We start from the raw sequence: 57,671 nt of genomic DNA on the forward strand, positions 1-57,671 counted from the left end.
TATCATTGATAATGACACCGCCGACATGCAGATGATCCCAGGCATACAGCATCTTGTTCAGATTCTGAGTATACACTCCAGCTTGCAAGCCAAAACGGCTGCGGTTGATACAGGCAATACCGGATTCGAAATCAGCATACGCTTCCAGAATTGCCACCGGGCCAAAGGCTTCATCACGGTAGATTTCCAGACTGTGGTCTACATTTTCCAGCAAGGTCGGTGCGAACATCACACCATTCAATTCGCCTCCAATCAGGATTTTCGCGTCTTTTTTCACGGCTTTATCCAGCCATTTTTTCAGGCGTTTGGCTTCATCTTCCTTGATCATCGGACCAACCAAGGTTGTGCTCAGATTCGGATCAGCGGCTTTAATCGTTTTCAGTTTCGCCAGCAGTTTGTCCTTCACTTCAGTATAAATCTGCTGATGCACCAAAATGCGTTGCACACTGATACACACCTGTCCGGCATGGTTATACGCCCCGCCAATTAGACGGTTAATCAAGGCATCGTTAATTTCGGTATCTGGCTCAATCATGACAGCAGCATTGCCACCCAGCTCCAAGACCACTTTTTTACGACCGGCACGCGCTTTCATATCCCAGCCTACAGCATCGGAACCGGTAAAACTGAGTAATTTAAAACGCTCATCGGTGACCAGTAGATCAGCCAGCTCTCGCGGACAGGGCAATACCGAAAACGCACCTCGCGGTAAATCGGTTTCCGCCAGAATTTCAGCAATTTTTAAGGCAGAAATCGGGGTCAGGCTAGGCGGTTTCAGCACAAAGGGACAACCGGCTGCAATCGCAGGAGCAATTTTATGCGCGGTCAGATTTAAAGGAAAATTAAACGGACTGATCAAAGACACCGCACCAATCGGCACCTGTTTCACAATGCCCTGATAGCCGGATGCTGCTGCAGTCACGGCCAAAGGCAGCATACGTCCCTGATCAATCTGGGTCACGGCATCTGCGGCAATCTGGAAAGTATTAATCAGACGTTCAACTTCGGCTTCGGCTGCTTTACGCGGCTTGCCCCCTTCTGCAATCAGAATTTCGGTCAATTCTTCATGAATCTCACGAAAACGGCGTACGCAATGCAGCAGAATTTTCTGTTTCTGAAACGGCTCCAAGGCAGCCATTTCGGCTTCAGCATCTACGGCAGACTGAATCGCCTGTTCCAGTGTGTTGGCATCTGCCAAAGCGACACGGGCATACAGTTCGTGGTTATATTTATGTTTGACCTCTAACCATTCACCCGTCTGAACGGCCTGACCGGCGACATATAATGCATACTCTTTCGTTTGTTGTGTGCTTCTCGCTACCATCTTATTGTCCTGCAAAATCCAAGGATATACATTTTTGAAATTCTCTATATCATGCACTTGCTACTCCATATTAAGAAGATGTTTTTAAGTAACCAGACACCTCCAATTTTAATAAAGCTTTAGGGAATAGAGCCATGCGCGCAAAAATACTCACCACCTTATTATGTGGTTTTGGACTCAGTACGCTCAGTCATGCAGATGTGATCGGCGTGAAAGCGGATCTCAGTTACTGGGATTTTGACGGCTATAGTCAGGATAACAATTTCAAGCATGAGCTGGATCGACAAGGTACAGCACAACTATCTCTCGCTGTAGAACATCCAGTGCCATTGTTGCCAAATGCCAAGATTAAATACGTCAATCTGGACAGCAATAGCGAACAGAGTTCTCTTATCAATGCCTCAGAAATTGAGCTGAACAATATTGACTATATTCTGTATTATGAATTGCTAGATACCATTGTGCATGCGGATATAGGCGCAGGTTTAACCAATCTGGATGGTACGGTAAAAAACCTGACTGCCGGCGTTTTCACTCAATACGATCTGGATGAATATAGTCCACTGCTCTATGCAACAGCCGGGGTTAAATTGCCCTTTACCGGACTGAGTGCCCAAGCAGAAGCGGTTTACAGTCACGGCAGTGATACCCGAAAGACCGATGTACAAGCCGAACTGCAATATGATTTCATTGATAATCTGCTGGTCGATGTCGGTGCCAAAATCGGTTATCGCCTCATGCAGGTAGATTTTGAACAAGATCAACGTCCAGACTTACAGCTGGAATTTAAAGGCCCTTATATCGGTCTAGATGTGCATTTTTAATGCAATACAACTGGTTAAGCTTGCACAGCTCAATTTCTCTGCGCTGATGTAAGCCAAAGCGTACAGCAATAACCGCAATCTGCTGCTAGTGCGCCACCGGGATGTGTATTACTTTATAAACATAGAGAGCAGGATGCTCCGAAGACCTAAAAACAATAAGAACATCGCAACACCAGGACGTGAGGTACGACAGGAGTTATACCTAAATCACGAGATACGAAAAAGCCCCGACAGGATGTCGGGGCTTTTTTTTCTGCCTATTATTTTATTTATCATTGCTTAACAGTTCCGAGCTAAAACTCCAACATTGTAAGAATCGCCTTGTTGTTAAGCTAAAAATCCTCACATTTTTTTGGGAACAGCAATCATGGTAAAAAAGGTCCTCTTTATTACATCTAATCAAGGCATTGAACATGATGAACTCACTGAGCCTTTAAATTTTCTAAAGTCCAAAGGGTTTGAAGTGATTCATGCTGCCGAAAAAAATGAAGATGTCGCGACGGTCAAAGGTGATACCAAAGCTGCCACCCAATATACGCCGGATACCAGTCTTGAACACGTCGATCTGAATGATTATGATCTTTTGGTGATTCCCGGCGGTACAGTCAACGCGGATACCTTGAGAATCAATCAGGATGCGCAAAAAATCATTCAGCATTTTGCCGACAATCACAAACCGATTGCCGCGATCTGTCATGGGCCATGGACTTTGATTGATGCACAGCGTATCAAAGACAAGAATCTGACTTCCTATAAGAGCATCAAGCTGGATCTGGAAAATGCCGGCGGGAAATGGGTCGATGAAGAAGTCCATCGCTGCAATACCGGTGACTGGGTACTGATTACTTCACGCAATCCGGACGATTTACCGGCTTTCAATGAAGCGATTTTAAAAGAACTTGAAGGCGATGCTGCCTAAGCTCATACCATAAAAAAAGAACCTCAGCATTGAGGTTCTTTTTTATATTCAGACACCACCGGCCAGACTTTTCAGATAAGCCACAACGTCTTTATTGCCGGCCATTTCTGCCAGTTCTAAAGCAGTATTTGGACTACGATGCGCAATATCTGCGCCTTTGCTGACCAAGAGTTTGACCACTTCCAGATGATCATTTTCAGCAGCAGCCTGTAAGGCGCTATAGCCTTCTTCATCGGCAGAATTGACGTCCAGACCTTCCTGTAAACCCTGTTCGACCTGTTCAACATCGCCTAAAGATGCCCAGTACACCAGTTCAGGAAGATGAAATTCTTCATCATCTTCAGGGATTGGGGAGATTGAATTGAGTTTCATAATGAGATCAAATTTATTATTTATTAATAAATATTTTACAATAGACCTCTTGCGTTAGTCAAAATTTAATCAGTGATAAGCGTTGATTTTTAAATAAATATCAAAGTCTAAAATAATACTTTCGCAAGAGGTCTAATGTCAAAAAGTTAATTTCTATTGTATTTCATTATGAATATTATCTAATCTGACGGTCTGTTCTTTAATTTGGGACAGTCTTGTATAGTTACCTACAACTGCTAAACCTAAAATACTGATAATCAACCAAGCAGTCCAATCTGCTAACTCCACTACATCGTTAGCTTCTATGTCAGACCAATATGCTCTATGTAAAGCTTTAGATCTTTTCTTATACATTTTTTTAATTTTAGATTTTACCTCTCTATAATTTTCAATATCATGGATTCGATAACCACCATATACCAATATACAGGCAAGACCTTTTGCATTTGATTCAGATATTTCATCTTGTGTAATAGAGAAGAAGCACTCAATACATGACCATAATTTAATAAATTTCATAGTATCATTATTATCTTTTGTAGCTTCACAAAACCAATATACAGATTTAATAATCGCATCTTCTACTTCGGTTTTTAATTCTTTTTCTAAAATAGTAAAAAACTCATCAAAGAATAAATTGGTTTTAAAGTGTTTTAATATTTCTAAATCAATTTCAGCATTGGAAAATTTAGGAAATGAATAAGAAAAACTTCCATATTGACTTTCGTTTGCCCACTGTAAACGAAGGTTACGAGATTTATGGCTAGAAGAAGAATTTAAAGCTTGAATCCTATAATTTAATAGATCTCTTGCGAAAGTCATTATTGCAAGTTTATCCGGTTTACGAGTGCAGCAATTAAGTTAATGCGTAAGCCGAATCTTTTCCGTCTATTTCGATAGCGTTCACTTAATATTCTAAATGTTTTCAATTGACTATTAATGTGTTCGATCACAACTCGTATTTTTTCAATCATTTTATTGTACTTTTTCTCAACATCAAATAAGGGTAAATTCTTCTTTTTCTTTATTGGCATCAATAATTTAAAGCCATCTTGCTCTAATCCGTAGTACCCTAGATCAGTCATAACATATTCACAATGTTTGAATTTCTTAACCGTTTTTCTTGCCAATTTAATGTCATGCTGACTGCCATTCGATATATCTAGCCCTATGATTTGTTTGCTGTTCGGATGATAGATCACTTGTACTTTTAGCGTATATTTCTTCTTTTTACCACTGTAGAATTTACTCTGATTTTTTTTTCGGACGTTCTATTGAACATTCTGTCGCATCAATAATTACCCAGTTAAAGTGTTCGTCTGCCGTGGTAATGCTTCGTTTTGGCAGAGTAAAACGTCTTGATTTCATCAATGCATCTTCAACCTTTTTAATGGTTCGATTCACATTACTTTCAGCGATATGGTAATTTGCCGCTAATTCCAGTTGAGTGCTGTAGTTCCGTAAGTAATTGAGAGTTAATAACAACTGATCCTCTATATCTAAAGTATGAGGACGACCTGATTTCTTTTTGAGTGATTCTGCTTTTTCTAAAACCTCTACCATTTCAGTAAAAACATGTCGAGGTACGCCAACCAAGCGTTTGAATTCAGAATCTGAAAAACGATTTAATTTCTGATATCTCATGAAATTTATATTGAGGTGGTTTTTACTTTCGCAAGAGGTCTAATATTGATTTTTTATTTATAGTTTGCAAACAGATACTCAAAAAACTAGTAATTAGATTAGCTTTGTAATCAAATTTATGTTCTACCTGCTTCTTACTTCCTTTTTCACTTCCACAAATCCATAGATAATCTTTCATCATCTCATAAAAATCAGCTTCTTCTTTTCCATAGGCTTTAAGAAATGTTGAAAAATCAGAAGAAATTATTTTATATTCTCCACAGTTTAATTGTTCTATGCCGTTAAGCTTTATACCTTCACAGCAGTTAATATTATTAAATACTCTTATTTCTTTCTTTGATAACTCATAGACATCATCTATCATATTTTCTGGAGATTTTTTATTTAGGATATAGTCAGCATATATTTTTTTAACATTCGAGAAAATCTCAGAAAAAGTGATGTAATCTTCTAAATCATAATAAACAATCAATTCACTGGTGATGGACCTTAAAGTGTTTCTTGTATCAGTAGTAATGAAAATTGTTTTTTCTTTTGATAAAGTCAGCTCTTGTCCAAAATAATCATCAAGATTTTTTTATATCATCAAAGCTATTTATCTTTACGAAAGCTTGCAACTTAAACAATGAGTTAACCATTCTTTGCAATATTCTTTTAGCTTTACTTCTATTCATAAAATTTATTAAATTTAAAGTGTATATATCATTCTAAATAGTATACCTCTTATAAAAAAGCCCCCTTTCGGAGGCTTCTTTTTAAAACTCAAATTCTTAAGCTTTAGACACTGCTGGCTCGACTGAACCAATCTTTTCAGATTCATCGTCATGCATGATCAAGGCAACCGCAATTGCAGTGATCAGCACCGGCAAACCGACTGCCATAAAGTTGAAGTAAGCAGGCAGGTTCATACCCAGTAAGCCACCAATCAGGATCGGCCCTACAATCGCACCCATACGACCAATCGCAGAAGACCAGCCAATACCTGTTGAACGTACTGCAAGCGGGTAGAACTGCGCCACATAGCTATACAGCAACATTTGTGAACCAATTGACGCTGCACCCGCCAGGAACACCAGGATGTAAAGCAAGAACTGGTTAGATGCAAAGCCCATTGAGCTCATTACAATCGCACCCATCATACCCAGAACCATCAGTACCGGTTTCAGGTGGAAACGATCCGCCAGAATACCACCACCTACAATACCTACAACCGCACCCACGTTCATCACCATCATGAACATCAGGCTGTTGTCCATCGAGTAGCCCGCTGCCATCATCAACTTCGGTAACCAGCTGCTAAGTGCATACATAGTTAACAGGCAAGTAAAGAATGCGACCCAGAACAGTAAAGTATTGACCGCACGACCACGACGGAACAAGCTGACCACGTTCGCTGCTTCAGGCACATTTTCCTGTGGCAAAGTAAGTACCGTGTTATCCGTTACTGTCAGATTTGGCGCCAGACGACGTACGATTTGGCGTGCTTCAGCCTGCTTGTTCTGCTTCACAATAAATGCCAGCGATTCAGGCAGGAATTTCCAGATTACCGGTAATAAAAATAATGGAATACCCGCGATAAAGAACATGATTTCCCAACCAAAACTTGGGGTAAACCATGAACCCAATAACGCAGCCATTACACCACCAACGGCATAACCACTAAACATAGTGGTTACCAGGGTACTACGCATTTTTTGTGGAGCATATTCCGAAGTCAATGCCACCAGGTTTGGCATTACACCACCAATACCAAGACCGGCAAGGAAACGTAAAATACCGAATTCGGTTGGATTTGAGGCAAAGCCACCCGCAAAAGTTAAACCACTGAATAATACAATACAGATCATGATTACTTTCTTACGACCGATCTTGTCCGCCAGGGAACCAAAGATCATCGCACCAAACATCATGCCGGCCAGTGCGGTACTTGCAAGCATGCCCGCCTGCACTGCACTCAAGCCCCAGTCTTGCATCAATAATGGTAAAACTACACCATTGATTGCCAGATCGTAGCCATCAAATAAGATAATGAGTAAACACCAAGCAACTACATTGAAGTGGAAAGGCGTGAATTTCGCATTATCGACTACAGAATTTACATCTATTTTTTCCGTTGTCATCGTTCTCATCTCCCATGAGTACTTGTCCATAACATCTTGTTGAAGATTGAAGACAATCTTCAATTGTCAGGCAATATACGCAAGCGGGATTTAAGGCACAATAAGACTAATTGATATTCGGCTATGGACTCAGAAATGTCATTTATTTACGTGATATGTCACATTATTGATAATATAAGATTTTGAATAATTTATATTTATTTTAAAATTGGCTTAATTTTCTAGCAATTTTAATTGCTTATTTTTTTGATCAATTGAATATTGCTTTAATTTGATATACCAGATAAGCAAAAACCCCTTTAAATAAAGAGGTTTTTGCAAATTCAGCAGGTGGCTTTATCGCAGCCATCATGCTGCATCAGGTTTTAATCGACTTGAGTTTCTGTTCGGCACGCAAGGTTTCGGCATTTCTTTCTGCATTGAGGTCTTTACGCACAATCATGGAAACAGCAATTGCACCAATCAATGCCGGAATAGCCACCGCAATAAAGTTAAACTTGTGCGGTAATTCCATGCCCAGCAGGAAACCAATAAAGATTGGGCCTACAATCGCACCGACACGTCCCACAGCCGATGCACAGCCAATCCCGGTCGAACGAATCGACATTGGATAATACTGCGCCACAAAGCTGTAGAGCAAAATACTACTGCCAATTGCAGAAGCACCCGCGAGCGCCACCAGCAAGTAAATAACCGCTTGTGGTGAATTGAAGCCAAGGCCAACCAGTGATACCGCACCGAGCAGGAACATGCCGATAATAACCGGTTTCAAATGGAACCGGTCTGCCAGAATACCGCCACCAATGGTACCAATGACTGCACCAATATTCATGGCCATCAGGAACATCAAACTGTTGCCTAGCGAATATCCGGCTGCCATCATCAGTTTCGGCAACCAGCTGCCCAAGGCATAAACCATCAACAGGCACATAAAGAAGCACGACCAGAACAGCAAGGTACTCATGCTACGGCCCTGCTTGAAGAGTGCTGCAATTGAGGCTTCTGAGGTTTGTACTTCATTCAGCACAAACTGGGTATCTGCATTCAGATTCTGTTCTGGACTGAGCTGTTGCACAATATGGCGGGCTTTTTCATTTTGCTGTTTTTTCACCAGAAAAGTTAAAGATTCTGGCAAATAAAACCATAAAATCGGCAAGATTAACAATGGAATACCGGCGATATAGAACATGATTTCCCAACCAAAACTTGGAGTAAACCAGGCCCCAAGCAAGGCTGCCATAATCCCGCCCACCGCATAACCACTAAACATGGTGGTCACCAAGGTACTGCGCATTTTTTGGGGCGCATATTCAGAGGTTAAAGCAACCAGATTAGGCAATACTCCACCAATTCCTAGACCTGCAATAAATCGCAAAATTCCGAATTCGGTTGGGTTCGAGGCGAAACCGCCCCAAAAAGTAAAACCACTGAATAAGGTGACACAAATCAGAATCACATTTTTTCGGCCAATTTTATCAGCCAGCATGCCAAACAGCATGGCACCAAACATCATGCCGGCCAAAGCAGTACTGGCCAGCATGCCAGCCTGCACTGCAGACATATTCCATTCTTGCATTAGTAGTGGCAGGGCTACACCGTTAATTGCCAAATCATAACCGTCAAAAATCACGATAAATACGCACCAAAGTACGACTTTTAAATGAAAGGGTTTAAACTTTGCAGTATCCACTACAGCATTTACATTTACTGTATTTATAGTCACGCCTCACCTCCTGTGAGTTGTTATTCGTTGTTTTTAGCACGACACATGACACTAACTCTTATTTATTATTTTTAATGATTCTTATCGCCATGTTTTCGCAACAACTTAGTTCAACACAGCTATTTTTGAGACAGTATGCGACTAAAGTCTTAAGCATGATGCAAAAAACTAAACCCATGGGTCTAGTTTTTAATCAATGATTAACAATTTCAGCCGGTTTTTGGTTTAAAAAACTCTTCCAGAGCCTTCAGACTCTGGAAGAGTTTTTAAATTTCGAAAATAAAATGCAATTAATACAATGGTTGAGGTAATTGGATCTGAATCATTTCATTATCATCTGCCAGATTTTGATTACGCCCACTGGAGCCAGGAAAATTATTGTCATTCAGGACGGTAATTAAATCAGGCCCTTCAATAATAATGTCCTCAATGGTCTGGAATGGAAAACCAAAGCGCTGACCGGTGGCAATATCTCCCGGACGTACCGGACCATAAAGTAAATCCGGATTGGCCACATCCATCAAATTGACCAGTTCTTCGCGCGTCACAGACTCACCGGACTGATTCAGTTTAACCTTGATTAGTTTTTTATAACCGCCCAGATTATTTTCACTGTCATCGCGTTCAATGATCACCCCTTCTTGGGCATTAAAAAGCTGAAAATCACCAATAGCAGTAGCTTTAGAATCCAGCTCAAAATAATAGAAATTTCCGGTATAAATCTTATTTTCTATATCAAACTCTGAAATGATTAATTGTGGAGTCGTGGCATTTAATAAAGGTTTTTCGAGTAAAGGGTACAAATAGCGGCCATCAGGTGAAATTGCCATGCCTTCGAAGCCCCCACTTCGCTGTACGAGAGGTTCGATATACGCTGTAGTTCCCTTATTTAGCTGATTTTGTGGAGATCTCAGTTCAGTTCCGGTCTCTAATGGATGTGTTAAAGCGATCGGCGGACTTTGCAAGATTCCCTCTGCATTAAAATGCAGTAAATAAGGCCCAAATTCATCTCCTATCCAGATATCCCCATTAGGTGCACGTTGCATAGATTCCGGATCAAAGTCAGCACCGGTCAATAAACGCTCTTGAGTATTCTCGTTAATAATCTCAAAAGGAATCAGTTTATTCGGATCACGAAGCTGAATATAAGCAAGATGTTCGACAGCTGCCGTGCCACCGGTTTTGGTTCTAAAATCACTAGAAAGATGATGCAAACGCAATAAATAATCAGAAGAATTATCCTGCGCGCCAAAGCCATTGTCCGACATCACCAGATAGGTTCCGTCCGGATTTTTTAATGCAGCAGAAAAACCTTGTACAGGCTGACCTGAAAATGGCGGAAAAATCCCATTTGCTCCACGTACATCTTTGCCGGAATCAGGCCCTTCTGCATAAGTCTCTACATCCAGTTTGGCAAAAGAGACTAAAGTCGGTTCACTGATATTTTCTATAGGCTGAACAACCTTATCATCCGAATCATTACATGCCGTCAGAGCCAATACGGAAATAGCCAGCATACTTAAGCAGATTTTTCTCATACGTCCATTCATCTTTTTTATCAAGTCAAAGCCTTATTGAATGTGCTTTGCATGACAGGAACGTTGCGAGGAAATGAAGTTTTAACGACAGTTTTATAGAAACAATTCTTATTTTATCCACATAAAAAAACACCCCCTGCGTTAGCAGAGGGTGTTTCGAATAATGAGCTGGCGATGACTTACTCTCACATGGGTAACCCCACACTACCATCAGCGCTAAGAGGTTTCACTTCTGAGTTCGGGAAGGGATCAGGTGGTTCACTCTTGCTATGGTCGCCAGCACAACTGGTATGACTTTGCGCTTGGTCTTATTCGCTTTGCATTGCTGCTTTGCTTGCCGTTGCTTGGTCAAATGAGTTTAACAGATAATATCTGAGTCGAATTGTATGTTCTAGCGTTAGCTGAATCAAGTATTTCAAGACCGTTTGGTCTTTAATGAATCAATCTCTGCTCACTGCTTGCGCAGTTCGTACAACAACTGTTTGGGTGTTGTATAGTCAAGCCTCACGAGCAATTAGTATTGGTCAGCTTCACATATCACTATGCTTCCACATCCAACCTATCAACGTCGTAGTCTTCAACGGCTCTTTAGGAGACATAAAGTCTCGGGGAAATCTTATCTTGAGGTAGGCTTCCCGCTTAGATGCTTTCAGCGGTTATCCCTTCCGAACATAGCTACCCGGCGATGCCACTGGCGTGACAACCGGTACACCAGAGGTTCGTCCACTCTGGTCCTCTCGTACTAGGAGCAGATCCTCTCAAATTTCCAACGCCCACGGTAGATAGGGACCGAACTGTCTCACGACGTTCTAAACCCAGCTCGCGTACCTCTTTAAATGGCGAACAGCCATACCCTTGGGACCTGCTTCAGCCCCAGGATGAGATGAGCCGACATCGAGGTGCCAAACACCGCCGTCGATATGAACTCTTGGGCGGTATCAGCCTGTTATCCCCAGAGTACCTTTTATCCGTTGAGCGATGGCCCTTCCATACAGAACCACCGGATCACTAAGACCTACTTTCGTACCTGCTCGACTTGTGGGTCTCGCAGTTAAGCGCGCTTTTGCCTTTATACTCTACGCGTGATTTCCGACCACGCTGAGCGCACCTTCGTACTCCTCCGTTACTCTTTAGGAGGAGACCGCCCCAGTCAAACTACCCACCAGACATGGTCCTCGTCCCGGATAACGGGACAGAGTTAGAACCTCAATATTACCAGGGTGGTATTTCAAGGACGGCTCCATCGCAACTAGCGTCGCGACTTCAAAGCCTCCCACCTATCCTACACAAGTAAGATCAAAGTTCAATGTCAAGCTGCAGTAAAGGTTCACGGGGTCTTTCCGTCTAGCCGCGGGTACACCGCATCTTCACGGCGAATTCGATTTCACTGAGTCTCTGCTGGAGACAGCGCCCCCATCATTATGCCATTCGTGCAGGTCGGAACTTACCCGACAAGGAATTTCGCTACCTTAGGACCGTTATAGTTACGGCCGCCGTTTACTGGGGCTTCGATCAAGAGCTTCGCTTACGCTAACCCCATCAATTAACCTTCCAGCACCGGGCAGGCATCACACCCTATACGTCCACTTTCGTGTTTGCAGAGTGCTATGTTTTTAATAAACAGTTGCAGGGGCCTGGTTTCTGAGGCTGTCGGCCGCTCAAGGAGCAAGTCCTATCACAGACAACAGCGTACCTTCTCCCGAAGTTACGGTACCATTTTGCCTAGTTCCTTCAGCAGAGTTCTCTCAAGCGCTTTGGTCTACTCGACCTGACCACCTGTGTCGGTTTCGGGTACGATTCCTGTGTAACTGAAGCTTAGAGACTTTTCCTGGAAGCATGGTATCAGCCACTTCACTGTACAAGTACAGCTTGCTATCAGTTCTCAGCATAGAGTACCCCGGATTTGCCTAAGATACATGCCTACAACCTTCCACCTGGACAACCAACGCCAGGCTGACTTAACCTTCTCCGTCCTCTCATCGCATTACACAGAAGTATTGGAATATTAACCAATTTCCCATCGACTACGCCTCTCGGCCTCGCCTTAGGGGTCGACTCACCCAGCCCCGATTAACGTTGGACTGGAACCCTTGGTCTTTCAGCGTGCGAGTTTTTCACTCGCATTGTCGTTACTCACGTCAGCATTCGCACTTCTGATACCTCCAGCAGACTTCTCAATCCACCTTCATCGGCTTACAGAACGCTCCCCTACCACGCATAATAAATTATGCATCCGCAGCTTCGGCATATAGTTTTAGCCCCGTTACATCTTCCGCGCAGGCCGACTCGACTAGTGAGCTATTACGCTTTCTTTAAAGGGTGGCTGCTTCTAAGCCAACCTCCTAGCTGTCTATGCCTTCCCACATCGTTTCCCACTTAACTATAATTTTGGGGCCTTAGCTGGCGGTCTGGATTGTTTTCCTCTTGACTACGGACGTTAGCACCCGCAGTCTGTCTCCCGGATAGTACTCATTGGTATTCGGAGTTTGCATCGGTTTGGTAAGTCGGGATGACCCCCTAGCCGAAACAGTGCTCTACCCCCAATGGTATTCGTCCGAGGCGCTACCTAAATAGCTTTCGGGGAGAACCAGCTATCACCAAGTTTGATTAGCCTTTCACCCCTATCCACAAGTCATCCCCTGGCTTTTCAACGACAGTGGGTTCGGTCCTCCAGTTAGTGTTACCCAACCTTCAACCTGCTCATGGATAGATCACCTGGTTTCGGGTCTATACCCAGCAACTAAACGCCCTATTAAGACTCGGTTTCCCTACGGCTCCCCTATTCGGTTAACCTTGCTACTGAATATAAGTCGCTGACCCATTATACAAAAGGTACGCAGTCACCGGACTAAGCCGGCTCCCACTGCTTGTATGCATGCGGTTTCAGGATCTATTTCACTCCCCTCACAGGGGTTCTTTTCGCCTTTCCCTCACGGTACTGGTTCACTATCGGTCAGTCAGGAGTATTTAGCCTTGGAGGATGGTCCCCCCATATTCAGACAAGGTTTCACGTGCCTCGCCCTACTCGACATCATCATATAAGCCCTTTCGTGTACAGGACTATCACCGTCTACGGTCGCACTTCCCAGAGCGTTCCACTAGAACTTATATGACTTAATGGGCTCTTCCCCTTTCGCTCGCCGCTACTGAGGGAATCTCAATTGATTTCTTTTCCTAAGGGTACTGAGATGTTTCACTTCCCCTCGTTCGCCTTGCAACACTATGTATTCATGTTGCAATACCTACCTTATGGTAAGTGGGTTTCCCCATTCAGACATCTCCGGATCACAGGATATTTGCCGCCTCCCCGGAGCTTTTCGCAGGCTATCACGTCTTTCTTCGCCTCTGACTGCCAAGGCATCCACCACATGCACTTAATTACTTGACTATACAACCCCAAACAGTCGTTTATCCTTACAAGTAGGATAAGCAACAGAGCTTGTCTTGCGACTTACTCATACAGTTGGCGTTTCGTAGATTTAACTACTGTACAGCTTCAATTAGATTCATATACCAAAACGCTTGATTCAGTTAATTTCGCTAGAACTCATTTCTTGTAGTTGCCTACTTGAAACGAGTTTGAACAAATTATTTCAACTCAAATATATTCTGTTAATGATTTTTCCAGCCTTCGTCAGGTCAGGAAACTGTGATAAATCACAGAGATTATCAAGTGCGCGTATCATAACGCTTGTACTTGCTAATCTCTAGGACCTAAACACTTGATCGCTTAAGGACTAAACTAACAATCAACTGATTGTCTATTTATTAGCTTTTGTCTTTATACATTCCGTAGGAATGTATGGTGGAGACTAGGAGAGTCGAACTCCTGACCTCCTGCGTGCAAAGCAGGCGCTCTACCAACTAAGCTAAGTCCCCAGCTTATCAATAAGTCAATGTCTCTGATTTTCCGTACTTCGTCAGTAGTGGTGGGTCTGACAAGACTTGAACTTGTGACCCCACGCTTATCAAGCGTGTGCTCTAACCAACTGAGCTACAGACCCTCAGATACATCGTATGAAGAACAACTTGTTGTGGATTCTTACCAATCGTCAATCTTTCGTTAAGGAGGTGATCCAGCCGCAGGTTCCCCTACGGCTACCTTGTTACGACTTCACCCCAGTCATCTGCCACACCGTGGTAAGCGTCCCCCCTAAGGTTAGACTACCTACTTCTGGTGCAACAAACTCCCATGGTGTGACGGGCGGTGTGTACAAGGCCCGGGAACGTATTCACCGCGGCATTCTGATCCGCGATTACTAGCGATTCCGACTTCATGGAGTCGAGTTGCAGACTCCAATCCGGACTACGATCGGCTTTTTGAGATTAGCATCCTCTCGCGAGGTAGCAACCCTTTGTACCGACCATTGTAGCACGTGTGTAGCCCTGGTCGTAAGGGCCATGATGACTTGACGTCGTCCCCGCCTTCCTCCAGTTTGTCACTGGCAGTATCCTTAAAGTTCCCGGCTTAACCCGCTGGCAAATAAGGAAAAGGGTTGCGCTCGTTGCGGGACTTAACCCAACATCTCACGACACGAGCTGACGACAGCCATGCAGCACCTGTATGTAAGTTCCCGAAGGCACCAATCCATCTCTGGAAAGTTCTTACTATGTCAAGACCAGGTAAGGTTCTTCGCGTTGCATCGAATTAAACCACATGCTCCACCGCTTGTGCGGGCCCCCGTCAATTCATTTGAGTTTTAGTCTTGCGACCGTACTCCCCAGGCGGTCTACTTATCGCGTTAGCTGCGCCACTAAAGCCTCAAAGGCCCCAACGGCTAGTAGACATCGTTTACGGCATGGACTACCAGGGTATCTAATCCTGTTTGCTCCCCATGCTTTCGCACCTCAGTGTCAGTATTAGGCCAGATGGCTGCCTTCGCCATCGGTATTCCTCCAGATCTCTACGCATTTCACCGCTACACCTGGAATTCTACCATCCTCTCCCATACTCTAGCCAACCAGTATCGAATGCAATTCCCAAGTTAAGCTCGGGGATTTCACATTTGACTTAATTGGCCACCTACGCGCGCTTTACGCCCAGTAAATCCGATTAACGCTTGCACCCTCTGTATTACCGCGGCTGCTGGCACAGAGTTAGCCGGTGCTTATTCTGCGAGTAACGTCCACTATCCAAGAGTATTAATCTCGGTAGCCTCCTCCTCGCTTAAAGTGCTTTACAACCAAAAGGCCTTCTTCACACACGCGGCATGGCTGGATCAGGGTTCCCCCCATTGTCCAATATTCCCCACTGCTGCCTCCCGTAGGAGTCTGGGCCGTGTCTCAGTCCCAGTGTGGCGGATCATCCTCTCAGACCCGCTACAGATCGTCGCCTTGGTAGGCCTTTACCCCACCAACTAGCTAATCCGACTTAGGCTCATCTATTAGCGCAAGGCCCGAAGGTCCCCTGCTTTCTCCCGTAGGACGTATGCGGTATTAGCATCCCTTTCGAGATGTTGTCCCCCACTAATAGGCAGATTCCTAAGCATTACTCACCCGTCCGCCGCTAGGTAAAGTAGCAAGCTACTCTTCCCCGCTCGACTTGCATGTGTTAAGCCTGCCGCCAGCGTTCAATCTGAGCCATGATCAAACTCTTCAGTTTAATACTATGTAGCACCTTAAAGGGTGCCAATCTTGGCTCATCAATTTTCTGACAAATATTTCTCAAATAAACTTCGAGTAATTTCTACCATCAATCAATGAAAATAATTTCGATCAATCAACCAGTAAAAATCCACACAAGTTGTTCTTCATAATCTCTTAATGATCTTTCCAACACCTCGTCAGTGCCAGAAGCTGGACTTCGATAAACTTAACAACTCCGCCATTCTGCTTCGTTCGTTTCCGTCTATCTCGTCGGTATGTGCTCATTATAGGGCAATTTCTTACACGTGCAAGCGCTTTTAACGCACAGGAATCACGAGTGTTTTATTTTTATGCACCAAATTGGTTCAATTCCATACAATTCATTACATAAGTACATATTTTTAAAACAGAAATATAAATTAAATATTTCTGCTTTATTCTATGCCTAGTTTTTCACGACTGGTGCTTTAATCGTCACACTGGTGATTTTTACAGGGTTCACCGGCACATTTTGATGCATTCCATAGTTTCGGGTCGGTACTTTAGCAATCTGATCGACGATATCCATACCTTTAGTGACCTTACCAAATACCGCATAGCCGGCATTTCTAGCAGAACGATCCAGGAAATCATTATCGACCAGGTTCACAAAGAATTGTGCTCGGGCAGAATCCGGCTGATTGGTACGCGCCATGGCTAAAGTACCGCGTTTATTTTGCAGACCATTCGATGATTCATTTTTAATGGGTGCTTGAGTATTGGCTTTTTCTTGCATGTTCACATCAAAGCCACCACCCTGCACCATAAAGCCTGGAATGACGCGGTGAAAAATCGTGTCCTTATAGAAGTTGCTCTTTACATAGCTTTCGAAGTTCTTTGCCGAGATTGGAGCTTTGTCATTGAAGAGTTCAATTTCAATATTTCCAGATGAAGTCTTCATCTCAATAATCGTATTTGCAGCGAAGCTTGGTAGACTGACCGCAGCAAGTGCGATGACACATAATGATTTCTTTAACATTTATTAACTCATCTACTTAGAAGTAATGGTTGTGAATGACTATATATTAATCTTTTATAACTCATAATGCAGTGACCTGCCGACTAAAGACAAGAGAATAAGAATGAAGCATGCATTATTACAGGAGCAAAATATCCACCAGTTTCCACCTTGGCATTTGCAGGGTGAGGGTTTTATTCTGAATTATTGGCTGACCCCAAGCTTTATTGAGCAAGCGAAACAGTTCCGTATTGCGCCTTCTCCGCTGGGTCGTATGGTCCAAGTCTTATTGGTGCGTTATCACACTTCGCCGATTGGCCCTTATGAAGAGTTACTGATTCTGGATCATCCTTTAATTAGTAAACGGCGCCTCAGCTCGATTCCTAAAATTTATGTGTCTACCCATGAGTCTGTGGTACACGGTCAGCATTTATGGGGCATTCCCAAAGAACATGCGCAATTTGAATGGCAGGAAAAGGATCAGGAAGTACTGTGTCAGATTCAACACCAGAACCAGCATATGACGATTCGGCTGAAGAAAACCAAATCTGCACGCCAGTTCTATATTAATAGTCATCATATTCCAGCGTCTATGTTGAAAATCCAGCAAGCCTGGAAAGGCCAGCGTTTTCAGTTTAGTCCACAGTTTCGCGGTCACCTCTCCAAACTCTCGCAAGTAGAATGGCAAGATGCCGAGAATATATTTCCAGACTTTTCCAAAGCCAAATTGCTGCAAAGCTTTTATGTCCCCAAATTCAATCTGATCTTTCCTGAAGCGCAGATCAGCAGCAAAGTATAAGAACTGATAAAAACCTATCTATAAAAAAAGGTGTTTCATGAGAAACACCTTTTTGCATTTATGCTTTCGATTTAACTATTTTTGTCCCAGAATTTGCGGAAGTTCTTGCTGATCTCAATCACATATTTTTTGGCACGGCGGGAGATCGGGGTCAGGTTGATAAAACCATGGGCCTGATCGGTATATTCATCATAATGAACAGCTACACCATTCTGACGCAACTTGTGTGCATAGATTGAACCCTCATCATGCAGGACATCATGACGTGCTGTAATCACATAACTTGGCGGCAAGTTTTGCAATTCACCATAGGTCGGTGAAATCAGCGGATCATCCAGTTCAATCTGATGGGTTTGGGCATACATTAAGGTCACCAGATCAATATCCTGCTCTGAAAGTACCAGTCCATCTTTATAGGCATAGAAAGAAGGATGGCGGCTTTTAAAGTCGACCGCCGGATAAAGCAAAAGCTGCGCTCGTGCAGCATAAGATTTGCCTGCACTGCGCTGTGCCACGACAGTAGCCAGATTTCCACCCGCACTGTCCCCTGCCACGGCAATCCGGTTTTTATAGACTTTTAGCTGCTTGCTATGCTGATGTGCCCACGCCAAGGCATCTTCACAGACTTGTACCATCTGCAAGGGGCTAAATTCTGGCGTCAGCGGATAAGCTACGCTTAGCACCTGTACTTTGGCATGTACTGCCAGCAAGCGACAGAATTCATCATGGCTGTCCAGACCGCCCACCATAAATGCACCGCCATGATAAAAAATCACCATCGGCAACTTCTTTTGTGGAGCTGGATGATAATGCCGGGCAAAGATGCTGCCACTCTGTAGAGGAAGGCGGAGCTCTTCAACAAATTTGACCGCGGTCGGTCTAGCCCGGATGGCTTTCATACGTGCATCAAACAATGTGCGCGAATGAGCCAGATCCTCACTAATAAAACTGCTATGCCCCTGTTTTATCTGGATGGCCATCAGGCATTTAACCAATGGATCTAAATCAGGATAAACATGAGGATAATCCAGAGCCTTGACCAATGCTTCCTGTGCAATGCCAGGTAAGCGGTCCAGCATACGCGCTGCCGTCCCTTGTCCCTTTTCCATCACACTTTTCAGAACCGGAGGATTCACAGTCATTATTTTTAGTCCTTATTCTCTTAATTCTTCATAGTTTCTACACGATTAGTGTTTCAGTGACCATATTCTTATATAAGTCTTAATATCAATGTACATATAGCTTCTACTCGATACGTTACCCTCATTTATAAAAGATATCATTGACCGTTTAAAGGTTATTTTTGACGTACTTTTGCGAGCTTAAGTATATTTTTTATTACAAATCGGGAGGATGCCTATGGCTAGAAAAATTATAGCTCTGTCTTTGGCGACTGCATTTTTAGCTGTAGGCTGCGTCGCATTTCCTGAAGATGGTGGCTATTATGACGGCCGCTATGATCAGCGTTATGACCGTCGCTATGAACTGGACCGGCATTATGAACAAGATCGTCGCTATGAGCGGCAACGCTGGGAATATGAACAGCAACACAAACGTATTGAACTCGATCGACGTAAACAGGAATTACAACGTCGCAATTGGGAGCAGGATCGTAAAAGAAAGTTAGAGCTTGATCGACGTAAAAGCCAACTGGAACGGCAGCGCCATGAACAGCAACGTAAAAATATCATGACGCAACGGCAAAAACAGGCAGAAGCAGAACGCAAGCGTCGTCAGGATCTGGAGCGTAAACGTGCAACAGATCAGCGCAGTAAAAAAGTCCAGCAAAATCGTTCTAATCAACGCTGGAATGACAACCGACGCCATCAGGAACAACGTTCACGGGATCGTCGTGACTAAGACTTGAATCACCCTCTCTATTAAAAGCCCAGACTGGGCTTTTTTAATGAAAAAGGTAGCTGCCAGATAGACAAAGACCCTAAAGAAAATTTCTTTAGGGCCTTTGCAGAGGGTTATGTTAAACGAACTTCCACTTCGCTTATGCTTCTCAGCAATTCAACCAGAACATCCTGTTCTCTACACAAATTATCCTATCGAATCAACTTGCTCTCATGAAGCGGACATTCACTATCCAAGCTGTAAGTTTTATCTTACAAACCGCTAAAATAGAGACGACTGATTCCAACAAATTCAAAAAAGGTAAATTCTGGACAAAAAAAGGCTTATCTAGAGAACAGGATAAGCCACGAAAACACATTTCAAAATAAGAAGAAACTACAGCGATAGAATCTGGAATAAATATTAATCAAAAGTTCATCTATTGTGAAAGACTTTATTGCTTAGATATTAATCGTTTTTATGTCTAATAAATAAACAGGCAAAAAAAAGCTGAGTTTTGGGGATACTCAGCTTGAAAAAAGCAATTCTAAAATAGGGCAACAGCAACCCGGTTCGGCTCTCTCCTCTGAACAAGGTCGCTGTTAATAGAAGTATGATGCAATTTTTTTACCAATACTTAAAACGGATTAAAATTATTAATTTGATTCAAAAATACGATTATTCATTTTTTATGTTTATATTCAAATACTTAATTCTTAGATTTAGTCGCGAATTGAATCTATTCAGTTCAAAATTCGGATTCATCGCTGCTGATGTCCGTGTATTTTATTCTCATCCTATCCTGCTGTTGTGTTCTGAATAGCTTGTTCTGCTATCCGCTGGATTCAGTATTTTGTATAAATCTTAAATTTAATCTGGGTCGACGCTTGAATTTTTACACCCTGCCCCGATTTCTTTAGGTAATCAAGAACTTCACAACCATGGCAGTTCAGCATAAACGCAGTGAACACTGAGGCCTAAGGACTGTACATGTTTAAGAACCCATTTAAACGGAGTAAATCAATGGCGACTGAGCAAAACGAGCAAGCTCAACAACTTGAGCAAGAGCAAGCGGAACAAGATACAGCGCAAACTCAAGCTGAAACCGAGCAGGCTGAAGTTTCCGTTGAGTTTTTACAAGAGCAGATTGCGCAGCTTGAAGGTGATTTAAAGTTAGAAAAAGCCCGTACCGCCAATGCAGTCTATGAAGCACAAAAAAGTGTTGAACGTATTCAGCGTGAATCTGAAAAGCATAAAGATACGGTTCTGGAAAAGTTCTCTAAAGAGCTTCTAGAAACAGTCGACAATCTGGAGCGTGCCATTGTGGCTGCAGGTGAAGAGCAAACACCATTGCGTGAAGGCGTTGAACTGACCCTTAAATCGTTATTGCATACCTTGGAGAAATTCGGGGTTGTGGCAGTAGACACCAACAACGGTTTCAATGCTGACCTGCACCAGGCAGTCGGGATTGATCCAAATGCCAAAGCCAATGAAATTGGGACTGTTTTGCAAAAGGGCTACACGCTCAACAGTCGCTTATTGCGTCCTGCTATGGTGATGGTCGGCGCTTAAGCCAAATAATTTCGGGAGTTTGTGAAATTTTTCAAAAAATTTACTTGAAAAAAATCGAACGGCTCTCATATCGGATAACAAGTGTAAATCACAAAAAAATTTTAGAGGAAACATCCAAATGGCTAAAATCATTGGTATTGACTTAGGTACTACAAACTCATGTGTTGCAGTACTTGAAGGCGACAAAGTTAAAGTAATCGAAAACGCTGAAGGCGCACGTACCACTCCATCTATTATTGCCTATAAAGATGGCGAAATTCTGGTAGGTCAATCTGCAAAGCGTCAAGCAGTAACAAATCCGAAAAACACATTGTTCGCGATCAAACGTTTGATCGGTCGTCGTTATGAAGACCAAGCGGTACAAAAAGATATCGGTTTAGTTCCTTACAAAATCATCAAAGCAGACAACGGTGATGCTTGGGTTGATGTCAACGACAAAAAATTGGCGCCACAACAGGTTTCTGCTGAAATCTTGAAAAAGATGAAGAAAACTGCTGAAGATTACCTGGGCGAAACCGTAACTGAAGCTGTTATTACTGTTCCTGCTTACTTCAACGATGCACAACGTCAAGCAACTAAAGATGCAGGTAAAATTGCAGGTTTAGAAGTTAAACGTATCATCAACGAGCCAACTGCTGCGGCACTTGCGTTCGGTATGGACAAGAAAGAAGGCGACCGTAAAATCGCGGTTTACGACTTGGGTGGTGGTACTTTCGACGTTTCAATCATTGAAATTGCTGACCTTGATGGTGACCAGCAAATCGAAGTATTGTCGACTAACGGTGATACGTTCCTAGGTGGTGAAGACTTCGATAACGCGTTAATCGAGTTCCTGGTTGAAGAGTTCAAGAAAGAACAAAACTTTAACCTGAAACAAGATCCACTGGCGTTACAGCGTTTAAAAGAAGCTGCGGAGAAAGCGAAAATCGAGCTTTCTTCTTCAAATGCAACTGAAATCAACCTTCCATACATCACTGCTGATGCGACTGGTCCTAAACACTTAGTGATCAACGTAACACGTGCAAAACTTGAAGGTCTGGTTGCTGACCTGGTTGCGCGTACCATTGAACCTTGCCGTATTGCGCTTAAAGATGCAGGTCTTTCGACTTCTGACATCTCTGACGTGATCCTGGTAGGTGGTCAGTCTCGTATGCCAATGGTTCAACAAAAGGTTCAAGAGTTCTTCGGTAAAGAGCCACGTAAAGACGTAAACCCTGATGAAGCAGTCGCAATGGGTGCTGCGATTCAAGGTGCGGTACTTTCAGGTGACAAAACTGACGTACTTCTACTTGACGTAACTCCGTTGACACTTGGTATTGAAACCATGGGCGGCGTGTTGACTGCAATCATCGAGAAAAACACCACGATTCCTGCGAAGAAATCTCAAGTGTTCTCAACCGCTGCGGACAACCAGCCTGCTGTAGACATTTCAGTTTACCAAGGTGAACGTAAAATGGCGCAGCAAAACAAATTGTTGGGTAACTTCCAGTTAGGCGACATCCCACCTGCGCCACGTGGTGTGCCACAAATTGAAGTATCTTTCGACATCAATGCTGATGGTATCTTGAAAGTATCTGCGAAAGACAAGAGCACTGGTAAAGAGCAATCGATCCAGATTAAAGCAAACTCAGGTTTGTCTGATGCTGAAATCGAAGCAATGATCAAAGATGCTGAAGCGAATGCTGAAGAAGACCGTAAATTTGAAGAGCTTGCAAAAGCACGCAACGAAGCGGATGCTTTAGTTGCTTCTTCACAAAAAGCAGTGAAAGATCTTGGTGAACAAGTAACAGCTGAAGAAAAAACTGCTGTTGAAACGGCGGTTTCTGAGCTTGAAGCTGCAACTAAAGAAAATGACGTTGAAGAAATCAAAGCGAAAACTGAAGCGCTGCAAAATATCATCATGCCAATTACACAACGTGCATATGAAGCTGCTCAAGGCCAAGGTGGTGCGCAAGGTTTTGACCCGAATGCATTCCAAGGCGGCGAAGGTCAATCTCAAAAAGCGGACGACGGCGTTGTAGATGCTGAGTTCACTGAAGTGAAAGATGACAAAAAATAATTTGTCGCTTTAACTGAAAAAACCGCGCGAAAGCGCGGTTTTTTTATGTCTCGACTTAAAAGAATAAAATAAAAATTACTAAAATTTGATCGTATTTTCAGGAAAAGCTGTTTAAGTTAAATCAAACATTAAAATACCCTGAACCCATGAAAACTCTGATTTTTCTGCCTTTACTTAATTGCTTGAGCCTGACGGCGTGTACCTTACCTGTTTCATCTTCCCCATCTCATATCACTTCGACTCAATCGACTCAAGCCATTGCCCAATTATTTGATCAGGCGCAAAGCTCTGGCGTTTTAGTGATTCAGCGTGGTCAACAGGTACAGGTCTATGGCAATGATTCAAGTCGTGCAGGTACCGAATATGTTCCTGCCTTTACCTTTAAAATGCTCAATGCCCTGATTGGCCTGCAACATGGCAAAGCCACAACCAATGAAATTTTTAAATGGGATGGCAAGAAACGCAGTTTTTCAGCTTGGGAAAAAGACATGACTCTCGGCCAAGCCATGCAAGCGTCTGCTGTACCCGTTTATCAGGAACTGGCACGTCGTATTGGCCTTGAACTGATGCAACAGGAAGTACAACGCATCCAATTTAGTAATCAGTAGATTGGTCAACAGGTCGATAACTTCTGGTTGGTAGGCCCTTTGAAAGTTACTCCAAAACAGGAAGTCCAATTTGTTTCTGCGTTGGCCCGAGAGCAACTGGCCTTTGATCCTCAAGTCCAGCAACAAGTCAAAGCCATGTTATTTTTACAGGAGCGGAAAGCTTATCGACTATATGTCAAATCCGGTTGGGGCATGGATGTGGAACCGCAAGTCGGCTGGCTCACCGGCTGGGTTGAAACACCGCAGGCTGAAATCGTGGCATTTTCGCTGAATATGCAGATGCAAAATGGTATAGATCCGGCGATCCGCCTTGAAATTTTGCAGCAGGCTTTGGCCGAATTAGGGCTTTATCCAAAAGCTGAAGGATGATGCAAATAAGCATGGGAAAGGCATTAAAATTAAGCTATATTTTTAAAAAATAGACATTTAAATAAAAAATATGCGTCTTCTGCTCTGTCTGCTCGTAGTGGGATTGATCATGTCTGCCTATCTACATATGCAGGCCCAAACCCATCCTCAACTGCGCTATAACTCGCTGGCTGATCGCTTGACGCATCCTTTCGATACACGCTTACGTTTCCGGATTGATCAGGTCGATTCAGGCTTTGGACTAAGTAAAGATCAGGTCATTCAACTGAGCAAGGAAGCGATCGAAATCTGGCATCAGGGAAGCAATCGTGATGATTTGATGGTCTATGATGAAAATGCCAGGCTGAGTATTCACCTGATCTATGATCAACGCCAGCAAGACTATGATGCCTTGAAGAAAGTCGAAAAACAGTTGCTGGCAGATGACGCCAAGTATCAACGTCAGGTCAAAAATCTGGAAGCATCCCATCAGCATCTGGAAAGTCAGCAGCAACGCCTGATCCAGCAAAGAGATCAGATGAATAGTGAATTTCAGGCCTTACAGCAACGACGCCGTCAGCCAAATTTATCTGCTTATGAACATGAGCAGATTGAATATGAGGTTTTGGCTTTACAGCGCAAATCGGAAAGTTTTCAACGGGAACTTCAGTACCTGCAGGAACAGCAAAGTTCCTTTAATATGAATGTTTCCATACATCAACATGGTCTGCAAAACCATCAACAGAATATCATTCAAGCCCAACAGCGTTTCCCTGCCCGCGAATTTCATAAAGGCGTGTTTATGGGCAATCAAATTCAGATTTATCAGTTTGATGCAGAAGATGACCTCCGCCTGACTCTGGCACATGAACTCGGACATGCCTTGGGTCTGTATCACCATAATGACCCGGAAGCACTGATGTATCCGGTGCTGGGTAAACAGAATCTGCAACATTTTCAGCTACGACCTGCAGACAAGACCTTGCTTTATAACCGTTAAGTGATCAGCTCAAATCCCTTAATTAAATTAAGTGTATAAGTATTATAAAAAACACTCTATTCTGATTTCATGTTATTGTGATTGGCTACATTGTTCAGGCCATCTTTGGAGATTCGTGTGAGTTACTACCATATTTTAATTGAAGTAAATGACCACATTAGTACGATTGATGAAACCCGTGATATCGAGATCTTTGATATCGAGGACATCCAACCCTATCTTCATTCGATTTTGCTGCCTTATTTCAATGAACAACTGATTGAACTCGACGATGAAAATCTGGAATATAAAGATATTCTGCATCTGGAAATCAAACAGACTTTATTGCCGATCAATGACCTGATCGAAGAAGAACAGCGTCTGTTGCCAAGCGATACCGACATTACCATTAGCGCCTATGAAATTTTTAATAACCGCGAGTTGAGTCAGGATGTCACTACCGTGATCTTTGACCTGCTTGAAGCGGTAAAACTGGATAGCTAAACGTTCTTCCAGATATAAAAAAGTCCTCATTGAGAGGACTTTTTTTTGGTGCATGGATTTAGATCGAGAATGAAGATCCACAACCACAGGTCGTGGTCGCATTCGGGTTTTGTACCACAAAACGTGAACCTTCCAGACCTTCTAAATAATCTACCACCGAACCGACCAGATATTGATAACTTAATGAATCGACCAGGACTTTAACATCGCCATTAGCAAATTCTGCATCATCTTCATTCTGGCTTTCTGCAAAGTTAAAGCCATAAGAGAAACCTGAACAGCCGCCACCGGTCACATAGACACGGAGCATTAAGTCTTGGTTACCTTCACTGTCACGCAACTGGCGTACTTTATTTGCGGCATTGTCGGTGAGCACAAGCGCTTGGGCATTCATGGCGGATTCCTCTGTTGAATGGAATGTCTTTAAAAAGAAAAGACCATATTTAAGTATAGCACACTCAATATATGGTCAGTCTCTACAGATTAAAAGTCAAATCAGAGTAATTTTATCAGGATTATTTGTAGTTCTCATCCTGTAAGGCACATTCAAAGTTTTTCGGATTCTGTTTGCAGCGGAATTGCCACAGCAATTTCATCATACGTTTGTCATAAACGCCGCGTTTGGTCAGGTCAATTCGGGAATCCCGCATCATTTTCTGGTAACCCGGTTTGTCTGCTGCAGGAATATCCATCCAGTATTTTGCTGGAATGTCCGCTTTCATTTTCCCCAAAATACCAAAGGCACGTGGTAACTGACTTCTCACCCATTCACGTGATTTCTGTCCGTAACCTGCCGGAAATTTATCTGGACGGATAATGATATTACCAGTGATCTGCAACACCGGATAATTCACAATCGCGCCTTTGCTACCCAAGCCTTTATGTAATTCCAGCGGTTTAAATACTGCTGCTGGTGCACCAATAATATCCACTTGGCCATTGTTAAACTTGGCACCAAAATTGGTGACATCGGCACTCACCGCCTGTGCGCCGACCTGCTGTACCATGATTTTTTGTGCTTCATCATAATCAAGTACGGCAATTTTTTTACCAGCGGCTTTAGCAACGGTATTAATACTGCGGTCGTTCACCAGCAGGAAAGCATCACCCACAGGAATGACACCGACTACCTCATATTTACCTTGCAGCATATGTTTGGCAAAGGTCGGACTGGCCAGTCCCTGCATTACTTTAACTGCCAGATTCAGATCTGGAATCGCGCCAATAGCATCGAGTGAACCGGTAAAATTATTGAACTGACGGCCACGCATCCCGGTCACACTAATGCCGTCACATTTTCCAGCTTTAAAATCTTCTGCAACCACCGCTTCATTGGTATTCACCCGCAGTTCGACATCTGCACCCCAATTTTTGGCCGCCAACTGATAGTCTTTCATCACACTATAGACATCACCGTTTTTACCAACCAGATCAAATACGCAAATCACCTGTTTAGCTTGCGCCAGACCTGAAACAGCCAGTGTCGCCGTAGCCAATGCCAGTGCTTTCCATCCTCTATGCATCATCCTCATTTCCTTATCGCTTGTTTTTGTTATTGCACTTTTAGTCACATGTGATTGTTTTTTATATAAAACATGCGAATTTAATAGTTAATCAAGCTTAAGCTATTTTATTCGCTGCACAATGGCAGATCTGACCTGGTTCAGCCATAAAAAAAGCCTAGATCAATCTAAGCTTTTTTCTTTAAAAATCAGATTATTCGCCAGCAATTGAACATTCAAAGTTGGCCTTATCGACAGAACAGCGTGCACGTTTTAAGACCGACATCATGCTGGCATCATAGATTCCGCGTTTGGTCATATCCATCCGGCCATCACGTAACATTTTCTGATACTTGGTTTTATCTTCAGCACTCAGATTCATTTTATATTTCGACGGAATACCCGCTTCCAGACGGCTGATCATCCCCATGCTCTTTGGCAGGTTTTTGATAAACCAGTCACGCGATTTTTGTCCAAAACCTGCGGGGAATTTTTCCGGACGAATCACAAAATCAGAGGTGACATGCAGTACCGGGAAATTAAACATTGCGCCGTTATTACCCAGACCTTTATAGATTTCTAATGGCTTGTAGGCATAAGCAGGTGCACCGACCATATCCACCTGACCATTGTTAAATTTGGCGACAAAGTTAGAAACATCGGAGATCACTGCCTGCGCACCGACGCGCTGTACCATGATTTTCTGGGCATCGTCATAGCCGAGTACGGCGAATTTCTTCCCTGCGGCTTTTTCAATCGAATTGATATTCTTGTCACGAACAAAAATAAATGCTGAACCCAACGGTGAAATACCGGCAATTTCGTATTTTTTGCCGCCCATATTACTGACCATTTTCGCTGCATTACGTTTGTCCAGAGCAAAACTGATCGCACGCTGGGCAATGGCATTACTTGGTGCACCGCCCAGTGCATCAATAGAACCAGCAAATTTATTGTATTGACGGGCACGCATGGCTGTCATAAACACACCATCACATTTACCGGCCTTGAAGTCATTGTCGGCAACCGCTTCATCCTGACGGGCAATCAGATTGATTTCTGCGCCCCAGCCTTTTGCAGCCAGTGCCCATTCTTGCGCCATCTGGAAAGACTCACCGGATTTACCCAGTAAGTCAAACACACAGATATCGACTTTTTCTGCATGCGCCGCACTTGCAAAACCAAATGCAGAGAATGCAGCCAATGATAAGAGTGTTTTTTTCATTGTAGTTATCCTTTGAAATCTTGTTATTCGCTGAGTGTCCGTACACGGGACAAATATTAAGCAAGTTTAATTAAAAAAAATAGAGCATTTACTCCATTTAAAACCGGCATTTTGGCCTATAAAGATAAATCAGCAATAGTTGCCTAAGTTATTTTTAAATATATATTTAAATATCAATATCTTAATATTTAAAACTGCTTTCTTATAATTACATTTACCCAGATATAGTTACAAAGATATACATGATTTCAGATTTATTCGCCACCAATCGAACATTCAAAATTGGTTCTTTCTACCGTACAACGCGCGCGTTTCAATACGTTCATCATGCCCTGATCATAAATCCCCTGTTTGGTTAAATCGATCCGCCCATCACGCAGAATCTTTTGGTAGGCCACACGATCTTCACGGCTTAGATTCAGAATATATTTGCTTGGAATCTCAGCTTCCATGCGCTTGACCATGGCAAAGCTGCGCGGTAACTGTTTCACAAACCAGTTTCGGGATTGTGCGGCAAAGCTTGCCGGAAACTTTTCCTGACGAATAATCAGATCAGCAGTGACATTAATCACCGGAAAATTAATCATTGCGCCTTGACGGCCTAGTCCTTTCTGTAATTCCAGCGGTTTAAATGCATAAGCCGGTGCAGCGACAATATCCACTTCGCCCTGATTAAACTTGCGAATAAAATTGGAAATTTCCGACATGACCGGTACTGCTTCAATCCGGTCGACCATGATTTTTTGCGCATAGTCATAATGCAGCACGGCAAATTTCTTGCCTTTGACCTGTTCCAGTTTATTTAGAATACGATCACGAACAAAAATATAGGCTGGGCCAATCTGACCAATACCCGCCACTTCGAATTTTTCTTTGCCAATCTGGGTGATCAGGCGTTTGCTATTGCGTTTATCCAGTACATAGCTGATGGCTTTCATGGCAATGTCATTATTCGGCACGCCGCCAATTGCATCAATCGATCCAGCAAATTTGTTATAAGCCCGGGCACGCATTGAGGTCATATAGAAGGCATCACATTTTCCGGCTTTGACGTCCTGATCGACCTTGGCTTCATCCTGATAAGCGCTTAGCTGAATTTCGGCACCCCAGCCTTTTGCTGCCAGCGCCCATTCCTCCAGCAGTTTGTAAGACTCACCAGATTTCCCCAGTAAATCAAAAACACAGACATTCACTCTGGCTTGAGTTGAAGTCGACACCAAAATGCCCAGTGCCGATAAAATTAAACATCCCTTTTTCATTTTTATTTGACTCTATGATATTTTTTGCTCCATCAGCCTGAACTATAAACCACTGTTCATGCATAAAATAGAGCTTTTACTCAACTTATGCGTCCACCCTAGATCAATTGACAGAGGTGAAAAGCACACTCATTTCAGCAAAAACGGTAAGATTTTTCATTTTCACAGGGCTTTCCTTTAGAATAGGCGCATCTTATTTCTTAGCTTTGATTTCTCAATGATTCAGTTAGACCAGTTATCTATACGTCGCGGTGGACGTGTTTTATTTCAAAAAGCGTCGATGCAGTTACACCCAGGATGGAAAATTGGCCTAACCGGTGTCAATGGTGCTGGAAAATCAACCCTGTTTTCAGCCTTGCTGGGCGGCATGGAATCGGACACCGGTTCGCTGACCCGACCTGCGGTATGGACCGTGGCACATATGGCTCAGGAAATCAAAGCACTGAATATGAAAGCCATTGATTTCGTATTGTCGGGCGATGAAGAATACTGGGATATTCAGCAAAAACTCGATCAGCCGGATCAACTGGATGATGCAGAACTGGCACATTTATATGGCCGTTTTGATGAAATTTCAGGTTATTCGGCTCCTGCCAAAGCCTCGCAGCTGATGGCGGGTCTGGGCTTCTTTGAACATCAATCACAGCTGGATGTTTCAAGTTTTTCCGGTGGCTGGCGTATGCGTCTGAATCTGGCGCGTACCTTGATGAGCCGTTCAGATTTACTACTCCTCGATGAACCGACCAACCATCTGGACCTGGATGCGATTCTCTGGCTAGAAGACTGGCTCAAGGCTTATGAAGGTACGCTGGTGCTGATTTCGCATGACCGGGATTTCCTCGATGCGATTACCGATCACATTTTACATATCGAAAATCAGGAACTGATTTTATATACCGGCAACTACTCGACTTTCGAGCGTACCCGTAGTGAACGTCTGGCACAGCAGCAACAGGCTTATGAAAAGCAGCTGGAAACCCGCGCACATCTGCAAAAATATATTGACCGTTTTAAAGCGCAAGCCACCAAAGCCAAACAGGCCCAAAGCCGGATCAAGCAACTGGAACGTATGCAGGAACTGTCTGCTGCGCATGTCGATACGCCATTTACTTTCAGTTTCCGTGAACCGACCAAAATGAGTTCGCCATTATTGCAACTAGAACATGCCGATATCGGTTATGGCGACAAGCTGATTGTGACCAATGTAAATTTGCAGATCACGCCAAACAGCCGGATCGGTTTGCTCGGTATGAATGGTGCCGGTAAATCAACGCTGATTAAATCCTTGGTCGGTGACTTAAAACTGATTCAGGGTCTGCGTAAAGATTCAGAGCTGCTTAATATCGGTTATTTTGCCCAGCATCAGATGGATGCACTGGATGGTAATGCCAGCCCAATGTTACAGCTGGCACGCATCGCAGATAAAAAAATCAGTGAAGCCAGTCTACGCTCCTTCTTGGGTAGTTTCGGTTTTAGTGGCGAACGTATGGATACGCCAAGCGAAAGCTTCTCAGGCGGTGAACGTGCACGTTTGGCCCTAGCACTGATTGTTTGGCAGCGTCCGAATGTACTGATTCTGGATGAGCCGACCAACCATTTAGACCTGGATATGCGTCATGCACTGACTATGGCTTTACAAGATTTTCAGGGCGCGGTAGTTCTAGTTTCGCATGAACGTCAGCTCATCGCCAGCGTCTGTGATGAACTGCTACTGGTACATAATGGTCAATGCCGTGAGTTTGATGGTGATCTTACTGCCTATGCTGACTGGTTACGCCAAGCCCGTATTGAGATGATTAAAAATGGGCAAAAGCCAGCAGAACCGGTGAAATCCCAAGTCGAAGTCAAACCGACTATTTCCAAACTGGACAAGGAAGCACAACGTAAGGAAGCTGCTCGCCAGCGGGAACTAAGTCGTCCGATTCGCAAGAATATTGAAAAATGCGAAGCACAGATGGCCAAACTACAGCCGCGACTGATTGAAATTGAAAACCTGCTGGGTGACAGTGCTTTATACGAAGCATCACGTAAAAATGATTTGCTGAAACTGATGAATGAGCAAACCGAGCTAAAAGCCAAACTGGAAACAGCCGAAGAGCAAATGCTAGAACTGATGATGGAACTGGAAAGTCTGGAACAGACGTTCTAAAGCTCTTTTAGTAAGATTTAAGATAAGAGATGAATGACCAACGTTGTTCATCTCTTTTTTATTCACTATTTTTAATGTTTTCTCTTCCATTTTCCCCCCTGTATTTTTTCATCTACGTCTAGATGTTTCTTTAATTCTGTTCTTTTCTATTCATTCGACACATAAGGTCATGAATTACACAAACCCTATATAAGTTTATTTTTTAAACAGTTGGATGCCTTATTTCATACATTAATTTACAGCGCGCTGTTTCATCCTAAGGCTCTAATACAAGTGTTTTTTAATTTTTGGCAGCCTTGATACGAGTCTGTTTAATGTTGAACTAGAAAGAGGAAATCCGCATGCGTGCTCTTACCTATCATGGTGCTCGGGATGTACGAGTTGAATCCGTTCCAGATCCAGTGATTCAGGAACCAGATGACGTTATTTTAAGGGTGACAGCCACCGCCATCTGTGGCTCAGATCTGCATTTATACCGGGGGAAAATCCCGGCCACTGAAGACGGTGATATTTTCGGCCATGAATTTATGGGAATTGTAGAAGAAGTCGGCCCTGAAGTAACCGAAGTCAAAAAAGGTGACCGGGTGATTATTCCCTTTGTGATTGCATGCGGTCACTGTTTTTTCTGTGAACATGAACTCATGGCTGCCTGTGAAAATACCAATACCGGCCGTGGTGCAATTCTCAACAAAAAACAGATCCCACCAGGGGCAGCTTTATTTGGCTTTAGCCATCTGTATGGTGGTATACCGGGTGGTCAGGCTGAATATGTACGGATCCCCAAAGGCAATGTCGGACCATTTAAGGTGCCGGGTTCCCTGCCTGATGAAAAAGTATTATTCCTGACTGATATTCTGCCAACCGCCTGGCAAGCAGTGAACAATGCCCAAGTTGGTCGAGGTTCCAGTGTGGCGATTTATGGTGCTGGCCCAGTCGGTCTGCTGGCTGCTGCCTGTGCGCGGATGCTCGGTGCCGAGCAGATTTTTATGGTCGATCACCATCCTTATCGTCTGAGTTTCGCACATCAAACCTATGGGGTGATTCCGGTCAATTTTGATGAAGTCGATGCCGCTGAATTTATCATTCAAAATACCACGGGTTATCGTGGAGTCGATGCCGTCATTGATGCGGTCGGTTTTGAAGCCAAAGGTAGCATGCTGGAAACCGTAATGACCAACCTGAAATTAGAAGGTTCGAGTGGTTCAGCGCTAAGACAATGTATTGCAGCGGTCCGTCGCGGCGGTGTGGTGAGTGTACCTGGAGTTTATGCCGGTCCAATTCATGGCTTCCTGTTTGGTGATGCCTTTGACAAAGGTTTGACCTTTAAAATGGGACAAACCCATGTGCATAATTACTTGCCGCAGTTGCTAGAACATATTGAAAATGGAGATCTGTCTCCAGATCTGATTATTACCCATCGCATGAAACTGGAAGATGCTGCGGAAGGTTACCGTATTTTTGATAAAAAGGAAGAAGACTGTCGTAAAGTCATTCTAACACCATAAATATGATTAAAAAAAAGCGCCGTCAGGCGCTTTTTTATTTTTCATCGTCATTTTATCAATCCTCTTTTTCTTGTTCCTAATCAATATCATTTCAGCGATTCCCTCCCTCTTTTCTATCGAGTAATAAAAGAAATGCCCGATTTTCAATAATGAAATCAAGAAATAACTCAAAAATGAGAAATAAAAAAGTTAAGCAAAAATCGATAAAAGTATGATTTTAAATAAAAATGAAAGTTCACTTGATTATTAAATCAATTATGTAGTTTAGCTACATCTTGAGTTTTTAGTTAACAATATGTTCCACGGTAATGATTAGAGAAACTACACTATATTTACAAGTATTTAATTTATAATAATTTTTTATTTTAAAGCCAATCCAAGGAATAGTCTGGTCATACTAGCAATATATCGCCAAATCTAGCTTTAAATTTAAAATGCTATTTTAAATTTAAAAACACTTATCCACAAGATAATCGATTTCAAATTTGAATTTAAAATAAAGAATTAATACGTGGATTAAAGCTTGCGGAAAAATACTATCTTATTCACATAAAAATTATGGGTAACTTTAGAGTTATCCACATCTCTGATCAGGCTTTCTAGATGCTTGAAGCAATATTATTCACGTATTATTTAGCGTATTAGACCAAGTTTCTTATAAGCTATTTAAAATTTAAAATTTAGTTTTAGCAGCTTTTTATTTATTTTTGAGATATTGGATCTTCTGAATAGGCGATTTATTATTTTTTAGTCGAATCCACCTAAAGTATTCGATCTGTTTTTATTACACGCATCTTTAAATACCACTTTGACTGATCCAGTTTTCACCTAGTGTCGTTAACTGCATGCAAACTTCTCATCGTATAAAGAACGTCTTTCTACCTCACTTTCCTATTCAAAAATTATTTTAGAAGTTCTGATGCAGATCATTTTTATAACGATAGATTCACTCCAGATTTCAGGTATTCTCCCGAGTTGGTAATCTCTATACATAAACCCTTTCTTAGAGTCGATTTGGCTTACTCAACTTGGCTTTTTAAAACCTAAATGAACCCGTTCCATATCTAAAAATCGGTCCAAAATTACTTTATTTTGCCTAGCTCACAGGATATGAGTAAAAAAATTGGTCTAAAAAAAGCGCCTCGAAAGGCGCTTTTTTATATCTGATTTTATCCTGAAGGGTTATGCATCAATATCTGCATTCAAGGCATTTTCTTCAATGAAAGCACGACGTGGTTCTACGTCATCGCCCATCAAGCAAGAGAACATACGATCCGCTTCAATCGCATCGGTAACTGTCACTTGCAGCATGTTACGGTTGTCTGGATCCATGGTGGTTTCCCACAACTGTTCCGCATTCATCTCACCCAGACCTTTATAGCGCTGGATCATCATGCCACGACGTGAGTCCTGCAAGATATGCTGCCAAACCTGATGGAAATTGCTAACCTGAATCTTGCGGTCGCCTTTTTGTAAATATGCACCCTCTTCAAGCAGGCTAAACCAACTCTTCGAGTTCTTTAATAAACGTGCATATTCACTTGAACCTAACAGTACTGAGTCTAACAGGTAGCTATGTGGCAAGTTATGTACATAGATCGTGATACGTGGCAACCAGCTTGCAGTTTTTTGACCATCTGCCAGTTCTTTTTCAAAACGTTCTAGGGTTAATTCTGGACGTAATGTAGGCTGAATGGCTTCAATCGCTACACGTAGATTCCCACCCCATGTTTCCACATAGTTTTTGTCTTCCAGCTGATCCAGCTTAAAGCCTTCCAGTGACAGTAGGGCATCAAGCAGACTCGCAGGATAACGTTGGGTCAAACGTGCCAAGCTCTTCTGGGAAGTCTGATAATCAGCAATCACATTCGCCAGTGCTTCACCACGAATCGCAGGCGCTTCTGCACTGATATGCAGTTCCAGCTCATCAATCGCATTCGAAATTAGGTAAGTCTCCAGTGCATCATTGTCCTTGATGTACTGTTCCTGCTTACCTTTTTTCAGCTTATATAATGGTGGCTGTGCGATATAAATATGACCACGTTCCACAAGTTCTGGCATTTGACGGAAGAAGAAGGTCAACAGCAGCGTACGGATGTGTGAACCATCGACGTCAGCATCGGTCATGATGATGATTTTATGATAACGCAGTTTGTCCGGATTATATTCCTCACGACCAATACCACAGCCGAGTGCGGTAATCAGCGTACCAACTTCAGCAGAGGAAATCATGCGGTCAAAACGGGCACGTTCCACGTTCAGGATCTTACCTTTCAACGGTAAAATCGCCTGCATTTTACGGTTACGACCTTGCTTGGCTGAACCACCTGCAGAATCACCCTCGACCAGGTACAGTTCAGACAAAGCTGGATCTTTTTCCTGACAATCGGCCAGTTTACCTGGAAGACCGGCAATATCCAGCGCACTCTTACGACGTGTCATTTCGCGTGCTTTACGCGCTGCATCACGCGCACGTGCTGCATCAATGATCTTGCCAGCAATCGCTTTGGCTGCTTGTGGATTTTCCAATAAATATTCAGAAAATGCCTTGTTCATGGCCTGTTCAACAGCCGTTTTCACTTCACTCGACACCAGTTTTTCTTTGGTCTGTGAAGAGAATTTTGGATCAGGTACTTTGACTGACACGATGGCAGTCAGGCCTTCACGCGCATCATCACCCGATACCGCAACTTTTTCCTTTTTCAGGATATTTTCGCTGTCCATGTAGTTGTTTAAACCACGGGTCAACGCAGCACGGAAACCGGCCAAATGCGTACCACCATCCTTTTGCGGGATGTTGTTGGTAAAGCAACGTACATTTTCTTGATAAGAATCATTCCACTGCAATGCGACTTCTACCGTAATACCGTTATCGGCCTGTGCAGCAGTGAAATGGAAAATATCATTCAGGTGAGTTTTGCCTTCGTTAATATATTTAACGAACTCAGACAGACCACCTTCATAATCAAAGACATGCTCGGCATTAATGCGTTCGTCACGCAGCACAATACGCACACCTGCGTTCAGGAACGACAGTTCACGCAAACGACGCGCCAAAATATCAACATTAAAAATGGTCTGACTAAAAGTCTCGGCACTTGGCCAGAAACGGACACGAGTACCGGTTCTATTGGTATCGCCCACTACTTTTAATGGATATTGAGAATCGCCATGACGGTATTCTTGTTCATGAATTTTACCGGCACGGTGAATGGTCAATTCGAGTTTTTCAGACAGTGCGTTGACTACGGAAACACCGACACCATGCAGACCGCCAGACACTTTATAACTGTTGTCGTCGAACTTACCACCGGCATGCAGAATGGTTAAAATCACCTCTGCTGCAGACACACCTTCTTCAGGGTGAATGTCGGTCGGAATACCACGACCATTATCAGAAACTGAAACCGATTCATCTTCATGGATCGTCACTATAATTTCATCACAGTGGCCTGCCAAGGCTTCATCAATCGAGTTGTCGACTACTTCAAACACCATGTGGTGCAGGCCTGTACCATCGTCTGTATCACCAATGTACATGCCCGGACGCTTACGGACTGCGTCTAAACCACGTAATACCTTGATGCTAGAGGAATCATAAGCCTTTTCAATGGTTTGTTCTGTTTGAGAAGCAGCTTGATCTTCTGAACTCATGGTTTCTCCCTAGTGAAAAATAGGTCTATCCAAAGATGGGTAAAACTCAAAAAATATTATTGCACAACTTGAACTGTACCGTTTTCAACACTGAATAACTGATATGAGATAGACAAATCATGTAAGTGCTTTTGTACTGATTCATGGTCTAAGGTGGTAATAAAAACTTGACTACCAAGTTGGCTCAATCGCTCAATTAAACGTTGTTGTGCGGTTAAATCTAATTCTGCTGTCACATCATCTAATAATACCACAGTTTCCTTATTACAAGAATGTAGCATTGCGATTTGCGACAGTTTTAGTGCGATCATCAGCAGCTTTTTCTGCCCGCGCGACAGGATCACATCAGCATCCCCCATCGGGGTCTTTAAACGCAAATCTGCGCGATGTGGGCCATATTCGGTATAGCGTCGCTCACAGTCTTTTTCATGCTGGTTGGTCAGATCATTTAGCAGGCCGGTTTCACTATGAAAGCCCGGACTGTATTCCAGACTGACTTGCAATTCAGGTAATAACTGTTTCAGATCATCTTCAAAAAATGGCTTCCATTGTTCCACGATGCCGACACGTTGCGAGTGCAGGATTTCACCATATTCACTTAGCATCTGGTTCCACGGTTCTACATCAGACAGACTCAGAAAACGTTTGCTTTTGAGCAGACTGTTTCGCTGTTTCAGCGCACGAGAATAATATTGCCAGGCATGATAAAACTCTGGTTCCACGTGGAACATCAACCAGTCCAGCAATTGACGCCGTGGCTTGGCACCATGATCGATGATATCGGTACTTTGTGGATCAATCAGCTGTAAGGGTAACAGTTTGGCCAGTTGTCCCTGAGTTGCGACCAGATCACCATTCACCTTGATCAACTGCTCCCCGCTAGCCATTTTTTGCATGCCAATTTTTTCAGTCGCAGATTGTGCAAACACAATCGCATCCTGTGCGCCATGCTGGATATAATTTTTGGGAATATGGGTACGGAAAGAACGACCAGCAGCCAGCAAATGAATCGCCTCTAAAATCGAGGTTTTACCTGAACCATTTTGGCCATAAAAAACATTAAACGGCTGCAATCCGTGGAGAGCAACCGTCTTTAAATTCCGCACACGCTCAATATGTAAACGCGTAATATGCATGTCTTATATGAGTATCAACAGCCGCGGCTTAAACACGCATCGGCATAACGACATAAGTCTGATCGGTATGCGCCGGGTCTTGTACCAAGACAGACTGGTTGGCTTCAGTCATGGTCATTGACACATCATCGCCATCCAGCACACCAAGTACTTCAATCAGATACTGCGCATTAAATGACATTTCTAGCGGTGAATCGGCATATTGAATCACCAGATCTTCAATCGCTTCATCCTGCTCCGGGTTATTCGCACGAAGTTGCAAAGAATCGGCATTGAAGTTTAGAAACACACCACGCAGCTTTTCATTACTTAAAATCGCTACACGTTGCAAAGATTGCTTGAACACATCATGCGCGATCATCACCACTTTGTCGCCACCACGTGGAATCACACGGCGATAATCCGGGAACTTACCATCAATCAGCTTGGTAGTGAAACGTACGATAATATCCGCCTGCTCCTTGTCACGGCTTGACATATTGATGGTCACATTGAGCAGTTCACGACCAATCAATAAAGATAATTGCTCATCTTCAACGCTGAGCAGACGCTGTAATTCTGCAACTGCCTTACGTGGCACAATCGCCTGAATCGGTTGTGTTGCAGTAGATTGAGCCACTGTTTCACACAGTGCCAAACGGTGGCCATCGGTGGTCACAGCACGCAACTGATTGGCATCAATTTCCAACAAAGTACCGGTCAGATAAAAACGTACATCCTGAACTGCCATGGCAAAAGCAGTTTTTTCGAACAGGCGTTTAAGTTCACGCTGTGTCACCGTTACTTGCGTGCCTTGGGTGTTTTCAGTGTTCAGTAATGGATAATCATCAGCAGGCAATGTCCCCAATACAAAACGGCTGTTGCCCGATTTAAGGATACAGCGCTGATCTTCAGTAATATGTAAATCCACCAATGCCGCTGAAGGAAGTGACTTACAGATATCAATCAGCTTACGTGCAGGAACTGTGGTCTCACCTTCCTGCAAACATGCACCTTCAGCCAGTGCTGTACTCGCCACCAGTTCGACTTCCAGGTCGGAACCGGTCACGGTCAATGCTTGCGCAGTCACCTGAATTTTCAGGTTAGACAGGATATTCAAGGTATGGCGACGTTCAACCGCTCCTACGACATGTGAGAGAACATTCAGTAAGCTTTCTTTCGCGATTTTTAAACGCACGGTGCATTCCTCTAAAGCTGAAGATTAATATAGAAAAAGTGATTTTTTTGACGGTTTACTATGCGGCAAAAGCAGCCGCATAGCAAGAATAGAATTTGAGCGATTTAGGTCAACTTTGCAATAGACGTTGCAGGTTTTTATAGTCTTCGTTAAAGATCGGATCTTCTTCCCGCAGGCTCTGTACTTTCTCGCAGGCATGCATCACGGTACTGTGATCACGCCCCCCAAAAGCCATGCCAATTTCCGGAAAACTGTCGCCTGTTAATTCACGTGCCAGACCCATCGCCAGCTGACGTGGGCGGGCATAAATCCGAGTGCGTTTTGGACCGACCAGTTCTTTCAATGGAATCCGGAAATATTCACTGACCACACGCTGAATGTTTTCAGTACTGATGGTACGGGCACGAATTGCCAGCACATCTTTTAAAGATTCACGCACTACATCCAGATCAATTGGTGTGCCTTTAAAACGTGAAATCGCTACCACTTTATTCAGCGCACCTTCCAGCTCACGCACGTTAGCCACCACCTGCTGGGCAATAAACAGCGCACAGTTACGAGGTAAATCAACCTGATTGCTTTCGGCTTTTTTCAGCAAAATTTCAATTCGGGTTTCAATATCTGGTGGTTCAACCCCGACCGACAACCCCCAGGAAAAACGTGAAACCAGACGTGGATCGAGTTCGGTTAGCTCTTTAGGATAACGATCTGAAGTCAGAATGATCTGTTTGGACTCGTCCAGAAGTGCGTTAAAGGTGTAGAAAAACTCGACTAGACTGGCTTCTTTACCGGCCAGCAAGTGAATATCATCAACCAGTAATAAATCCAGAGAACGGCAGTTTTTCTTAAACTCTTCGACTTTGCCCTGCTGCAACGAACTGACAAAATCCTGCACAAAACTTTCTGCAGTCATGTACATGACTCGGGCATTCGGCTTGGCCTGCAACAATGCATTGCCCACAGCCTGCATCAAGTGGGTTTTACCCAGACCGGTCGGACCATATAAAAATAACGGGTTGTGCTGTGAAGCACCCAGCTGGGTCAGTACCTTGCGACAGGTTTCTGCCGCCATCTGGTTAGATCGGCCTTCCACAAACAGCGAGAAGGTAAACAATGGATTCAACTGACGTCTACGGCTATTTTTGCCGCTGTCTTCTTTTTCTTTCTTCGGTTTCGGCACCGGCATCGGTGTCGAAGTCAATGCCGCCGTCGTAGTCGCCGGTTGTTCACTGGCAGATAAAATCGCCCCTGGACGTGAATCGACCAAAATTTCGACCTTGCGTACCCGTCCTTCAGACAATTGCTCTGCCAGAATCGTGATCAGTTCCAGATGATGTTCTTGAATGTAACGCGTCCAGTAAGGATTAGGTGCATACAAACGCAAGCTGTCTTCCAGCTCTTCTGCAACCAATGGGCGAATCCACATTGTAAAGACATTTCCAGAGAGCTCTTGTCGCAGGCGATTTAAGCAGTCCGTCCAAAGCATCTGAATCCCCTATTCATTCCATTGTTCATTCAAAAAAGATGACCGCGACCAAAAGCGGGTCGCCATTCTAACCAAGTTATCCACATCTGTCATGGCAATTTCCACAAAAACTGTGCAAAAAGAAATCACCATGCATAAAATTAAATTTAAAACCCAGTGTGGATAAGTTTACCCGCAAGCTGTGGATAAAATATATCATAAAGTTATCCACAAAGTATAAAATTAATAGAAACAGTTTTATCCACAATATAAGTTAATGTTTAAATAAATAAAAAGTGGCTTATCCATAGAAAAAGCGCTCCCTAATAGTAATAAATTTAAATTTATAAATTTGAATTTATTTATAAGATCACTGGTTTTTGTGGATAACTCAAAAAACTTCAAATTTAAATTCAAAACCGTAAGTTAAATTTAAACTCTGGATAACATGTGGATAACTTTGTTGATAGAGTTGTTAATAACTTATATATCTTTATATAACAATAACTTAATTTGTGATTAACTTAAGTTGAACTATTTTTTATTCAGTTCTCTGAACAACTAGGGTCTTTATATTTTTTGATCTTATTTGAAAAGAAAACCGCTTTTGCATTGACAGCTCAAGCAATGAGCACTAAAATCGCGGACCTTCATAGAAAGATCATTTTTTGGAGTTTCAATATGAAACGTACATTCCAACCGTCTGAATTAAAGCGTAAGCGTGTTCATGGTTTCCGTGCTCGTATGGCTACTAAAGCTGGTCGTCAAGTATTAGCTCGCCGTCGTGCAAAAGGTCGTCATAGCTTAACTGTTTAATCAGTTACGCTAAGACGATTTTGGGTGTTATGACAAAACTTTATAGTTTTGGCACAGAGTTGCGATTACGCTGTGCTGCCGATTATAAAGGTGTCTTTGATGGTGCGCTTTTTAAAGTGCATCAACCCCATTTCTTATTTCTTGCAAAACATTCCGAACTGCCAAATAGCCGTTTGGGTTTAGTTGTTGCCAAGAAGAAAGTGCGACGTGCACACGAAAGAAATCGAGTAAAACGACTTGCTCGCGAAAGTTTTCGCCTGCATCAACAGCAATTAGATGACCTAGACATTGTAATCATGCCGAAAATGGGTGTTGAAGCAGTGCCTAATGCAGAATTGCACCAGCAATTACAATTTGCCTGGCAGAAACTTAACCGTCTCGCCAAAAAGCATTCAAAAATAGCCCCCTCCCCACAAAAGTAGAGTTGGCCAATGGTACGTTTACTGCATTGGTTGATCCGTTTCTATCAGATTGCGATTAGTCCTCTTCTTGGACCGCGCTGTCGTTATATTCCAACTTGTTCTCAATATTCCTTGGAAGCAGTCCAGATGCATGGCGCTGGGCGTGGAGTGTGGCTGGCTACTAAACGTATTTGCCGTTGTCATCCGTGGGGGGGCTCGGGATATGATCCTGTTCCCTCAAAAGCGATTCGTTTTATTTCATTTCAGCAAATAGATTCTCAAACGCTTCACGTTGCTGTACCCTTTCGTGATCGTTTATTGAACCAAAATCACTCTCACCACTTGGGGTAATACATATGCAACAATGGGCCAGGATTGCAATTCTCGGAGCCATGTTTGTTGTCGCATATTTGCTCATTTTGGCGTGGCAAAAAGATTATGGAAATGCTGAAACAAAACCGCAGCAGGAAACTGCTGTTGTTTCGCATGACGTATCTGCAGATTTGCCAAATGGTCAGACGGCTACAGTTGCCTCTGATCTGCCACAAGCAAATGTGCCAGCACAGCAAGCCACGGATGCCACAGCACCTGTAAGTCAGCAGCTTATTTCAGTACAAACTGACCTTTATCATCTTTGGATCAATCCGAAGGGTGGTGATATTGTTCGTATTGAATTACTCAATCATGACAAGAACAAAGACAGCGATGAACCTTTCGTCATGCTGGAAAGCGATGCGAAACGTACTTATGTCGCCCAGTCTGGCCTGATCGGTCTGAATGGACCGGACAGCAGCCGTAACGGCCGTCCAATGTATGAGCTGGAAAAAACTGCTTATACCCTGGCAGATGCGAAAACAGTCAAATCCAAAGATGGTGAAAACCTGAAAGTATTGTCTGTACCGCTAGTGTTTAAAACCGCTGACGGGATTGAGATCATTAAGACCTTCAATTTCACTGAAGGTGAATATCCGGTCGTGGTAAATCACAAAGTGGTTAACCGCAGTGGCCAGACCTGGCAAGGCCAGATGTTCGGTCAGATCAAACGCGATAACTCGGAAGATCCAGGCAAGTCCGATCAAGGGATCTTCACGCTGGGAACATTCCTCGGCGGTGCATGGGGTACCCCGGACGAGCAGTACAACAAGCTTAAATTCGACAACTTTGTTGAAGAAAAAGTCAGTACTGAAGCGACAGGTGGTTGGGTGGCAATGGTACAGCACTACTTTGTCAGTGCATGGGTTCCAGGTCAGCTGAAGTTGACTCAAGGCAATGGCGAAGCTTATAGCGCCAAGCTTGAATCACGTAAATCAACCGATAACATGAACATCATTGGTTTTACCTCACCGACCTTCAATGTGCCTGCAGGTACAGTGGCTGAAATTGATGCGACTTTCTATTCAGGTCCAAAAATCCAGTCAGAACTGAAAGATTTGGCTGCGGGTTTAAACCAGACCGTTGATTATGGCTGGTTATGGCCAATTGCGAAATTACTGTTTGTCGGTCTTGAGTTCTTCCATGGTCTGGTGGGTAACTGGGGCTGGGCAATTATTCTGTTGACCATCCTGGTGAAACTGATCCTGTGGCCATTGTCGTCGAAGAGCTATCGCTCTATGGCGAAAATGCGGGTGATTGCGCCAGAAATGCAACGCATGAAAGAAGAGTTCGGTGAAGATCGCATGCGCTTCTCTCAAGAAATGATGGCATTGTACAAACGTGAACAGGTCAATCCGCTTGCCGGCTGTTTACCACTGTTATTACAAATGCCGATTTTCCTGGCCTTGTACTGGGTATTGATGGAATCTGTGGAACTGCGTCATGCGCCATGGATGCTGTGGATTCAGGATTTGTCTTCAATGGATCCTTGGTTCATTCTGCCGTTGTTGATGGGCTTGACGATGTATATCCAACAGTCGTTAAATCCACAACCGACGGATCCAATGCAGGCAAAAGTCTTCAAGTTTATGCCGATTATCTTTACCGTATTCTTGTTGTTCTTCCCGGCAGGCTTGGTTCTGTACTGGATCGTCAACAACTTGATCACGATTCTGCAACAAACTTTGATTAACAAGTCTGTTACCAAAGATCGCGCGAAACGTGATGAGGTTACTCCAGTCAACTAAGTTGTACGGATAGGCTGAATAAATCCGCTTAAGATGGTAATCTTAGGCGGATTTTTTTTGGCTGTACTTTTGAGTCTTTGCAGGTGAATTTTATGCTCAACCGAACCACAACTATTGCTGCGATTGCAACTCCACCAGGACGTGGCGGCGTTGGGGTGATTCGCCTGTCAGGCCCGAAATCCTATGAAATTGCCCAGCAACTGACACAAAAAGAGCTGCCTAAAGCCCGTTTTGCCGGTTTCCGCCAGTTCTACGATGCAGCAGGTGAAGTCATGGATGAAGGACTGGCGATTTGCTTCCCGAATCCAAACTCGTTTACCGGTGAAGATGTAGTGGAGCTACAAGGTCATGGCGGTCCGGTGATTCAGAACGCCCTGCTTGGCCGTTTGCTGGAACTGGGCGCCACTGCAGCCAAAGCGGGTGAATTCTCGATGCGTGCCTTTGAAAATGGCAAGCTGGATCTGGTGCAGGCTGAAGCAATTGCCGACCTGATTGATGCAACTTCGCAAGCGGCTGCACGTTCTGCGGTGCGTTCACTGCAAGGAGCTTTCTCGACCAAAGTCAATGCAGTCCTTGAGCAGCTGATTCATCTGCGTCTGCATGTGGAAGCCGCGATTGATTTTCCGGAAGAAGAAATCGACTTTCTGGCAGATGGCAAGATTTTAAATCTGCTGGATGGCGTATCCAGTGCAGTCACTCAAGTCCAGCAATCCGCACGTCAAGGACAGCTTCTACGTGAAGGCTTGCAAGTCGTAATTGCAGGTAAACCGAATGCCGGTAAATCCTCTCTACTGAATGCGCTGGCCGGAATTGAACGCGCGATTGTGACCGATATTGCTGGCACCACCCGTGATGTGCTGCATGAGAAAATTACCTTAAATGGCTTACCGATTACCCTGACCGATACGGCTGGTCTGCGTGAAACCGGTGATATCGTGGAAAAGGAAGGGATTCGCCGCGCGATTAAGGAAATTGAACAGGCCGATTTATTACTCTTGGTCTATGACTTAAGCCAGGGCGAAGATCCGCTGCAACTCGCCCAAGAATATTTTGCCGAACATATCGAGCCAAAACGTTTGATGCTAATTGGCAATAAATGCGACCTGACCGGTGCTGAAGCCGTGATTGGCGATTTAAATGGTTTCCGGCATATTGCAGTCTCTGCCAAGCAAGAAACTGGCGTTCAAGCGCTCATAGAGGCGATTACAGCGCATGCAGGCTTCCAGCCTGAGGAAGACACCTTTATCGCACGTACCCGTCATTTAGATGCAATGAAGCGCACTCAGCTCTATCTGGCTGAGGCGTGTGAACAACTGGTGGTGTATAACGCCGGTGAACTGGTAGCGGAGTCCTTACGTCTGGCGCAAAATGCATTGGGTGAGATCACTGGTGATTTCAGTGCAGATGACCTGCTGGGCAAGATCTTCGGTTCATTCTGTATTGGAAAGTAATTATTTAATAAAACATCAAAAAAGCCCTCAACTGAGGGCTTTTTTTAGGCTGGTCGATGAGATTTTTGATACGCCCACCACAGCGCAAAACACAATAGACTGATCGCGATACAAAAGCTGATCACAGCGAAATCCAGCCCCCAGTGATCGGCCAGATAACCCACAGCAATGATAGGGACAATAGTGCCCAGATAGGCAATAAACAGATAGGTCGACATGACGGCTGCACGGTTGTCTAAGCTGGTCATTTGATGAATCAGTGCAAAAGCACCCATCAGGGCAAACCCATGGCCAATTCCAAAGCAAATATCACTGATAAAAAATAGCAGGCTGATTTTCGAATACATGCATAGTGCTAAAATGATCAGGCTCAAGCACATCATCATCAGGCCGATATTCAGACATTTAGACGCTGCGACCGCTTTGGCCATAAACTGCACGATCACTGAGACGACTAAAATACTGGTAATGGCCAGCCCACTGACCAAAGGACCATGCCAAGGTAAAATATTGCGGACAAAGGATGGTGACAGGGACGCAAACAGGCTAAAGGCGGCAAAGGCACTAAAAGCTGTCACTGCAATAATCATAAATACCAGATGAAATTGCGATTCAGGTCGTTGCAGTTTAGGCGCCATGCTAAAGGGCTGTGCCTCAAACTTGGGTGCTTTAATCCAGAATAGGCCAATCAAACACAGCACGGCACCCAGAATAATTGGCAAATATGGCATTACCAAAGGCGCAGCGGAAAACTGCGCAATCACGCCACCGACCAAGGGTCCTAAACCAAAACCCATTGCAGTAATGATTGAAATCAGTTGTGGTGCAGTGTGTTTATGGCTTTCTGGGATGGTATGCATTAAACCCATCATGGCAGAAGTGGTCATCAGGCCCGAGGCAATCCCAATAATAAAACGGCCAATCGAGAGGATCAGTGCATTCTGAGCAAAAACGGAAATGATGAGACCTAGCGTGATCAGGGCCAGGCCAATTTGCAGGGTTCGTAAAAACCCGATGCTGTTACTGGTTCTGCCCAAAAACAACAAGGTCGAGAGGCAGCCAAACATATAGGCGACAAAAATGTAGGTGATGTGGCTGGGCAGCAAATGCCAGAGCTGTTGATAAATCGGATAAAGCGGACTGGCCAAAGCGGTGCCAATCGTTCCCATCATTAAAGCCAAGCTGACCATCAAGAACGGTCGCCAGCTGGTTGTTATTGTCATGAAAATGCCGTTATAGTGTTGATCCTTGGCCAATCCATGTCAGGGCGTAGCGAGGAAAATAGAAAGTGTCTGCAGTTTAGAATGGATACAGAAAATCGGTCAAGGTTGAATTAGTAAGATGTTTATCATTTAAAATATTTTAATTATATAAAACAATTATTTAATATGAATAATGATGTGGTTTTAGATATATTGGAGTTAAGTATAACTTTATATATTGTGTTCCACGTGAAACATGATGAGCTTATTTAACTGGGTATAAACAGTAACATAAATGTTTGAGAAATTTAAAAGCAGAGCGATTAGAATCGAAGCATATTCTTATCCAATTCATGTAGAACATTCATGTTAAAAAAAACACTGATCATTAGTTTAAGTACATTCATTTCAAGCTTTGCATTTGCCAATATTGATACGGTACAAGCTAATTTGGCAAAAAACAGTCCCAATTTAAAAATTGAAAATATTCAGACCACCGAGATGAAAGGTATCTATAGCGGTTCCATGCAGGGCCAAGTGGTTTATCTGAATGAAGATGCCAAGCATCTGATTGCTGGTCCGATGCTGCGGATTCAGGATCAACATAATCTGACCCGTGATTTAATGCTGAAACAAAATAGTATCGACTGGAAAAAATTACCGCTTCAGGATGCTGTAAAAAGTGTAAGAGGTACGGGTAAACGTCAGATTGCCATCTTTTCTGACCCAAATTGCCCGTATTGTAAAAAGCTTGAGTTAGAGCTGAAAAAACTGAATGATTTGACGATTTATACCTTTATTCTTCCTTTAAAACCCCAGTCGGTGGCTCCTTCAAAACAGGTGTATTGCGAGTCTAATCCAGCTCAGGCATGGGAAGATCTGATTGCTCAAGGGATTCAACCTAAATCGAAAAAAACTTGTGCCAATCCGATTGAACAGAATAAAAAACTGGCTCAGTCTATGGGCGTGAATGGGACACCTGCAATTATTTTTTCCAATGGTTTTAAAGTGATGGGTGCCTATCCGGCAGAGCAGATTGAGCAGATCTTTAAAGAATTCAATTTATAAAAAAATTAAATAAAGCTATCAGTCGCTCAATATAAAAAAGCACCTTTCCGGTGCTTTTTTATTCAGGTCGTCAAATCAACCTCAGAAACATCTGAATGGTTTAGACTGTACGGCGTTTGGTGACCATATTATAAATAAACAGAATAATCACAGCACCAATCACGGAAGCAATCAGACCTGCTGCGGAATCTGCCGAATACAGACCGAGCATACGGCCACCAAAAGTCGCCAATAAGGAGCCGGCAATACCCAGTAAGGTAGTCATAATAAAACCTGCCTTATCATTACCAGGATGAATGGCACGTGCAATCAGACCTGCTACAAAACCAATGACGATCGCCACAATAATTGTCCACATATGCATACTCCTTCTTATCATATCTTTGTTTTCACATCTGTTTAATCATCTTGAAACAAAGTCAGGATCATAAAAAGTTGAATCCTGAAACGAGATGTTATTTTTTGTTCCCGGTTTTCTCTATATTTGAAGTATAAAAAAAGTGGCTTATGCCACTTTTTTTAACCTGATTTTAAAGACCGATTTCACCAATAAATGGCAGGTGACGGTACTTCTGGTCATAGTCTAAGCCATAACCCACGATAAATTTATCTTCAACCTCAAAGCCCATAAATTCGACCTTCAAATCGATTTCACGACGCGATGGTTTACTTACCAAAGTACACAGTTGAATCGAATTGGGTTCACGGGTTTGCAGGATTTCAAGTACCTTGCTTAAAGTGTTGCCTGAATCAATAATATCTTCAACGACTAACACATCTTTACCACGGATTTCACCGTCTAAATCTTTCAGGATTTTTACATCACGTGACGATACCGTGCCATCGCCATAACTGGACACAGTCATGAAATCCAATTCATGCGGTTTTGAAATCACACGACATAAATCAGCCATAAAAATCACTGAACCACGTAATAAACCGATGAGCACAAGTTCTTTGTCACTATTGGCATAGTGTGCATTGATTTGAGCACCAAGCTCTTTGACTTTAGCTTGAATTTCTTCAGCGGAAATCATTACGCTCATTTGGACGGTCATGGGTAGATACCTAAAAAGTAAAAATAGCAAAATAAAAAAGGTGTTGACCTGCAACACCTGAATACGTCGCAATTTTAATACATCCCTAGCAGAGATGCACCTGTTTTGCTGGCTGTAAATGTAATCATTTTTTAGCCGCGGCTGAATCGCGTTTCAGTAAAAAAACACAGCCCAGCGCCATTGCAGACAGGAGCAAGTATTGACGATGGCGGGGTTTTGTCGCTTTATTCACTGGCTGCTGCTTTGACATAGACGGCTACTCCATAGACATAGGTGGCTGCAATATTACGGTCATCGCCAAGCATGGTCAGTGCAAAAAATGCATCTTCAATATTTTTAGCTCTGCTCTGGCGTAACTGCTGTAAGGCAGTGGCATTGAGATTCAGCACCACAAAGTCGGCTTCTTTGCCAATATTAAAGTTCCCTAGGCGATCATCCAGACTCAAGGCTTTGGCACCGCCTAAAGTGGCATGATACAAGGCCTCAAAGGCGGAGAGTTTTTCGCCCTGCAACTGCTGCACCTTATAGGCTTCATTCAGGGTTTGCAGCTGATTAAATGATGTTCCTGCTCCAATGTCTGTGCCTAAGCCGACTTTGACCCCTTTGTCCCAAGTTTTTTTCAGGGGAAATAAGCCACTGCCAAGGAATAGATTTGAGGTCGGACAGAAAGCAATGGCGGAGTCGGTCTGATGCATACAATCCCACTCCTCATCTTCCAGATGCACGCAATGCGCGAAGACGGATTTACTGCCGGTTAAACCATAATGATGATAAACATCCAAATAACTTTCACGTTCAGGAAAGAGTTCTTTTACCCAAGCAATTTCATTTTTATTTTCACTTAAATGGGTATGTACATAGACATCCGGATATTCGGCTTTGAGCTGTCCGGCTTTTTGTAGTTGTTCAGGTGTTGAGGTTGGTGCAAAGCGTGGGGTAATCGCATACAGGTTCCGCCCCTGTCCGTGCCATTTTTCAATCAGCGCTTTAGAATCTGTATAAGCTGTTTCTGCTGTATCTGTTAGTGCTTCCGGAGCATGACGATCCATCAAGACTTTACCCGCGATCAGACGCATATTGCGCATGGTTGCCGCATTAAATAAAGCATCTACGGATTCAGGATGAACGGTACAAAAGACCAGTGCAGTGGTGGTGCCATTTTTAAGCAATTCCTGCACGAAAAATTCGGCAATTTTTTCGCTGTACGATGCATCTTGAAACTGGATTTCAGTGGGGAATGTATAGGTATTTAACCATTCCAGCAGCTGTTCACCATAAGCCCCGACCATTTCCGTTTGCGGGAAATGAATATGGGTGTCGATAAAACCGGGAACAATCAGTTGATCTGGATAGTGCTGTAATTCAGCGTTGGTAGGAAGTCGTGACTGCCCTTCTTGCCAAGGACCAAACCACTGGATTTTACCTTCGTGAATGATGACTATACCATCTTCTACATATCGCACTTGGTCGTGTATATCACGTGCTTGGGCAACTGTATTCTGAATGTCGAGGAAGCGACCACGGATCGCTGTCGTTGCAATTACAGAAGACATTTTAAACCTACGCTTTTAATTTTTTCGATTGATTGTAGCTGAAAAAATTGCCATGTTTGTATGAACATTCATATTTAAATAGCGATCCAGATTCTTCTATGACCCCATCCAATTATTATGATCAATTTCAACAGATCGTGTGTGCGCAGCCCACATTAATGCGCATCTTGCATCAGTTAGCACAATTACACTCTGACGCTTATGTCGCAGCGGGTGTGTTACGTCATGTGATCTGGGCGCATTTACATGGATGGGAATATGAAATAAATCATACTGAGGTCGATGTGATTTTCTATGATGAAAATGAGCAGGCTCGCGTTATAGAACAGCAACTTGCAGATCGGTTAAAAGAGTATTTTCCAGATATCCGTTGGGATGTGACCAATCAAGCCTTTGTACATGAGTGGTATCGTACCGATCAAAATGAAAATATTGAGCCTTTAACTTCAATTGATCATGCGCTGTCATTATGGCCAGAAACTGTCACGGCCTTGGCACTGCGCCTAAAAGATGATGAATTGGAGTTGATTGCTCCTTTCGGTTTAGCAGATTTATTTGAGTTAAAGCTGCGTTGGAATCCGAATTTAGTCAGTTATGCCGTGTTTGAACAACGCATGCTGAGCAAACAGTTTTTGCAAAAATGGCCCAAATTATCCCTGATAGAACAATAAAAAAAGCCTGCTGATGCAGGCTTTTTTGATGATTACTTTTTACAGGGTGGTTTCGTTATGCCTCTTACTATGACGAATCGACAAGATCGCGGTCACAGTGAGGACAATCACAATAAAGCTCAAAGAAATCCAGATCGGCATATGGAACACATCCAGCATCAGCATTTTAAAGCCGATAAAGACCAGAATGATCCCGAGACCATAAGGCAGATAATGCATTTTTGAGGCTGCGCCCGAGAGCAGGAAGAACATCGCGCGTAGGCCTAAAATCGCCATCAGGTTTGCGGTAAGGACAATAAAGGGATCGGTGGTGACGGCAAAAATAGCTGGAATAGAATCGACGGCAAAGATCACATCAGAGGCTTCAACCAGGATCAGGACCAAGAACAACGGCGTTGCCCAGAGCAAACCATTCTGACGGACAAAGAATTTGTCGCCCTGAAGTTGCGGGGTAATACGCATATGTTTACGTAGCCATTTCAGAATCGCCATATCTTCAATATTGCTGTCTTCTTCATGCTGACCACGAAGGAATTTGAAGCCGGTATACACCAGGAACGCACCGAAGATATACAGAATCCAAGAGAATTCCTGTACAAACCAGGCGCCAATAAAAATAAAGATGGTTCTGAGTACAATCGCACCCAGTACGCCATATAACAGCAGCTTGCGTTGCAATGCGGGTGGAATGGCGAAGGCCGCGAAGATCATCAGCCAGACAAAGACGTTATCAATCGCTAGGGATTTTTCCAGCAGATAACCGGCAAAGTATTCCATAACCTTGGCATTAGCAATTGCCGTGCCTGCGGTCTGCTCCAGATACAGCCATAAGCCGCCACCAAATAAAGTCGCGACACTGACCCAGGCAATACTCCAGTAGGCAGCAGTTCGGACTTTAACTTCCTGACCATGCTGATGCTTAAAGCCGACAAAATCGATTACCAGCATGACTGCGACAATCGCGAAAAAGACGAGATACAGCCAGAGTGTACCAATGGTTTCCATGTGAATTCTCCACATCGGACAACTAGCCATAAAAAAACCTTGACCAGTTGCCAGATGAAAAACATCTATAACAACATGATCAAGGTCTTGCCTACATCTTACTGTTCCACTTTTTTATATAAAGTGTGACTTCAAGATGCTCAGATACCGACTTTTTGCAAAGTGTAATGACGATATTCTGACACGTTTAAAAATTGAAATTTCATTCTTAAACGCTTGGAGGAGGCTACTCCCCTTGTTCAAACTAAATTTTATTTGAGCGGTAGCTCAATGTGCAGCAAGCATGACAGATTTTTGCTAAGACTACAATTTCATTTACAAAAATCATGCTTCAAGGCGCTTTCTTACCTAAGAAATCCGGACGCTGAATCAGGTATAAGCTGATCAGAAAACCCAAGCTGGCCAAGATTGCTCCTACCCAGCCAATACTATGTAATCCGATATGTGCCGTTACCAGACCGCCGAGTAAGGCACCGCCACCAATCCCGACATTGTACAGACCTGAAAAAATTGCCATGGCGACATCGGTTGCATCAGAAGCCAGATTTAAGGTCTTGGCTTGTAGAGCCAGACTAAACCCAATAATGCTGATGCCCCAGATTAACGCCAAGCTATTAAGCTGAAATACACCTTGAGACAGTGGCAGCAATAACAGCAGCGAGATCCCTAGCCCGAGTGTAAATAGCGGAATGGTGAGTCGGGGAAAATGCGGTGCAAAGCGGCCAAATACATAAGACCCGATCAGGCCCGCACCGCCATAAATCAGCAATAAGCTGGTGGTCTGTGCAGAGCTGAATTGCGCAATATTCAGCGCAAAGGGTTCAATATAACTATAGGCGGTAAATTGCGCACTAATCACAAGCACGGTAAGCGCAAAGACCAGCATCAGGCTGGGACGTTTTAGCAAGCTTTTTAAACTGCTGAGTGAACCTGAATTAACACTTGGCAATAAAGGCAAGGTTTTGGCCAGCAGTACGCAGACCACGCTTGCCACAACTGCGATCAAGGCAAAACTATTGCGCCAGCCATAGGCCTCCCCGATCATCCGGCCAAAGGGAATTCCCAAGACCATCGCCATGGCGGTACCGGTAGCCAATAAGCCCAATGCCTGAAATTTTTTGCCCTTTGGCGCAACCCGCACAGCAAGTGACGCCGTAATTGACCAGAACAGCGCATGCGCCACGGCAATACCAATCCGGCTCAGCACCAGAATGCTAAAGCTCCAGGCAAAATAGGACAGCACATGACTGAAAATAAACACCGCAAATAAAACCATCAGCAGAAAGCGCCGTTCAATATTTTTGGTCAGTAACATCATTGGCAAAGAAAGCAGCGCCACGACCCAGGCATAAATTGTCAGCATCCACCCGACCTGGGTCGGTGACATGGCAAAACTGGTACCAATATCACTTAATAGCGCCACCGGGATAAATTCGGTGGTATTGAAAATAAAGGCAGCAGAGGCTAAAGCAATCACACAAACCCATTGACGTGTCACCGAAGAGGTGGAAGAAGAGCTAGACATACATATCTGATAAAAAGAACCGGCCGGCAGTTTAAACCTGTTGAGCAAAATGCGGTATTGGTCAGAAGGACAGATTCACAATCCTTTAAAAGAAATCTAACAATAGAGCAGGGAAAAATATGTCAGTCTGGCTTAAAAACAAGGAGAGGATCGGCATGTTGATCGAGCATCAGCAACAGGACACTGGAGGTTTATGGTTTGTAGAGCCAAATGAAAAACGTCTGGCAGAAATGAGTTATTCCAGAGTAAATGAAGATCAATTAGTGATTGAACACACCTGGGTCGATGACAGTCTACGCGGCCAGCACGTCGGGTATTATCTGGTCGAGGCCGCTGTGAATTTTGCCCGTGAACACGGCATCAGGATTATTCCAAAATGCCCTTTTGCCAAATCCGTGTTCGAGCGAGAGCCTCGCTTTAATGATGTTTTATAATTTTAAAATGACAACAAAGGTTTAGATTTGTATGGAAATTAAATATCAAGATTCAAAATGTGGTGGTGTATTTTTTATGGAAGATCAAGGACGCCGCCTGGCGGAGATTACTTATCAATGGCGGGGCGATGCCGTCATCATTGCCGATCATACCTGGGTCGATGATTCCCTGCGTGGCCAAGGTATTGCCCGAAAAATGCTGGATGTACTGGTTGATTTTGCCCGTGAAAAAAGTTTAACCATCATCCCGCAATGTTCCTATGTGGATGTCATGTTTAAACGTGACCGAAGTCTGGCAGATGTCGCAGCAACGGCTATTTAACTACCCAAGAGGATTTCCCGAAAGATAAATGCAGTTTTTCTTTCAAGGCAGGAATCAATATAACCTGTAACAGGGTATATAAACCGAAACCTGCCATCACCCCGGTCATCGCCCAGAAAATTTCTTCAAACTGTTGCAGCATCACTAAAATTGCCATGATCAGCAGGTAACTGGCATGAAAATAAATACGATGCCCAACAAATTTCAAGATCGTCCAGCTAATAAAAATTGAACTGATCAGCAAATTGGTTTGAGCACTGAATTGCCAGTTATTTAAAGTGATCATCAGGACAAAACACACACATAACAAGGCGAGGGTTAAAATCAGATCTTTTAACATCAGGTGATCCTCATGCTTACGGTAGGTGTATGAAAATATTCGTTTAATAATTTAGGGACTATTGTTAAAAGTTTAATCCAGAAATGCAAACTGAAAACCGTGTAAGCAAAAACGGATGTTTGCTCAAAAAATAGTCGACTTAATTTAAAATTATTGATTAAATTGTATTTTTAATTCTTCCCTCTAGGGAGATGGCATGATGCTACAGCTTTGCTATGCTAGTGAACGCATAGAATCTGAACAAGAGTTGTTACAAGATTTGAGCGATATTTTAGCCACTGCCCGGAAGTTCAATCTTCAGCATCAGATTCATGGGGTGTTGTATTATTCCCATGGCAAATTTTTCCAGTGCCTTGAAGGTCAGGCTGAAGTAGTGGAAAGTTTATTTCAGAGCATTTGTCGGGATCCCCGCCATCACAATATCTTGCGTTTTGCAGATGCGATGGTAGAGCATTCCCATTTCTCGGAATGGTCAATGAAATATGTGCATAAACACAGTGAAATTTCTTCTTTATTTTCACGTTTAGGTTTGAAGCAATTTGATCCGCATGCCTTACAGCAGTCAGGAATTGCCGAATTCCTCAAAGTACTGTATCGCCTGGAAGAAAATCAGGCCAGTTTGGCATCGCCAAAAGGTTATAAGCAGCGTGGTTATGTCCCCTATTTTTGATCTGATGGATCAAAGCTGAAAATAAAAAAGTCCGCATGGCGGACTTTTTTGTCTGATGTGGATTAGGTCATGTCAATCATGACTTTTAAGGCCTTTTCATCAGAGGCATGTTTAAAGACATCATAGGCTTTTTCAAAATCGGAAAATTTAAAATGATGGGTCGCCAGTTTTTCTAGGGGCAATTTGCCGGAACAGCAGGTTTTCAGCAACATCCCTGTGGTATTGGCATTCACCAGGCCGGTGGTGATGGTCAGGTTTTTAATCCAGAGTTTGTTCAGTTCAAAACTCACCGGTTTACCATGTACGCCGACGTTGGCAATATGCCCGCCCTCCTTCACGACATGCTGGCAAATATTCCAGGTAGGCTCCACCCCCACTGCTTCAATGGCACAGTCGACCCCGCGTCCATCGGTAATCTCTAGAATCTTTTGAATGGCATCTTCTTTGGCAGAGTTGATGATATGCGTCGCGCCGACAGTCTTGGCAAATTCCAGCCGATTATCATCCATATCCACCATAATAATATTGGCGGGTGAATAAAACTGTGCGGTGAGCAGACAACTCATGCCGATTGGCCCTGCCCCGACAATCGCGACATTGTCGCCTGGTTTGACATCGCCATATTGCACCCCAATTTCATGTGAAGTTGGCAGGATATCTGAGAGGAATACGGCCACATCTTGATTCAGGCCATCGGGTAAATGATAGAGTGAGGTATCGGCAAAGGGCGTGCGTACATATTCGGCATGGGTGCCATCAATCATATAACCCATGATCCAGCCGCCTTCATTGCGACAATGGGCATAGAGCTGTTTCTGGCAGTTTTCACAGGTTCCGCAGCGGCTGACACAGGAAATAATCACCCGGTCGCCCTTTTTAAAGTTTTGCACGGCGGAACCAACTTCTTCCACAATGCCAATACCTTCGTGACCTAAAATACGTCCCTTAAAGCTGCCCTCTTTACGCGTAGCCTCCTGCTCAATTTCCGGGTTTTTACCTTTCCAGATACCCAAGTCGGTACCGCAGATGGTAACTTTTTCCAGTTTAATGATGGCATCGCTGGGATGCAAAATGGTGGGAACTGGGCGGTCTTCAAAGCGGATATCATTTGCGCCGTAATAGACCATCGCTTTCATCGTTGTCATGACACATCTCCTAATGGAATGAGGAATGAGAATGACCTGACTCAGCGAGAATAATGAACGCCTCGATTGCTTTTATATAGTGACAGCGATGGGCTGATTTATGATCTGGCTTTCAGGCCTATAGATACCTGTGTTCTTCTCGATTGTGCCTTGAGTGATATGGCGCTGCAATGAGTCTTGTGTACAGATTGCAACAAAAGATCATCAGGGAGGGTTCAGAGATAAATCTGCTCTTTGGGTCAATGTTTAAATCATAGGATTGCAGGATCAGAACAACGGTTCACTTTTTCTCAATCAACGTTTTAATATGCTAAAAAAAGCCCGCTAGGCGGGCTTCTTCACTTCACTTAAATCTGTTTTATGCTTGTAAAACAGTAATCAGCTTCTGATGCAAACCACCAAAACCACCATTCGACATAATTACTACGGCATCGCCCTCGCCTGCCTCTGCTACCACGGTCTGAATGATGTCATCCAGTGTGCGTGCAACTTTGGCCTTGTTTGGCGCAGCCTCAATGACCGGTTGCAGATCCCAGTCCAGTCCTTCCGGTTGATACCAGATCACTTCATCGGCCAGACGTGCTGAATGAGCCAAGCCATCTTTATGACTGCCCATGCGCATGGTATTGGAACGTGGTTCAATAATTGCCCAGAGTTTGCGTTCCCCTAGACGTTTGCGCGCACCTTCTAAGGTCGTATCAATCGCCGTCGGATGATGGGCGAAATCATCATAAACCTCGATACCACGGACTGTGCCTAACAGTTCCATACGGCGTTTCACCCCACCAAAATTCGATAGTGCTTCACAGGCAGTTTCAATCGATACGCCGACATGTTCAGCGGCAGCAATCGTGGCCAAGGCATTGGCCACCGAATGCTGTCCAGTCATATTCCATTGTACTTCGCCTTTGACCACGCCCTGTTGCAGCACTTTGAAATGTGAACCATCTGCTGACAATTGTTCTGCATACAGCTTAGCTTTTTCATTGGCATCCAGACTGGTGCGTACTACAGGTGTCCAGCAGCCCTGCTCCAGCACTTCATCAATATTGCTTTCAGTAAT

At 43.6% G+C, this 57,671-nt stretch carries 47 protein-coding genes, 2 tRNA genes, 3 rRNA genes and 1 pseudogene (2 of these 53 cut by a window edge); 21 read left to right on the plus strand and 32 right to left on the minus strand.

All coding sequences use genetic code 11. The features are described from left to right. Positions 1-1,324 carry the 5' portion of an aldehyde dehydrogenase family protein gene (locus I6L24_RS03765; protein ID WP_086044922.1) on the minus strand. The gene continues 125 nt to the left of window position 1, outside the view, so only the first 1,324 of its 1,449 coding nucleotides appear in the window; the start codon lies at positions 1,322-1,324; the stop codon falls past the left edge of the window. Between the two features lie 134 nt (positions 1,325-1,458). Between I6L24_RS03765 and I6L24_RS03770 the strand changes: the two genes are divergently transcribed. Next, complete coding sequence (locus tag I6L24_RS03770; protein WP_086044264.1) at positions 1,459-2,148, plus strand: TIGR04219 family outer membrane beta-barrel protein; 690 nt, start codon at positions 1,459-1,461, stop codon at positions 2,146-2,148. Between the two features lie 367 nt (positions 2,149-2,515). Continuing rightward, the gene (locus I6L24_RS03775; protein WP_005264505.1) at positions 2,516-3,067 is read left to right on the plus strand and encodes a type 1 glutamine amidotransferase domain-containing protein; all 552 of its coding nucleotides are present in this window, start codon (positions 2,516-2,518) and stop codon (positions 3,065-3,067) included. A 48-nt stretch (positions 3,068-3,115) separates the two neighbouring features. Here the strand turns inward: I6L24_RS03775 and I6L24_RS03780 are convergent, their stop codons facing one another. The 13 genes from I6L24_RS03780 to I6L24_RS03840 form a co-directional block, all read right to left on the minus strand. Continuing rightward, on the minus strand, positions 3,116-3,439 hold the full coding sequence (locus tag I6L24_RS03780; RefSeq protein WP_086044263.1) for an ankyrin repeat domain-containing protein: 324 nt from the start codon (positions 3,437-3,439) through the stop codon (positions 3,116-3,118). A gap of 153 nt (positions 3,440-3,592) precedes the next feature. Beyond that, positions 3,593-4,261 carry a HEPN domain-containing protein gene (locus tag I6L24_RS03785; RefSeq protein WP_086044262.1) on the minus strand — a complete coding sequence of 223 codons (669 nt, stop codon included), beginning with the start codon at positions 4,259-4,261 and terminating at the stop codon, positions 3,593-3,595. Further along, a protein-coding gene (locus tag I6L24_RS03790; protein WP_101627170.1) for an IS5 family transposase occupies positions 4,261-5,083 on the minus strand; the annotation gives its coding sequence in 2 pieces (ribosomal slippage) (positions 4,261-4,701 and positions 4,703-5,083; 822 coding nt in all). Before I6L24_RS03790 ends, I6L24_RS03785 begins: the two co-directional genes overlap by 1 nt. A 22-nt stretch (positions 5,084-5,105) precedes the next feature. Further along, a complete protein-coding gene (locus tag I6L24_RS03795; protein WP_086044261.1) occupies positions 5,106-5,555 on the minus strand; it encodes a hypothetical protein in 450 nt (149 codons plus the stop codon). A gap of 298 nt (positions 5,556-5,853) precedes the next feature. Beyond that, complete coding sequence (locus tag I6L24_RS03800) at positions 5,854-7,203, minus strand: aromatic acid/H+ symport family MFS transporter (protein ID WP_086044260.1); 1,350 nt, start codon at positions 7,201-7,203, stop codon at positions 5,854-5,856. A gap of 358 nt (positions 7,204-7,561) precedes the next feature. Further along, positions 7,562-8,926, minus strand: a complete 1,365-nt coding sequence (locus tag I6L24_RS03805; RefSeq protein ID WP_086044259.1) for an MFS transporter — start codon at positions 8,924-8,926, stop codon at positions 7,562-7,564. A 290-nt stretch (positions 8,927-9,216) separates the two neighbouring features. Further along, entirely contained in the window at positions 9,217-10,464 is a 1,248-nt protein-coding gene (locus I6L24_RS03810) for an esterase-like activity of phytase family protein (protein WP_086044258.1), read from the minus strand. A 166-nt stretch (positions 10,465-10,630) separates the two neighbouring features. Then, positions 10,631-10,745, minus strand: a 5S ribosomal RNA gene (gene rrf, locus I6L24_RS03815). Between the two features lie 212 nt (positions 10,746-10,957). Beyond that, positions 10,958-13,852 (minus strand): 23S ribosomal RNA (locus I6L24_RS03820). A gap of 415 nt (positions 13,853-14,267) precedes the next feature. Further along, positions 14,268-14,343 (minus strand) — tRNA-Ala (locus I6L24_RS03825). Positions 14,344-14,391: 48 nt separating this feature from the next. Further along, positions 14,392-14,468 (minus strand) — tRNA-Ile (locus I6L24_RS03830). A gap of 60 nt (positions 14,469-14,528) precedes the next feature. Continuing rightward, positions 14,529-16,066: ribosomal RNA gene (locus I6L24_RS03835) — 16S ribosomal RNA — on the minus strand. Together the 16S, 23S and 5S rRNA genes with 2 tRNA genes alongside form the textbook arrangement of a ribosomal RNA operon. A 429-nt stretch (positions 16,067-16,495) precedes the next feature. Continuing rightward, positions 16,496-17,068 (minus strand): peptidylprolyl isomerase A, encoded by a 573-nt coding sequence (locus I6L24_RS03840; protein WP_004647112.1) that lies wholly within the window; start codon positions 17,066-17,068, stop codon positions 16,496-16,498. Between the two features lie 103 nt (positions 17,069-17,171). Between I6L24_RS03840 and I6L24_RS03845 the strand changes: the two genes are divergently transcribed. Further along, entirely contained in the window at positions 17,172-17,846 is a 675-nt protein-coding gene (locus tag I6L24_RS03845) for an acetoacetate decarboxylase family protein (RefSeq protein ID WP_004647113.1), read from the plus strand. 71 nt (positions 17,847-17,917) lie between these two features. Here I6L24_RS03845 and I6L24_RS03850 read toward each other — a convergent pair whose 3' ends face one another. Further along, entirely contained in the window at positions 17,918-18,988 is a 1,071-nt protein-coding gene (locus I6L24_RS03850) for an alpha/beta hydrolase (protein ID WP_004647114.1), read from the minus strand. Between the two features lie 217 nt (positions 18,989-19,205). Here I6L24_RS03850 and I6L24_RS03855 point away from each other — a divergent pair, with 217 nt between their 5' ends. From I6L24_RS03855 to I6L24_RS03880, 6 genes and pseudogenes are all read left to right on the plus strand, one after another. After that, positions 19,206-19,706: a hypothetical protein gene (locus tag I6L24_RS03855; RefSeq protein ID WP_004647115.1), complete on the plus strand. Its 501-nt coding sequence runs from the start codon at positions 19,206-19,208 to the stop codon at positions 19,704-19,706. Positions 19,707-20,708: 1,002 nt separating this feature from the next. Then, entirely contained in the window at positions 20,709-21,257 is a 549-nt protein-coding gene (gene grpE, locus I6L24_RS03860; protein ID WP_086044257.1) for a nucleotide exchange factor GrpE, read from the plus strand. Positions 21,258-21,375: 118 nt separating this feature from the next. Beyond that, complete coding sequence (gene dnaK, locus I6L24_RS03865; protein WP_086044256.1) at positions 21,376-23,316, plus strand: molecular chaperone DnaK; 1,941 nt, start codon at positions 21,376-21,378, stop codon at positions 23,314-23,316. Positions 23,317-23,462: 146 nt separating this feature from the next. Beyond that, positions 23,463-24,293 (plus strand): annotated as a pseudogene (gene blaOXA, locus I6L24_RS03870) (OXA-134 family carbapenem-hydrolyzing class D beta-lactamase). A gap of 70 nt (positions 24,294-24,363) precedes the next feature. Further along, positions 24,364-25,272 carry a matrixin family metalloprotease gene (locus tag I6L24_RS03875; RefSeq protein ID WP_216986455.1) on the plus strand — a complete coding sequence of 303 codons (909 nt, stop codon included), beginning with the start codon at positions 24,364-24,366 and terminating at the stop codon, positions 25,270-25,272. 105 nt (positions 25,273-25,377) lie between these two features. Continuing rightward, a complete protein-coding gene (locus tag I6L24_RS03880; protein ID WP_016806936.1) occupies positions 25,378-25,755 on the plus strand; it encodes a hypothetical protein in 378 nt (125 codons plus the stop codon). A gap of 58 nt (positions 25,756-25,813) precedes the next feature. Here I6L24_RS03880 and erpA read toward each other — a convergent pair whose 3' ends face one another. The 4 genes from erpA to I6L24_RS03900 all read right to left on the minus strand — a co-directional run bounded on the left by erpA (position 25,814) and on the right by I6L24_RS03900 (position 29,741). Next, positions 25,814-26,149, minus strand: coding sequence for an iron-sulfur cluster insertion protein ErpA (gene erpA / locus I6L24_RS03885; protein ID WP_004281944.1), 336 nt, complete (start codon positions 26,147-26,149; stop codon positions 25,814-25,816). A gap of 121 nt (positions 26,150-26,270) precedes the next feature. Then, positions 26,271-27,278, minus strand: coding sequence for a putative solute-binding protein (locus tag I6L24_RS03890; protein ID WP_216986614.1), 1,008 nt, complete (start codon positions 27,276-27,278; stop codon positions 26,271-26,273). Positions 27,279-27,471: 193 nt separating this feature from the next. Next, the gene (locus I6L24_RS03895; RefSeq protein ID WP_005094844.1) at positions 27,472-28,482 is read right to left on the minus strand and encodes a putative solute-binding protein; all 1,011 of its coding nucleotides are present in this window, start codon (positions 28,480-28,482) and stop codon (positions 27,472-27,474) included. A 254-nt stretch (positions 28,483-28,736) separates the two neighbouring features. Next, complete coding sequence (locus I6L24_RS03900) at positions 28,737-29,741, minus strand: putative solute-binding protein (protein ID WP_216986456.1); 1,005 nt, start codon at positions 29,739-29,741, stop codon at positions 28,737-28,739. Between the two features lie 217 nt (positions 29,742-29,958). Here I6L24_RS03900 and I6L24_RS03905 point away from each other — a divergent pair, with 217 nt between their 5' ends. Further along, the gene (locus tag I6L24_RS03905; RefSeq protein WP_004281940.1) at positions 29,959-31,890 is read left to right on the plus strand and encodes an ATP-binding cassette domain-containing protein; all 1,932 of its coding nucleotides are present in this window, start codon (positions 29,959-29,961) and stop codon (positions 31,888-31,890) included. A gap of 341 nt (positions 31,891-32,231) precedes the next feature. Continuing rightward, the gene (locus I6L24_RS03910) at positions 32,232-33,395 is read left to right on the plus strand and encodes a zinc-dependent alcohol dehydrogenase (RefSeq protein WP_005104957.1); all 1,164 of its coding nucleotides are present in this window, start codon (positions 32,232-32,234) and stop codon (positions 33,393-33,395) included. 1,182 nt (positions 33,396-34,577) lie between these two features. On the opposite strand, the gene gyrB is transcribed toward I6L24_RS03910, so the two are convergent. The 4 genes from gyrB to dnaA all read right to left on the minus strand — a co-directional run bounded on the left by gyrB (position 34,578) and on the right by dnaA (position 40,848). Then, positions 34,578-37,049: a DNA topoisomerase (ATP-hydrolyzing) subunit B gene (gene gyrB, locus I6L24_RS03915; RefSeq protein WP_004281937.1), complete on the minus strand. Its 2,472-nt coding sequence runs from the start codon at positions 37,047-37,049 to the stop codon at positions 34,578-34,580. Positions 37,050-37,105: 56 nt separating this feature from the next. Continuing rightward, positions 37,106-38,185 carry a DNA replication/repair protein RecF gene (recF, locus tag I6L24_RS03920; protein ID WP_004281936.1) on the minus strand — a complete coding sequence of 360 codons (1,080 nt, stop codon included), beginning with the start codon at positions 38,183-38,185 and terminating at the stop codon, positions 37,106-37,108. A 28-nt stretch (positions 38,186-38,213) separates the two neighbouring features. Continuing rightward, entirely contained in the window at positions 38,214-39,362 is a 1,149-nt protein-coding gene (gene dnaN, locus I6L24_RS03925; protein ID WP_004281935.1) for a DNA polymerase III subunit beta, read from the minus strand. Between the two features lie 109 nt (positions 39,363-39,471). Continuing rightward, positions 39,472-40,848, minus strand: coding sequence for a chromosomal replication initiator protein DnaA (dnaA, locus tag I6L24_RS03930; protein WP_004281934.1), 1,377 nt, complete (start codon positions 40,846-40,848; stop codon positions 39,472-39,474). Between the two features lie 660 nt (positions 40,849-41,508). Here dnaA and rpmH point away from each other — a divergent pair. The 5 genes from rpmH to mnmE all read left to right on the plus strand — a co-directional run bounded on the left by rpmH (position 41,509) and on the right by mnmE (position 45,615). Next, positions 41,509-41,643, plus strand: coding sequence for a 50S ribosomal protein L34 (rpmH, locus tag I6L24_RS03935; protein WP_000831329.1), 135 nt, complete (start codon positions 41,509-41,511; stop codon positions 41,641-41,643). Between the two features lie 29 nt (positions 41,644-41,672). Next, entirely contained in the window at positions 41,673-42,065 is a 393-nt protein-coding gene (gene rnpA / locus I6L24_RS03940) for a ribonuclease P protein component (protein ID WP_004281932.1), read from the plus strand. A 9-nt stretch (positions 42,066-42,074) separates the two neighbouring features. Beyond that, on the plus strand, positions 42,075-42,395 hold the full coding sequence (gene yidD, locus I6L24_RS03945; protein ID WP_004281931.1) for a membrane protein insertion efficiency factor YidD: 321 nt from the start codon (positions 42,075-42,077) through the stop codon (positions 42,393-42,395). 5 nt (positions 42,396-42,400) lie between these two features. Continuing rightward, positions 42,401-44,164, plus strand: coding sequence for a membrane protein insertase YidC (gene yidC / locus I6L24_RS03950; protein ID WP_168386688.1), 1,764 nt, complete (start codon positions 42,401-42,403; stop codon positions 44,162-44,164). A gap of 92 nt (positions 44,165-44,256) precedes the next feature. Continuing rightward, positions 44,257-45,615, plus strand: a complete 1,359-nt coding sequence (gene mnmE / locus I6L24_RS03955) for a tRNA uridine-5-carboxymethylaminomethyl(34) synthesis GTPase MnmE (protein ID WP_004281929.1) — start codon at positions 44,257-44,259, stop codon at positions 45,613-45,615. 44 nt (positions 45,616-45,659) lie between these two features. Here mnmE and I6L24_RS03960 read toward each other — a convergent pair whose 3' ends face one another. Beyond that, entirely contained in the window at positions 45,660-46,838 is a 1,179-nt protein-coding gene (locus I6L24_RS03960) for an MFS transporter (RefSeq protein WP_458773136.1), read from the minus strand. A gap of 345 nt (positions 46,839-47,183) precedes the next feature. Here I6L24_RS03960 and I6L24_RS03965 point away from each other — a divergent pair, with 345 nt between their 5' ends. Then, a complete protein-coding gene (locus tag I6L24_RS03965; RefSeq protein ID WP_004281927.1) occupies positions 47,184-47,885 on the plus strand; it encodes a DsbC family protein in 702 nt (233 codons plus the stop codon). Positions 47,886-47,985: 100 nt separating this feature from the next. Here the strand turns inward: I6L24_RS03965 and I6L24_RS03970 are convergent, their stop codons facing one another. The 3 genes from I6L24_RS03970 to guaD all read right to left on the minus strand — a co-directional run bounded on the left by I6L24_RS03970 (position 47,986) and on the right by guaD (position 50,496). Continuing rightward, a complete protein-coding gene (locus tag I6L24_RS03970) occupies positions 47,986-48,243 on the minus strand; it encodes a GlsB/YeaQ/YmgE family stress response membrane protein (protein WP_004281926.1) in 258 nt (85 codons plus the stop codon). 172 nt (positions 48,244-48,415) lie between these two features. Beyond that, the gene (gene hpt, locus I6L24_RS03975) at positions 48,416-48,943 is read right to left on the minus strand and encodes a hypoxanthine phosphoribosyltransferase (RefSeq protein WP_004281925.1); all 528 of its coding nucleotides are present in this window, start codon (positions 48,941-48,943) and stop codon (positions 48,416-48,418) included. Between the two features lie 224 nt (positions 48,944-49,167). Continuing rightward, positions 49,168-50,496 (minus strand): guanine deaminase, encoded by a 1,329-nt coding sequence (gene guaD / locus I6L24_RS03980; RefSeq protein WP_168386689.1) that lies wholly within the window; start codon positions 50,494-50,496, stop codon positions 49,168-49,170. Between the two features lie 98 nt (positions 50,497-50,594). Between guaD and I6L24_RS03985 the strand changes: the two genes are divergently transcribed. Continuing rightward, on the plus strand, positions 50,595-51,167 hold the full coding sequence (locus I6L24_RS03985; RefSeq protein WP_005094863.1) for a nucleotidyltransferase family protein: 573 nt from the start codon (positions 50,595-50,597) through the stop codon (positions 51,165-51,167). A 39-nt stretch (positions 51,168-51,206) separates the two neighbouring features. Here I6L24_RS03985 and I6L24_RS03990 read toward each other — a convergent pair whose 3' ends face one another. Both I6L24_RS03990 and I6L24_RS03995 read right to left on the minus strand, forming a co-directional pair. Then, complete coding sequence (locus I6L24_RS03990) at positions 51,207-52,172, minus strand: TerC family protein (protein ID WP_005094866.1); 966 nt, start codon at positions 52,170-52,172, stop codon at positions 51,207-51,209. A 331-nt stretch (positions 52,173-52,503) separates the two neighbouring features. Then, positions 52,504-53,697 (minus strand): sugar transporter, encoded by a 1,194-nt coding sequence (locus I6L24_RS03995; protein ID WP_004281920.1) that lies wholly within the window; start codon positions 53,695-53,697, stop codon positions 52,504-52,506. A gap of 155 nt (positions 53,698-53,852) precedes the next feature. On the opposite strand from I6L24_RS03995, the gene I6L24_RS04000 reads away from it, so the two are divergent. Then, on the plus strand, positions 53,853-54,131 hold the full coding sequence (locus I6L24_RS04000; protein ID WP_005094867.1) for a GNAT family N-acetyltransferase: 279 nt from the start codon (positions 53,853-53,855) through the stop codon (positions 54,129-54,131). Positions 54,132-54,162: 31 nt separating this feature from the next. Then, a complete protein-coding gene (locus tag I6L24_RS04005; RefSeq protein ID WP_216986457.1) occupies positions 54,163-54,453 on the plus strand; it encodes a GNAT family N-acetyltransferase in 291 nt (96 codons plus the stop codon). Here I6L24_RS04005 and I6L24_RS04010 read toward each other — a convergent pair. Further along, a complete protein-coding gene (locus I6L24_RS04010) occupies positions 54,446-54,793 on the minus strand; it encodes a hypothetical protein (protein ID WP_004281915.1) in 348 nt (115 codons plus the stop codon). The genes I6L24_RS04005 and I6L24_RS04010 overlap by 8 nt on opposite strands. Positions 54,794-54,989: 196 nt before the next feature. On the opposite strand from I6L24_RS04010, the gene I6L24_RS04015 reads away from it, so the two are divergent. Continuing rightward, the gene (locus I6L24_RS04015) at positions 54,990-55,463 is read left to right on the plus strand and encodes a BLUF domain-containing protein (RefSeq protein WP_004281912.1); all 474 of its coding nucleotides are present in this window, start codon (positions 54,990-54,992) and stop codon (positions 55,461-55,463) included. Positions 55,464-55,525: 62 nt separating this feature from the next. Here the strand turns inward: I6L24_RS04015 and I6L24_RS04020 are convergent, their stop codons facing one another. Further along, a complete protein-coding gene (locus I6L24_RS04020) occupies positions 55,526-56,608 on the minus strand; it encodes a zinc-dependent alcohol dehydrogenase family protein (RefSeq protein WP_004281911.1) in 1,083 nt (360 codons plus the stop codon). 358 nt (positions 56,609-56,966) lie between these two features. After that, positions 56,967-57,671, minus strand: the 3' portion of a protein-coding gene (mpl, locus tag I6L24_RS04025) for a UDP-N-acetylmuramate:L-alanyl-gamma-D-glutamyl-meso-diaminopimelate ligase (protein ID WP_004281908.1). The gene runs 660 nt beyond the window's last position; the window shows 705 of its 1,365 coding nt (coding positions 661-1,365); its start codon lies off the right edge, out of view; its stop codon occupies positions 56,967-56,969.

The sequence above is a fragment of the Acinetobacter lwoffii genome, from assembly GCF_019048525.1.
GTDB classification, from domain to species: domain Bacteria; phylum Pseudomonadota; class Gammaproteobacteria; order Pseudomonadales; family Moraxellaceae; genus Acinetobacter; species Acinetobacter lwoffii_K.

Excerpts from the sequence above, each read along its gene's own strand:
- I6L24_RS03810 (WP_086044258.1), bottom strand. The coding sequence starts at position 10,464 with ATGAGAAAAATCTGCTTAAGTATGCTGGCTATTTCCGTATTGGCTCTG.
- I6L24_RS04015 (WP_004281912.1), top strand. The coding sequence starts at position 54,990 with ATGATGCTACAGCTTTGCTATGCTAGTGAACGCATAGAATCTGAACAA.
- dnaK (WP_086044256.1), top strand. The coding sequence starts at position 21,376 with ATGGCTAAAATCATTGGTATTGACTTAGGTACTACAAACTCATGTGTT.
- yidD (WP_004281931.1), top strand. The coding sequence starts at position 42,075 with ATGGTACGTTTACTGCATTGGTTGATCCGTTTCTATCAGATTGCGATT.
- I6L24_RS03770 (WP_086044264.1), top strand. The coding sequence starts at position 1,459 with ATGCGCGCAAAAATACTCACCACCTTATTATGTGGTTTTGGACTCAGT.
- gyrB (WP_004281937.1), bottom strand. The coding sequence starts at position 37,049 with ATGAGTTCAGAAGATCAAGCTGCTTCTCAAACAGAACAAACCATTGAA.
- I6L24_RS03780 (WP_086044263.1), bottom strand. The coding sequence starts at position 3,439 with ATGAAACTCAATTCAATCTCCCCAATCCCTGAAGATGATGAAGAATTT.
- rpmH (WP_000831329.1), top strand. The coding sequence starts at position 41,509 with ATGAAACGTACATTCCAACCGTCTGAATTAAAGCGTAAGCGTGTTCAT.
- I6L24_RS03800 (WP_086044260.1), bottom strand. The coding sequence starts at position 7,203 with ATGACAACGGAAAAAATAGATGTAAATTCTGTAGTCGATAATGCGAAA.
- hpt (WP_004281925.1), bottom strand. The coding sequence starts at position 48,943 with ATGACCGTCCAAATGAGCGTAATGATTTCCGCTGAAGAAATTCAAGCT.
- mnmE (WP_004281929.1), top strand. The coding sequence starts at position 44,257 with ATGCTCAACCGAACCACAACTATTGCTGCGATTGCAACTCCACCAGGA.
- rnpA (WP_004281932.1), top strand. The coding sequence starts at position 41,673 with ATGACAAAACTTTATAGTTTTGGCACAGAGTTGCGATTACGCTGTGCT.
- I6L24_RS03900 (WP_216986456.1), bottom strand. The coding sequence starts at position 29,741 with ATGAAAAAGGGATGTTTAATTTTATCGGCACTGGGCATTTTGGTGTCG.
- grpE (WP_086044257.1), top strand. The coding sequence starts at position 20,709 with ATGGCGACTGAGCAAAACGAGCAAGCTCAACAACTTGAGCAAGAGCAA.
- I6L24_RS03905 (WP_004281940.1), top strand. The coding sequence starts at position 29,959 with ATGATTCAGTTAGACCAGTTATCTATACGTCGCGGTGGACGTGTTTTA.
- I6L24_RS03910 (WP_005104957.1), top strand. The coding sequence starts at position 32,232 with ATGCGTGCTCTTACCTATCATGGTGCTCGGGATGTACGAGTTGAATCC.
- I6L24_RS03845 (WP_004647113.1), top strand. The coding sequence starts at position 17,172 with ATGAAGCATGCATTATTACAGGAGCAAAATATCCACCAGTTTCCACCT.
- I6L24_RS03850 (WP_004647114.1), bottom strand. The coding sequence starts at position 18,988 with ATGACTGTGAATCCTCCGGTTCTGAAAAGTGTGATGGAAAAGGGACAA.
- I6L24_RS04020 (WP_004281911.1), bottom strand. The coding sequence starts at position 56,608 with ATGACAACGATGAAAGCGATGGTCTATTACGGCGCAAATGATATCCGC.
- I6L24_RS03970 (WP_004281926.1), bottom strand. The coding sequence starts at position 48,243 with ATGTGGACAATTATTGTGGCGATCGTCATTGGTTTTGTAGCAGGTCTG.
- dnaA (WP_004281934.1), bottom strand. The coding sequence starts at position 40,848 with ATGCTTTGGACGGACTGCTTAAATCGCCTGCGACAAGAGCTCTCTGGA.
- erpA (WP_004281944.1), bottom strand. The coding sequence starts at position 26,149 with ATGAATGCCCAAGCGCTTGTGCTCACCGACAATGCCGCAAATAAAGTA.
- I6L24_RS03965 (WP_004281927.1), top strand. The coding sequence starts at position 47,184 with ATGTTAAAAAAAACACTGATCATTAGTTTAAGTACATTCATTTCAAGC.
- I6L24_RS03990 (WP_005094866.1), bottom strand. The coding sequence starts at position 52,172 with ATGGAAACCATTGGTACACTCTGGCTGTATCTCGTCTTTTTCGCGATT.
- yidC (WP_168386688.1), top strand. The coding sequence starts at position 42,401 with ATGCAACAATGGGCCAGGATTGCAATTCTCGGAGCCATGTTTGTTGTC.
- I6L24_RS03890 (WP_216986614.1), bottom strand. The coding sequence starts at position 27,278 with ATGCATAGAGGATGGAAAGCACTGGCATTGGCTACGGCGACACTGGCT.
- I6L24_RS04000 (WP_005094867.1), top strand. The coding sequence starts at position 53,853 with ATGTTGATCGAGCATCAGCAACAGGACACTGGAGGTTTATGGTTTGTA.
- I6L24_RS03840 (WP_004647112.1), bottom strand. The coding sequence starts at position 17,068 with ATGTTAAAGAAATCATTATGTGTCATCGCACTTGCTGCGGTCAGTCTA.
- I6L24_RS03895 (WP_005094844.1), bottom strand. The coding sequence starts at position 28,482 with ATGAAAAAAACACTCTTATCATTGGCTGCATTCTCTGCATTTGGTTTT.
- I6L24_RS03960 (WP_458773136.1), bottom strand. The coding sequence starts at position 46,838 with ATGACAATAACAACCAGCTGGCGACCGTTCTTGATGGTCAGCTTGGCT.
- I6L24_RS03855 (WP_004647115.1), top strand. The coding sequence starts at position 19,206 with ATGGCTAGAAAAATTATAGCTCTGTCTTTGGCGACTGCATTTTTAGCT.
- I6L24_RS04010 (WP_004281915.1), bottom strand. The coding sequence starts at position 54,793 with ATGTTAAAAGATCTGATTTTAACCCTCGCCTTGTTATGTGTGTGTTTT.
- recF (WP_004281936.1), bottom strand. The coding sequence starts at position 38,185 with ATGCATATTACGCGTTTACATATTGAGCGTGTGCGGAATTTAAAGACG.
- guaD (WP_168386689.1), bottom strand. The coding sequence starts at position 50,496 with ATGTCTTCTGTAATTGCAACGACAGCGATCCGTGGTCGCTTCCTCGAC.
- I6L24_RS03785 (WP_086044262.1), bottom strand. The coding sequence starts at position 4,261 with ATGACTTTCGCAAGAGATCTATTAAATTATAGGATTCAAGCTTTAAAT.
- I6L24_RS03875 (WP_216986455.1), top strand. The coding sequence starts at position 24,364 with ATGCGTCTTCTGCTCTGTCTGCTCGTAGTGGGATTGATCATGTCTGCC.
- I6L24_RS04005 (WP_216986457.1), top strand. The coding sequence starts at position 54,163 with ATGGAAATTAAATATCAAGATTCAAAATGTGGTGGTGTATTTTTTATG.
- I6L24_RS03995 (WP_004281920.1), bottom strand. The coding sequence starts at position 53,697 with ATGTCTAGCTCTTCTTCCACCTCTTCGGTGACACGTCAATGGGTTTGT.
- I6L24_RS03985 (WP_005094863.1), top strand. The coding sequence starts at position 50,595 with ATGACCCCATCCAATTATTATGATCAATTTCAACAGATCGTGTGTGCG.
- I6L24_RS03775 (WP_005264505.1), top strand. The coding sequence starts at position 2,516 with ATGGTAAAAAAGGTCCTCTTTATTACATCTAATCAAGGCATTGAACAT.